43 protein-coding genes (1 of these 43 only partly in view) are annotated in these 40,873 nt (G+C 69.3%); 27 read left to right on the top strand and 16 right to left on the bottom strand.

Annotated elements, in window-relative coordinates; genetic code table 11:
• Positions 1–925: the 5' portion of an NO-inducible flavohemoprotein gene (hmpA, locus tag AC1DCG_RS05610; RefSeq protein WP_477029830.1), read on the bottom strand. It extends 287 nt beyond the left edge of the window; only the first 925 of its 1,212 coding nucleotides appear in the window; the start codon lies at positions 923–925; its stop codon lies beyond the left edge, outside the window.
• Positions 926–951: 26 nt separating this feature from the next.
• Entirely contained in the window at positions 952–1,611 is a 660-nt protein-coding gene (locus AC1DCG_RS05615) for a TehB-like domain-containing protein (RefSeq protein WP_477029831.1), read from the bottom strand.
• Positions 1,612–1,715: 104 nt separating this feature from the next.
• Here AC1DCG_RS05615 and AC1DCG_RS05620 point away from each other — a divergent pair, with 104 nt between their 5' ends.
• On the top strand, positions 1,716–2,138 hold the full coding sequence (locus tag AC1DCG_RS05620) for an RrF2 family transcriptional regulator (protein ID WP_477029832.1): 423 nt from the start codon (positions 1,716–1,718) through the stop codon (positions 2,136–2,138).
• A gap of 135 nt (positions 2,139–2,273) precedes the next feature.
• Positions 2,274–3,194 carry a phosphodiester glycosidase family protein gene (locus tag AC1DCG_RS05625; protein WP_477029833.1) on the top strand — a complete coding sequence of 307 codons (921 nt, stop codon included), beginning with the start codon at positions 2,274–2,276 and terminating at the stop codon, positions 3,192–3,194.
• A 194-nt stretch (positions 3,195–3,388) separates the two neighbouring features.
• Here AC1DCG_RS05625 and AC1DCG_RS05630 read toward each other — a convergent pair whose 3' ends face one another.
• From AC1DCG_RS05630 to AC1DCG_RS05660, 7 genes are all read right to left on the bottom strand, one after another.
• Positions 3,389–3,835, bottom strand: a complete 447-nt coding sequence (locus AC1DCG_RS05630; protein WP_477029834.1) for a hypothetical protein — start codon at positions 3,833–3,835, stop codon at positions 3,389–3,391.
• Positions 3,836–4,005: 170 nt separating this feature from the next.
• The gene (locus AC1DCG_RS05635) at positions 4,006–4,767 is read right to left on the bottom strand and encodes a phosphocholine cytidylyltransferase family protein (RefSeq protein ID WP_477029835.1); all 762 of its coding nucleotides are present in this window, start codon (positions 4,765–4,767) and stop codon (positions 4,006–4,008) included.
• A 188-nt stretch (positions 4,768–4,955) separates the two neighbouring features.
• The gene (locus AC1DCG_RS05640; RefSeq protein ID WP_477029836.1) at positions 4,956–5,747 is read right to left on the bottom strand and encodes a DJ-1/PfpI family protein; all 792 of its coding nucleotides are present in this window, start codon (positions 5,745–5,747) and stop codon (positions 4,956–4,958) included.
• The gene (locus AC1DCG_RS05645) at positions 5,744–6,157 is read right to left on the bottom strand and encodes a hypothetical protein (protein WP_165259054.1); all 414 of its coding nucleotides are present in this window, start codon (positions 6,155–6,157) and stop codon (positions 5,744–5,746) included. The genes AC1DCG_RS05640 and AC1DCG_RS05645 overlap by 4 nt, the downstream gene beginning before the upstream one ends.
• 24 nt (positions 6,158–6,181) lie before the next feature.
• Positions 6,182–7,897, bottom strand: coding sequence for a tyrosinase family protein (locus AC1DCG_RS05650; protein WP_477029837.1), 1,716 nt, complete (start codon positions 7,895–7,897; stop codon positions 6,182–6,184).
• 81 nt (positions 7,898–7,978) lie between these two features.
• Complete coding sequence (locus AC1DCG_RS05655; protein ID WP_477029838.1) at positions 7,979–10,051, bottom strand: multicopper oxidase family protein; 2,073 nt, start codon at positions 10,049–10,051, stop codon at positions 7,979–7,981.
• Positions 10,052–10,187: 136 nt separating this feature from the next.
• Positions 10,188–10,808, bottom strand: a complete 621-nt coding sequence (locus tag AC1DCG_RS05660) for a TIGR02466 family protein (RefSeq protein WP_477036551.1) — start codon at positions 10,806–10,808, stop codon at positions 10,188–10,190.
• Positions 10,809–10,869: 61 nt separating this feature from the next.
• Here AC1DCG_RS05660 and AC1DCG_RS05665 point away from each other — a divergent pair, with 61 nt between their 5' ends.
• From AC1DCG_RS05665 to AC1DCG_RS05680, 4 genes are all read left to right on the top strand, one after another.
• A complete protein-coding gene (locus AC1DCG_RS05665) occupies positions 10,870–11,190 on the top strand; it encodes a hypothetical protein (RefSeq protein WP_477029840.1) in 321 nt (106 codons plus the stop codon).
• Positions 11,191–11,193: 3 nt separating this feature from the next.
• Positions 11,194–11,481, top strand: a complete 288-nt coding sequence (locus AC1DCG_RS05670; protein ID WP_477029841.1) for a type II toxin-antitoxin system RelE/ParE family toxin — start codon at positions 11,194–11,196, stop codon at positions 11,479–11,481.
• A gap of 19 nt (positions 11,482–11,500) precedes the next feature.
• Positions 11,501–13,420, top strand: a complete 1,920-nt coding sequence (gene uvrC, locus AC1DCG_RS05675) for an excinuclease ABC subunit UvrC (RefSeq protein ID WP_477036557.1) — start codon at positions 11,501–11,503, stop codon at positions 13,418–13,420.
• Positions 13,421–13,559: 139 nt separating this feature from the next.
• The gene (locus tag AC1DCG_RS05680; protein ID WP_477029842.1) at positions 13,560–14,909 is read left to right on the top strand and encodes a lipocalin-like domain-containing protein; all 1,350 of its coding nucleotides are present in this window, start codon (positions 13,560–13,562) and stop codon (positions 14,907–14,909) included.
• A 42-nt stretch (positions 14,910–14,951) separates the two neighbouring features.
• On the opposite strand, the gene AC1DCG_RS05685 is transcribed toward AC1DCG_RS05680, so the two are convergent.
• The 3 genes from AC1DCG_RS05685 to AC1DCG_RS05695 all read right to left on the bottom strand — a co-directional run bounded on the left by AC1DCG_RS05685 (position 14,952) and on the right by AC1DCG_RS05695 (position 18,987).
• On the bottom strand, positions 14,952–16,628 hold the full coding sequence (locus tag AC1DCG_RS05685) for a sensor histidine kinase (protein ID WP_477036552.1): 1,677 nt from the start codon (positions 16,626–16,628) through the stop codon (positions 14,952–14,954).
• 160 nt (positions 16,629–16,788) lie between these two features.
• Positions 16,789–18,066: an MFS transporter gene (locus AC1DCG_RS05690; RefSeq protein WP_477029844.1), complete on the bottom strand. Its 1,278-nt coding sequence runs from the start codon at positions 18,064–18,066 to the stop codon at positions 16,789–16,791.
• Between the two features lie 177 nt (positions 18,067–18,243).
• Entirely contained in the window at positions 18,244–18,987 is a 744-nt protein-coding gene (locus tag AC1DCG_RS05695; protein ID WP_477029845.1) for an SDR family NAD(P)-dependent oxidoreductase, read from the bottom strand.
• Positions 18,988–19,148: 161 nt separating this feature from the next.
• Here AC1DCG_RS05695 and AC1DCG_RS05700 point away from each other — a divergent pair, with 161 nt between their 5' ends.
• From AC1DCG_RS05700 to AC1DCG_RS05720, 5 genes are all read left to right on the top strand, one after another.
• On the top strand, positions 19,149–19,817 hold the full coding sequence (locus AC1DCG_RS05700) for a phytanoyl-CoA dioxygenase family protein (protein WP_477029846.1): 669 nt from the start codon (positions 19,149–19,151) through the stop codon (positions 19,815–19,817).
• 178 nt (positions 19,818–19,995) lie between these two features.
• The gene (pgsA, locus tag AC1DCG_RS05705; protein WP_165259072.1) at positions 19,996–20,613 is read left to right on the top strand and encodes a CDP-diacylglycerol--glycerol-3-phosphate 3-phosphatidyltransferase; all 618 of its coding nucleotides are present in this window, start codon (positions 19,996–19,998) and stop codon (positions 20,611–20,613) included.
• A gap of 70 nt (positions 20,614–20,683) precedes the next feature.
• Positions 20,684–20,938, top strand: coding sequence for a type II toxin-antitoxin system prevent-host-death family antitoxin (locus tag AC1DCG_RS05710; RefSeq protein ID WP_477029848.1), 255 nt, complete (start codon positions 20,684–20,686; stop codon positions 20,936–20,938).
• On the top strand, positions 20,938–21,366 hold the full coding sequence (locus tag AC1DCG_RS05715; RefSeq protein WP_477029849.1) for a PIN domain-containing protein: 429 nt from the start codon (positions 20,938–20,940) through the stop codon (positions 21,364–21,366). Before AC1DCG_RS05710 ends, AC1DCG_RS05715 begins: the two co-directional genes overlap by 1 nt.
• A 92-nt stretch (positions 21,367–21,458) precedes the next feature.
• The gene (locus AC1DCG_RS05720; RefSeq protein WP_477029850.1) at positions 21,459–22,487 is read left to right on the top strand and encodes an alpha/beta hydrolase-fold protein; all 1,029 of its coding nucleotides are present in this window, start codon (positions 21,459–21,461) and stop codon (positions 22,485–22,487) included.
• Positions 22,488–22,490: 3 nt separating this feature from the next.
• Here the strand turns inward: AC1DCG_RS05720 and AC1DCG_RS05725 are convergent, their stop codons facing one another.
• Positions 22,491–22,637: a hypothetical protein gene (locus AC1DCG_RS05725; protein ID WP_165259074.1), complete on the bottom strand. Its 147-nt coding sequence runs from the start codon at positions 22,635–22,637 to the stop codon at positions 22,491–22,493.
• 102 nt (positions 22,638–22,739) lie between these two features.
• Complete coding sequence (locus tag AC1DCG_RS05730; RefSeq protein ID WP_165259075.1) at positions 22,740–22,940, bottom strand: hypothetical protein; 201 nt, start codon at positions 22,938–22,940, stop codon at positions 22,740–22,742.
• Between the two features lie 278 nt (positions 22,941–23,218).
• On the opposite strand from AC1DCG_RS05730, the gene AC1DCG_RS05735 reads away from it, so the two are divergent.
• The 15 genes from AC1DCG_RS05735 to AC1DCG_RS05805 all read left to right on the top strand — a co-directional run bounded on the left by AC1DCG_RS05735 (position 23,219) and on the right by AC1DCG_RS05805 (position 38,255).
• A complete protein-coding gene (locus AC1DCG_RS05735; protein ID WP_058346787.1) occupies positions 23,219–23,428 on the top strand; it encodes a cold-shock protein in 210 nt (69 codons plus the stop codon).
• 152 nt (positions 23,429–23,580) lie between these two features.
• Entirely contained in the window at positions 23,581–24,765 is a 1,185-nt protein-coding gene (locus tag AC1DCG_RS05740; RefSeq protein WP_477036553.1) for a patatin-like phospholipase family protein, read from the top strand.
• Between the two features lie 146 nt (positions 24,766–24,911).
• Positions 24,912–28,205 carry a carbamoyl-phosphate synthase large subunit gene (carB, locus tag AC1DCG_RS05745; RefSeq protein WP_477041409.1) on the top strand — a complete coding sequence of 1,098 codons (3,294 nt, stop codon included), beginning with the start codon at positions 24,912–24,914 and terminating at the stop codon, positions 28,203–28,205.
• A gap of 195 nt (positions 28,206–28,400) precedes the next feature.
• Positions 28,401–28,850: a hypothetical protein gene (locus AC1DCG_RS05750; RefSeq protein WP_477037216.1), complete on the top strand. Its 450-nt coding sequence runs from the start codon at positions 28,401–28,403 to the stop codon at positions 28,848–28,850.
• The gene (locus tag AC1DCG_RS05755; RefSeq protein WP_477029855.1) at positions 28,847–29,128 is read left to right on the top strand and encodes a DUF1294 domain-containing protein; all 282 of its coding nucleotides are present in this window, start codon (positions 28,847–28,849) and stop codon (positions 29,126–29,128) included. Before AC1DCG_RS05750 ends, AC1DCG_RS05755 begins: the two co-directional genes overlap by 4 nt.
• On the top strand, positions 29,125–30,216 hold the full coding sequence (locus AC1DCG_RS05760) for an HPP family protein (RefSeq protein WP_477037217.1): 1,092 nt from the start codon (positions 29,125–29,127) through the stop codon (positions 30,214–30,216). Before AC1DCG_RS05755 ends, AC1DCG_RS05760 begins: the two co-directional genes overlap by 4 nt.
• Before the next feature lie 63 nt (positions 30,217–30,279).
• Positions 30,280–30,945 (top strand): glutathione S-transferase, encoded by a 666-nt coding sequence (locus AC1DCG_RS05765; protein ID WP_477029857.1) that lies wholly within the window; start codon positions 30,280–30,282, stop codon positions 30,943–30,945.
• A gap of 145 nt (positions 30,946–31,090) precedes the next feature.
• Positions 31,091–31,447, top strand: coding sequence for a hypothetical protein (locus tag AC1DCG_RS05770; RefSeq protein WP_477029858.1), 357 nt, complete (start codon positions 31,091–31,093; stop codon positions 31,445–31,447).
• Positions 31,444–33,057 (top strand): methyl-accepting chemotaxis protein, encoded by a 1,614-nt coding sequence (locus tag AC1DCG_RS05775; protein ID WP_477029859.1) that lies wholly within the window; start codon positions 31,444–31,446, stop codon positions 33,055–33,057. Before AC1DCG_RS05770 ends, AC1DCG_RS05775 begins: the two co-directional genes overlap by 4 nt.
• 154 nt (positions 33,058–33,211) lie before the next feature.
• A complete protein-coding gene (greA, locus tag AC1DCG_RS05780; RefSeq protein ID WP_165259082.1) occupies positions 33,212–33,685 on the top strand; it encodes a transcription elongation factor GreA in 474 nt (157 codons plus the stop codon).
• A gap of 97 nt (positions 33,686–33,782) precedes the next feature.
• Positions 33,783–34,784, top strand: coding sequence for a mitochondrial fission ELM1 family protein (locus tag AC1DCG_RS05785; RefSeq protein WP_477037218.1), 1,002 nt, complete (start codon positions 33,783–33,785; stop codon positions 34,782–34,784).
• 9 nt (positions 34,785–34,793) lie between these two features.
• Positions 34,794–35,510 (top strand): cytidylyltransferase domain-containing protein, encoded by a 717-nt coding sequence (locus AC1DCG_RS05790; protein WP_477029861.1) that lies wholly within the window; start codon positions 34,794–34,796, stop codon positions 35,508–35,510.
• A 140-nt stretch (positions 35,511–35,650) separates the two neighbouring features.
• The gene (locus AC1DCG_RS05795; protein ID WP_477029862.1) at positions 35,651–36,298 is read left to right on the top strand and encodes a class I SAM-dependent methyltransferase; all 648 of its coding nucleotides are present in this window, start codon (positions 35,651–35,653) and stop codon (positions 36,296–36,298) included.
• Positions 36,295–37,551 carry a flagellin modification protein FlmF gene (locus AC1DCG_RS05800; protein WP_477037219.1) on the top strand — a complete coding sequence of 419 codons (1,257 nt, stop codon included), beginning with the start codon at positions 36,295–36,297 and terminating at the stop codon, positions 37,549–37,551. Before AC1DCG_RS05795 ends, AC1DCG_RS05800 begins: the two co-directional genes overlap by 4 nt.
• Positions 37,548–38,255: a WbqC family protein gene (locus AC1DCG_RS05805; protein ID WP_477029864.1), complete on the top strand. Its 708-nt coding sequence runs from the start codon at positions 37,548–37,550 to the stop codon at positions 38,253–38,255. The genes AC1DCG_RS05800 and AC1DCG_RS05805 overlap by 4 nt, the downstream gene beginning before the upstream one ends.
• Here the strand turns inward: AC1DCG_RS05805 and pseI are convergent.
• Both pseI and AC1DCG_RS05815 read right to left on the bottom strand, forming a co-directional pair.
• Positions 38,252–39,310 carry a pseudaminic acid synthase gene (gene pseI / locus AC1DCG_RS05810; protein WP_477029865.1) on the bottom strand — a complete coding sequence of 353 codons (1,059 nt, stop codon included), beginning with the start codon at positions 39,308–39,310 and terminating at the stop codon, positions 38,252–38,254. The genes AC1DCG_RS05805 and pseI overlap by 4 nt on opposite strands.
• A gap of 55 nt (positions 39,311–39,365) precedes the next feature.
• Positions 39,366–39,665 (bottom strand): hypothetical protein, encoded by a 300-nt coding sequence (locus tag AC1DCG_RS05815; RefSeq protein ID WP_477029866.1) that lies wholly within the window; start codon positions 39,663–39,665, stop codon positions 39,366–39,368.
• Between the two features lie 52 nt (positions 39,666–39,717).
• Here AC1DCG_RS05815 and trxB point away from each other — a divergent pair, with 52 nt between their 5' ends.
• A complete protein-coding gene (trxB, locus tag AC1DCG_RS05820; protein WP_101719543.1) occupies positions 39,718–40,725 on the top strand; it encodes a thioredoxin-disulfide reductase in 1,008 nt (335 codons plus the stop codon).
• The last annotated feature ends 148 nt before the right edge of the window (positions 40,726–40,873 follow it).

Consider the following 40,873-nt stretch of genomic DNA (forward strand, 5'->3'; position numbering starts at 1 on the left):
CCATGGCGTGACTGGCGCTGTCCAGGGCGCCATGGACAAAGGCGGTCTCCAGCTCTGGATGCTTGTCGGCGATGGTCTCCAGCATGCTGACCATCGGCGTCAAGCCCACCCCGCCCGACAGCAGCACCACCGGCCGCTCCTGCGCCTGCGGCAGGAAGAAGTCGCCCGACGGCGGGGTCAGAAGGATCGCCGTGCCGACCTGCGCCACGTCGTGCAGGAAGCGCGAACCGCCCTGCCCGCCCTCCTCGCGCTTGACCGAGATGCGATAGGCCTCGTGGTTGGGCGCGTTCGAGATCGTGTAGTTGCGGCGGATCTCGCCCTGGTCGGGCGTCGTCAGGCGCAGGGTCAGGTACTGGCCGGGCTTGTGGGGCAGAACCTTGCCGCCGTCCTTGGGACGCAGCACGAACGAGGTGATCACCGCGCTCTCGACCGAGCGCTCGGCGATCTCGAAGGCGCGCCAGCCGTTCCAGCCGCCGTCGATCGCCTCGATGGCCTCGCGGATGCCGTGCTCGCGTTCCTGCAGCAGGCCGGCCAGGAACCAGTAGGCCTCGCCCCAGGCGGCCAGCACCTCCTCGTTCACCGCCTCGCCCATGACCTCGGCGATCGCCCCCAGCAGGGCGTTGGCCACATAGGGATAGTGCTCGGGCAGCACGTGATAGCCGACGTGCTTCTGGGCCATGCGCTCGATCGCCGGGATCAGCGCCTCCAGGTTCTCGATGTTGAGGGCGTAGCCGACGATCGCGCCCGCCAGGGCGTGATGCTGCTTACCGCTGGCCTGGTTGGCGTGGTTGAACAGCGCCTTGATGTGGTCGTCCTGGAAGAGCCGGGCGTACATCGCCCGGGTCACTTCGGTGGCGCGCGCGGCGACGGCCGGGGCCGTGGCCTTGACGTGCGCGATCGTCTCCGCGCTCAGCGGCTTGGGCATGGTCTTGCTCCTTGGAAAGTCGGGCGTCAGGCGGCGAGCGCGGGTTCGCGGTCGTAGAAATCCACCTGCATGCGGATCGGCCCCAGCGGCTCGACCCGATGGATCTGTCGCGGGCGGACGAGGCCGCAAACGCCGGGGCTCAGCTCGACCGACGGGCTGTCGGCGTCGTCGTAGTGCAGGACGAGCCGCCCCTCGATCAGGCGGATCACGCCCCAGACGCCGGCCCGGGTGCTGTGGTCGCGACGCAGGCCCTCGGGCAGGGTCGTCTCGTCGAACACCGGGGTCGAGCGGTAAGGCGCGTCCGGCGCCGGCCGGCGGCTGGCCATCGCGCCGGAAAGGTTCCTGGCCATGCGCTCGGCCTTCTCCTGCAGCTCGGCCGCGTGGCGGGGCGGTGCGAAGGTCGCCGTCGCCTCGCGCCACAGCACCAGCCAGCGGTCGAACATCTCAGGCTCGATGCGCTCGACATGCTTCATGTGCGCGGCCAGCGGATTGCCCTTGTAGCGGGCCGAGGCGCGCATCACCGACGACCAGAAATCGGCCAGCCGGTCGAGGTGCTCGTCCCAGTCCTCCACCGCATCGGCGAAGACGGGCCCCAGCTGCGGATCCTCGCGCACGGCGGCGTAGAAGCTGGTCAGCAGCGCCGGCAGGACGGTGTCGTCGAAGTCGAAGACGGGGTTGGCGGACATGACGCCCTCAATTCATTCATCTGGAATGCATCTATTCTCGCGATCTAAAACATGCAATCTCAATGCATGATTTATCCGCCGCGCCGAACCCTTAAGGGGAGCCGATGAAGCTCACCCGCTACACCGACTACGCGGTGCGTACGGTCATCTACCTGGCGAACAACGACGGCCGCCTGGCCTCGATCGCCGAGATCGCCCGCGCCTACGACATCTCGCAGAACCATCTGATGAAGGTGGTGCAGCAACTGGCCAGCGCGGGCTTCGTCGAGACGGTGCGGGGTCGCGGCGGCGGACTGCGGCTGGCGCGCCCCGCCGACCAGATCAATGTCGGCGCCCTGGTGCGCAAGACCGAGGGCGGCTTCGACCTCGTCGACTGCTCGTCATGCCTGGCCGCGCCGGGCTGCGGCCTGCCGCGCATGCTGGCCGAGGCGACGCGGGCGTTCCTGGCCGTGCTCGACGGCTACAGCGTCGCCGACATCTCGCGCCAGCCCGATGTGCTGAGCCGGCTGTTCGCCGAAGCTGGCTGAGGCCCTTCCGCCACACGGCGACAAAACACGCCGTTCGGCTTTGCATGCGGCGTCAGCAGGACCTATGTGCCGGGCGAACGCCGCCGGCTCGCATGGCCGGCGGCGACCTGTTTTCGTCCGTTCGAAGTCTGTCCCGTGTCGCCTTTTCTACGCCGCGCCGCCGCTTTGGGCGCCCTGCTCCTGCTGTCGGCCTGCGCCAGCGTCGACATTCCCGCCTCGCCCCGGGCCGCGTTCAGCCGCAGCGCCTCCAGCACGCTCTCCGAGGGCGTGACCTACTGGAGCGAGACCCGCGAGAACCCGCTGCGGCAGGTCTATCACGTGGTCCAGCTGGACCTGGCCGATCCCAAGGTCGAGCTCTTCGTCTCGCCGCCCAATGACGGCGCGGGCCAGTACCACGCCCGCACCACCTCCGAGTTCGTGACCGCCTCGGGCGCCCTGCTGGCCGTCAACGCCAGCTATTTCGTGCCGTTCAAGGCCGGAACACCCGGCGGCGACGACTTCGTCCCGCACGCGGGCCAGCACGTCGATCCGGTCGGCAAGGTGATCGTCGCCGGCCGCGAGGTGGCCCCGCCGGACGACCCCGAGGTCGATCCGCGGGTCAACGCCATCCTCTGCATCCACCCGTCCTTCGTCGAGATCCGCTCGGGCGCCACCTGCCGCTGGGACGTGGTCGACGCCGTGGCCGCCGGCCCGGTGCTGCTGGTCGACGGCGCCGAGCAGTCCTTCCAGCACGCCGGCCCCAAATACGCCCGCGACCGCCACCCGCGCACCGCCTTCGGCGTCTCGGCCGACGGCCGCACCGGCTGGCTGGTGGTGGTCGACGGCCGCCAGACCGTGATCAGCGAGGGCGCGACCCTGGCCGAACTGACCGCCTTCTTCCGCGACCTGGGCGCGGCCGACGCCATCAATCTCGACGGCGGCGGCTCGACCACCCTGGCGGTCGACGACGGCTTTGGCCGGCCCCGCGTGCTGAACTCGCCGATCCACACCGGCGTGCCCGGCCGCGAACGGCCGGTGGCCAACCAGATCGGCGTGCGGGTGCTTGGCGTCCCTTAGACCCGACGGCCCAGGGCGGTTGGACATTCAGCCGTTCTGAACATTTTCCACCGAGCTTCTCCGCGAAGGCGGGGATCCAAGCCGCTCTTCAAGGCAAGGCGCGGCCGTGAGCAGTCTACAGACTCAGCTTGGGTCCCCGCCTTCGCGGGGAAGAACGGATCTTGGGACGTCCATAGGGTGAATGCCGATCCGCCCTAGACCTGCGGCGACAGGAAGCTGGCCGCGACGTTGCTGAGCGGCCCCGGCCAGTCGCCGAAGACGATCGAGCCGGAAAGCGGGTCGCTCGACATCGACGGGAAGCACAGGTTGAGCCTGAATTTCAGCAGCTCGGCGCTGGTGCTGCTGGCCATGATCGACAGCGGAAAGCCGATGGCCGGGGCGTTGTCGTAGATGAACATCGCGCTGGTGAACGGCGAGATCACCGGCGCGGCCGGGTTGGGGAACGACAGCGTTCCCGTCACCGGAACCACCTCGCATCGCGCCGTCGAAGCCGCCTCGGGCGCGGCGCAGGCGGCGGACAGCAAGCCAGCCTTCTCTTCTTCGGCGACGACCAGGGTCAGGTCGTATTCGAACCCCACCTGGCCGTCGGCCATGATGTCGGGCTTGTAGACGGTCAGCTTGAAGGTGGCGGCTTCGGGCATGGCGTGTCCTCGATCCGGGCGGCGCGAACGACTTCGCGCAACCTATGATCGCATTGACGCACGACACATTCTTTGGAGGAACACCGTTCCGCCGGACGGACGCGCCAATCGCCCGCCTGCGCAAGGCATGGGCGGGCGGTGACGCTTGGGGCGCAGGAAACGCCCCGCCGTCAGGCCGGGGTCGCCTCGGCGGCCGCCCAGCGCGCGGCCAGTTCGCGGTTCTTGGGCAGGTCTTCGGGGAAGTCCATCTCGGCCCAGTCCAGGCCCTGGATCGAGCGCACCGCCACCGCGTCGTGGGCGCGGGCGATCTGGTCGATGGCCGACAGGTACCAGCGGCGCAGGCCCTCGGGCGTGCGCAGCGAGCGCTCGACGATGTCGGTGAACAGCGCCGCGCCCTCGGGCTCGAAGCGCAGGAAGCCGATCGACTCGGCGTCGTAGGTGGTGATGGTCTTGCCGATCTCGCGCAGGGCGTCGCCTTCGGTGCGCACCTTCATGTCATCGGAGTCGTAGCCGCCGTCCTTGCGGTCGATGGTCACCGTGATAGGGGCCGACGGGGCCGACAGCAGGCGCTCGGCGATGGCCGGCTCGAACAGGGTGTCGCCGTTGAGCAGCAGGAACGAGCCCTGCATCTCGCCGCGCGCCATCCACACCGAGGCCAGGTTGTCGCTGACGCTGTAGAACGGGTTGAAGATCGTGCGCAGGGTCAGGTCCGGCAGGCGCAGCTTGGCCAGTTCGGCCTCGACCAGGTCGGCGTTGAAGCCGGTGACGACCACCACCTCGGTGACGCCGGCGCTGTGCAGGTGGCGGATCTGCCATTCCAGGACCGAGCGGCCCGACAGGTCCACCAGGCACTTGGGACGGGTGTCGGTCAGCGGCGACAGGCGCTTGCCCTGTCCGGCGCTGAGGATGATGGCTTTGACCGGCGACTGCATGGCGAAAACTCGAGCGCGCCGCGAAGAGGGCGGCGAAGACGGGGGTGAAAAGGGCGAGAGCACGACTCGAAACGAGCCATATCAGCGCAGATCGTGCGCGACCATAGCCCTGGCAAGGCCCGGCCTTCCGCAAAACGACGCTTGCGACAATGTGCGCGCCCCTCAGGGCGCCTCGCCCTGCCCCGCCCTCAGGCCTCGACGGTCGCCTTGTAGGCGCTCGCCGCCGGATGCAGCCGCGCCTCGATCGCCTTGTCGATGGCCGCCCGGAAGTCGACCATGCTGGCGTTCACCGGCTCGAACACGTCGTAGCTGACCGAGCACGGATCGCCGCCCGGGAACGGCGGGTCGGGATTGTACTGGATCGACAGCTGGGCCTGCTGGGAGGCCAGCTGCGCCTTCTCCGCCGCGTCCGGACCGCCGGCCAGGTCGGTCACGATCGTCTGGACCATGAACAGCGACTCGTCGATCGACGACGATATCCCCGCCCCGGTGATGCGATTGCCGTCCTTGACCCAGCGCGGGCAGCCGTTGACCACGGTCACCTCCGGAAACAGCTTCAGGCACTCGATGAAGCCCCAGTGGGTGGTGGCGCGATAGCCGTCCAGCAGGCCGGCCGAGGCCAGCAGCAGGCCGCCGGTGCACACCGAGACCACGTAGCGCGCCTTGCCGGCCCGATCGGTCAGGAAGTCCAGCAGCGCCTTGTCGCCGATCGCCGCCTGCAGCCCGTCGCCGCCACCGGGCACGAACAGCATGTCGATGTGCGGCGCGGCGCAATAGTCGTACTGCGCCACCACCTTCAGGACGCCCGAGGTCTGGATCGGGTCGGTGCTCGCCGCCACAGTCGCCACCTGGATGGTCCGCCCGATCACCTCGCCGTCGAAGAAGGCGAACACCTCGTGCGGTCCCGCGACGTCGAGGATGTCGACGCCCGGATAGAGCACGATCCCCACCGTGAACGGCGGCAGCGCCGGGGCGGTCATTGGGCCACCGCGATGAACGAGGCCGTCACGCCGGCCGGCTCGCCGTTGTGCGGCTTGGCCCGCACGATCGTGCCGACGATCGACGGAACCTGGTCCACGCCGTCGGGCCACATGTAGCCGGGCCAGCCGTAGTAGTCGTACTCCCAGCCGGCCGTCGGCGTGCCGTCGCGGCCAAAGCCCCGGATGACGAGGGTGGTCGGCCCCTCGCACTCGGGATCCACCTCGCCCTTCAGGTCCAGCACGTAGCCGCCGCCCATGTCGAGCGTGCCCGTCAGGCTGCGCGGCGTCGGGGTCTCGAAGGTGAACACCCCCTCGCCGAAGATCAGGCTGAGCGCCGTCTGGGCGTCATCGCCCACCAGCTCGGGATTGTTCAGGTAGCTGCGGTAGGTCCACTTGCCGGCCAGAGCCATGGCTTTCCTCCCTCGTGCATCGCCTCAGTAGGCGTTGACCTCGACGCCCAGCAGTTCCGGCTCGGCCCGGGTCGCGCCCGGGGCCGCGCCGTGGTCGTGCGACGGGGCCGCGTTCGACAGCATGCGCGGCTTCAGGCGCACCAGGCGGATGTTGAGGCCCGCGTCCGAGGCGGCCGCGCCCAGGCCCTTGGCCATGGCCAGCTTGGCCAGCGGCGGCGACAGCGGCACGGTGAAGGTGACCGGCCGGGTCACCAGGTGCTGGCCGAACATCGACAGCGTGGTGACGAAGCCCGGCGAGTTGACGCCGACCGCCTCGCTCTCGGGCGTGTTGACCACCACCGCCAGGTCGTGGCCGTGCTCGAACGGCGGCAGCTCCACCGTCAGGGTGGCCAGCAGCTTGGGGCCGTCCACCTTGACCGCCTCGGTCAGCAGCGACTGCGGCACGGCCACGTCGCCCGAGGCCAGGCTGGCGTCGCTGGGGATGTTCAGCTTGGCGAGGAACTGCTGCGGCTTGGCGGCCACGGCCGCCTTCAGGCGCGGACCCGGGCGCGGCGGCGGCACCACGTTCTCGCCCGAACCCGGCTGGTAGTCGTAGTCGAAGGCCCCGATGGTCTCGTAGGCGCCGGCCATCTGCTGGGCCGGCGGCAGCACCTGGCCGTCCGCGTTGCGGAAGAACAGGAACGGCTCGGCCCGCCATTGGCCAAGATCACCACGCGGATTGAGGTAGTTGGGGTTGTCGTCCGGCAGGGTCGGATAGCCGTAGCCCTGCTGCTTGCGCGTCCAGACGTCCCAGATGCGGTCGATGTTGGCGTGGTGCAGGAAGAACAGCGGATCGACCGGCGACAGGTTCGACTGCATGAAGCCGTCGCCATAGGTCGTGTTGCCGTTGGCGTCGGTCCAGATGCCGCCGACGCAGTTGTGCACCTTGTTGTGCGGCTGGCCTTCCATCACCCCGAAGCCGGTGATGCTGCTGTGGAACTGCGACTTGGGGCTGGCGAAACCGATGAAGTCGCGCGGGGCCAGGGCGTTGTCGAGCATCCAGGCCGAGACGGCGCGGTTGGTGACGTCGTCGAAGCCCGGGCGCTGCGGGGTCGAGCCGCGCGACTTGGGCGGCGCGAAAAACATCGGCCCGCCCTTGGGCCCGATGTCGAACAGCAGGTCGGCCGGGAAGCGCAGGCCGCGGATCAGCAGCTGCTGGTTCTGGGCGGGAGTGAGCCCGTTCCAGAACTTCTCGAGCACCGGCCCGAACGCCTTGTTGAAGGCGTCCAGGCTCTGGATGTAGCCCGGATAGGTGCTGGGGTTGAGCACGCCCTGGAACATCTCGGCCGGCACTTGAGGATTGGCCGTCCAGTCCCAGTAGGGGAAGGCGAAGGTGTTGTCGCCGCTGAGCTTGCGGACCACCTGCTCGAACCAGCCCACATAGCCCCGGTGCCAGACCACGAACCACCAGTTGCCGTGCGGGCAGTCGACCGTGTGGGTCAGGGCGTGGTTGTACCAGTTGTAGGGATGCGACGGCGGCAGCTTCAGCATGATGTCGATCGCCCGGGCGTAGCTGGCCAGGGCCTTCTTGCCTTCCGGGCTGCTGACGTTCCAGCGCCGCCAGCGGGCCTTGGTCGGCGCGGCGGGCTGGGCCAGCGCCTGGCCGGCGGCCATCGCGCCCACGATCGCGGCGCCGCCGGCCATCAGGTCGCGACGCGAGGGAGCGGAGAACGGGCCGGAGGCGGCGGGATCCTGGGTCATGTCACGGACTCTCTCTGGGGATCGGATTGGGATCGGGGAAACGCCGGCGCGACCTTGCGAGGCCGCGCCGGGAGGGGTCGGTCAGTGGTGGCCGTGGGACACGCCGCCGGCGCCGTCGGGCAGCACGATCTGGACGTTCTGCATCATGCCCTGGTCCTCGTGATCGAGGATGTGGCAGTGCAGGACGTACTCGCCGATGTAGCGCTGGTAGCGGGTGCGGACGATCAGGGTGTAGGGCAGGTAGGGACCGTTGTCGGTCTTCTGCACGCTCTTGACCCACAGGGTGTCCTTCCAGGCGCCCTTCAGGCCCGGATACTGCGGGTCGGCCGGCCCGGGGCCGAAGTCGTCGACCGCGCCGGGCGCGCTGACGTCCTTGCCGTTGGGATCCAGGATCTTGACGATCTGGAACGGGTTCACGTGGATGTGGAACGGGTGGCTGACGAACTCCGAGCGCAGCTCCCACTCCTGGGCGGTGCCCAGCACCAGGGTGCGGTCGACCCGGTCGGGCGCGTAGGGGCGCGGGGCGTAGTCCTGCGAGCCCACCTCGAACTGCACCGGCATGTTGGTGTTCTGGCCGGGGATGGCGATGTTGAAGAGCACCTTCTCGGTCTCTGAACCCTTGATTTCGGCCTCGGTGATCGTCGGGTGCGGCACGAAGCGGGTCAGCTTCAGGCCGTTGCGCAGGTCGGCGACGACGCTGGCGCGCACGTCCGGCGGCATCTGCACGTTGGCGGCCGCCACCAGTTCGTTGGTGACGAAGGCCGGGATGTCGCGGACTTCCTGGCCCGGCGCGACGCTGACCTTGCCCAGCAGGCGCGTGCCGACGGCGATGCTGTTGACCGTGGCGCTGGGCGCGGTGTCGGCGTCGAGCATGCAGTAGTTGCCGGCCTTGGGGAAAACCACCAGCAGGTCGTTGCGATAGCCCGGCTGCAGGGTGACCACCGTGGCCTTGCGGGCCTGGGCGTCGGTCAGACCGTCGTCGGCGACCACGTAGAAGGGCACGGGCTCGCCGATGCAGTAGGTCTTCTGGAAGGCCGGGCCGTCGGCCGCCGCCAGGCGCTCCATGGCCGCGGGGCCGCCGTCGGCCATCTTCACGAACTGCAGCGAGATGGTGTCGCGCACGCCGGCGTGGATCATCCGCCAGCGGGCAAGCTCGCCCTGCTTGGCCGGCAAGGTCGCCAGCACCTGGCCGTTGATGCTGGTGTAGCGGCCCGACTGCCCCCAGCTGCCGGGACCAAAGCCGTTGCCGTTGGCGTCGCTGTAGAACTCGATCACGCCGGTGTCGCCCGGATCGCAGACCCACTCGACCACGTTGCCCTTGGCGTCGGTCTTGACCTTGATGTTCCCGTTCTTGTCCAGGCACGCATACTGGATCTGCTGGAACACCAGCAGCTTTTCCGGGATCGGAGCCCCGTTCTTGTAGAGCAGGGTGTCGAGGTCACCGTTGGCGCTGGGGGTCGGCTTGCGGTCGCCCTTGATGACCAGAGCCCCGGCCATGCCGCTGGAGACCTGTAGCGCCGTCGAGCCGTGCCGGTGGGTGTGGTACCAGAAGGTGCCGGCCGGATGGTCGCGGGGGATGTTGTATTCGTACTCGAACTTCACCCCGGGATTGATCGACAGCAGCACGTTGTCGCTGTTGCCGGTCGGGCTGACCCACAGGCCGTGGCTGTGCAGGTTGGTGCCGTTGTAGCAGTGCGGCACGTTGATCAGCCAGTTGGGGTCGGTGCAGCTGGGATCGGCAGGCAGCCTGTTGTCCAGCGCGACGCGGACCGTCTCGCCCGGCCGCGTCAGGATCGTCGGCGCCACATAGGGCGTGGTCGACGAGACGTCGGTGCCGTTGTAGCTGCGCAGGTGGACCTTGTCGTAGCGCCCATTGGCCGGGTTGTAGAGCCGCCCGTCGGTGTAGACGATGTTGAGCGCCAGGCGCTTGTCGGCGGTGATCGCCGCGGTCGATGGCGGGATAACGTAGCTCTTGTCGCCCGACGCCGTGCCGGTGATCGCCAGCAGGCTGGTCGTTCCCTTCTGCGCCGCCTGCGCCGTCGCCTCGATCGGCGCGCCCAGCAGGCGGGGATTGTCGACGACCCGATCCTGCGCGGCGGCCGTCCCCGCCTGGATGGCGACGGCGGCCAGGGCCGCCCCTACCGTCAACGTCAAGCGCGCATCGCGCACGCGCCCACCAGCACCGCTCATCGCAGCCTCCCCGAACAATGTTCCCCGAGGTCGAATACTACCTAAGCGATACTCAAGGTGAAGGCTAAATTTTTGTGATCTTTCGCACAGGCCGCGCGCGTCACCGCCAGGCGTAGTTGAAGCTGACGCTGATCCGCTGCTCCTCGGCCTGGTTGGGCGTCACCTCGTGGCGCAGCCAGCTCTCCCACATCAGGACCGTGCCCGGCTCGGGCTGGACATAGACGAAGGGCTGCAGGTTTTCAGGCGCGTCGTCCTGGCGGGTGGGCGCGGCCATCATCATCGGCAGGCGCGGATCCTCGAACTTCAGGGCCGAGGCGCCCGGCGGAATGGTCACGTAGACCGTGCCGGAGATCACGCTGTGGGGGTGGATGTGGCCGGTGTGCTGGCCGCCCGGATCCAGGATGTTGATCCAGAAGCTGTCCATCACCAGCTTGCCGCCCGCCAGGTCGAACCGCAGCGCCTTGGCGAAAGCGGCCGCGTGCTTGTCGAGCTTCTTCTTGAGGTCCGCGAACAGGCTGTCGCGCTGGGGCAGGTCGTCCAGCGAGGCGTAGGAGGTGTAGCCCAGATAGCCCTTGCGCTCGGCCCAGGCCTGGCCGGCCTCGTCGTCCTCGGCCACGGCGATGCAGGCGTCGTGCAGGTCGTCGATGAAGGTCTCGAAGCCCTTCTCGCCGGACAGGGTGGCTTCATAGAGCGGGGTGACGAAGAGCGAGCGGGTGGTCATGGGGCGCCTCATAGCGCCCCTCGCGATTGACGACAAACGGCAACTGGAACATCATGAGAACATGGCCGATGACGCAATCACCATCAGGATCGACCCGGCGCGCGCCGAGCGGCTTAGAACCCTCGCCGAGGCGGCCGGCCAGAGCCCGGAGGCCTACGTCCTCGACATCCTGTCGCGCGCCCTCGAACAGCCCGGCCTCCGAGAGGCCGAAAGCCGATGGAATGACGCCCCGGCTCGGATCGCACGGGACAACGGCTTCGGCGAAGACGCGGACGCCTATGCCGACGAACTGGATCGGATCGCCGAGGAAGCGCTTAGAACCGGCGGCGTCCCCTGGGAGCAAGTGCAGGCGCGCCTGCGGAACTTCGGTCAGCCTCGCTGACCCGTGCGCCGGATCGTACTCACCGAGCCTGCCAATGCCGACATCAATAGGCTTGAAGCCTGGCTTATTGAGCGCAGTTCGCCCCATGCCCGTGGTCTTGGTCTGGAACTGGAACTGGAAGCCGCCATCAGCGGGTTGATCGACTTCCCGCAGCGCGGCGCAGCCAAGTTCACTGGCCGCTATCGCGAGCACTACATGGTCTTCCACTCCAACCAGTATGTCATCCAGCACCAAGTTCGCGGCGACGCAGTCGTGATCCTGCGCATCAGACACAGCCTCGAACGTCGCTGACTTCCCCGGACTCGCCTATATCTGCCTCGTGACCGACACCACCGCCGACATTCCCTCCCCCGCCGAACCGCCGAAGCTGTCCGGCGCCGCCCTGATCAAGGACGAGGTCACGCGCCTGCCCGACGGGCCGGGCGTCTACCGGATGATCGGCGAAGGCGACGAGGTGCTGTACGTCGGCAAGGCCAAAAGCCTGAAGAAGCGCGTGGTGCAGTACGCGCAGGGCCGCTTCCACACCAACCGCATCGCCCACATGGTCGACGCCACGCGGGCCATGGAGTTCGTCACCACCCGCACCGAAGCCGACGCCCTGCTGCTCGAGATCAACCTGATCAAGCAGCTGAAGCCGCGCTTCAACGTGCTGCTGCGCGACGACAAGAGCTTCCCCGAGATCCTCATCCGCCGCGACCACGACGCCGCGCAGCTTCGCAAGCACCGCGGCGCTCACGCCATCAAGGGCGACTATTTCGGGCCGTTCGCCAGCGCCTGGGCGGTGAACCGCACGCTCAACACGCTGCAGAAGGCGTTTCTTCTGCGCTCGTGCAGCGACAGCGTCTACGAGACGCGCGACCGCCCCTGCATGCTGCACCAGATCAAGCGCTGCGCCGCGCCCTGCACCGGCCTGATCAGCCTGGAGGACTACGGCGCGCTGGTCGACCAGGCCGAGGCGTTCCTGCGCGGCAAGTCCCGCGCGGTGATGGCGTCGATGGCCAAGCAGATGGAAGAGGCGGCCGAGGAGCTGGAGTTCGAGCGCGCCGCCCGCCTTCGCGACCGCATCCGCGCCCTGGCCGCCGTCGCCCAGGAAAGCCAGATCAACCCCGAGACCGTGGAAGAGGCCGACGTCGTCGCCCTGCACGTCGAGGGCGGCCAGGCCTGCGTGCAGGTGTTCTTCTTCCGCGCGGGCCAGAACTGGGGCAACCACGCCTACTTCCCCCGCATCACCGGCGCCGCCGAGGACGAGGAGGAAGGCGTCACCGAGGAGCAGCGGGTCATCACCGCGTTCCTGGGCCAGTTCTACGACGACAAGCCGATCCCCCGCCTGATCCTGGCCAACGTCCAGCCGGCCGACTCCGACCTGCTGAGCGAGGCCTTCGCGCTGAAGAGCGGCCGCAGGGTCGAGATCGCCGTGCCCAAGCGCGGCGAGAAGGCCGACCTCGTCGGTCACGCCCTGACCAACGCCCGCGAGGCCCTGGGCCGCCGGATGGCCGAGGGCAGCGCCCAGACCAAGCTGCTGGCCGGCGTGGCCGAGGCCTTCAAGCTGGACGCCCCGCCCGAGCGGATCGAGGTCTACGACAACAGCCACATCCAGGGCACGAATGCGGTCGGCGGCATGATCGTGGCCGGCCCCGAAGGCTTCATGAAGGGCCAGTACCGCAAGTTCAACATCCGCTCGACCGAGCTCACGCCCGGCGACGACTACGGCATGATGAAGGAGGTGCTGAAGCGCCGCTTCTCCCGCCTGGTCAAGGAAGAGGAAGAAGGCGACGACGCCAACCGGCCCGACCTCGTACTGGTCGACGGCGGCAAGGGCCAGTTGGACGCGGCGCTGGAGATCATGGCCGACCTGGGCGTGGACGACATCGCCGTCGTCGGCGTGGCCAAGGGCCCCGATCGCGACGCGGGCCTGGAGCGCTTCTTCATCCCCGGCCAGACGCCATTCATGCTCGAGCCCAAGTCGCCGGTCCTGTACTACCTGCAGCGCCTGCGCGACGAGGCCCACCGCTTCGCCATCGGCGCCCACCGCACCCGCCGCAGCATGGACCTGAAGAAGAACCCGCTCGACGAGATCGAGGGCGTGGGTCCCGGCCGCAAGAAGGCCCTGCTGCACGCCTTCGGCTCGGCCAAGGGCGTGGGCCGCGCCGGCGTCGAGGATCTGGTCAAGGTCGACGGCGTCAGCCAGGCCCTGGCCGAACGCATCCATGCCTTCTTCCGCAAGGGCTGACGCCCCTACCCAAAACGCGCCCCGCGCGATTGACAACGCTGTTCGCCGAACGCAACCTCAGGCCGCTCTGGAAAAGCATGCAACCTGCCACGCGGCGCGCCCGACGCGCCGTGTCCGAGCGCCTGGGGGAAACATCGCCATGACCATCCTGCCGTTCCTTCGGGGCCGCGGCCTCGCGCGCCCGCTCGCCTCGGCCTGCGCCGACACCGACGCGCCCAAGCCGATCCCGCGCGAGCTGTCGGTGATCCGCCTGCCCGCCGATCACTACCTGCACCGCGACGCCCCCACCGAATGGTGGTGGCACATCGGCACGCTGAAGGCGGGCGACCGGGTGTTCGGCTTCGAGATCAACGCCGCCTCGTTCCAGGGCCGGGGCTTCGGCTTCTCGCAGATCATGCTGACCGACGTCGCGACCCAGAAGCACTACCAGCGCACCACCACCTTCACCCCGCCCGCCGGCTATGATCCGGCGACCTGGGCCGAGCACGACGTCAATCGCGACTGGCGCGTGCGCCTGGGCGATCCCAACAGCCGGCTGACCGCGATCAAGGTGACCAATCCCGGCTCGGGCTACGATCCGCTCGCCACCACCGTCACCGTGACCGGCGGCGGCGGCTCGCAGGCCATCGCCTATCCGCTGATCGACCCGGCCACCGGCGCGATCCTGTCGATCCAGGTCACCAATCCGGGCCGCGGCTACACCTCGCCGCCGCACATCGTCATCGGCGGTCCCGGCCAGAAGGGTTCGGGCGCCGCCGCCGAGGCGGTGCACACCTTCATCACCATGGACGCGGCCTGGGGCGATCCCACCCAGAACATGGCCGTGGTCACCAAGCTGACTGACGAGGCCACCGACACCGAGATCGTCTTCGACCTGACCATGTCGCAGAACGGCGCGCCCTTCGTCGTCTGGGGCACCGGCGTCAGCCAGATCCTGCCCAAGGCCAGCGGCTCGCACCTGCAGACCGGCAACTACTACTACTCGCTGACCAACATCGCCGCCTCGGGCACGATCACCATCGACGGCGAGATCTTCGAGGTGACCGGCAAGACCTGGATGGACCACGAGTACGGCTTCTTCGGCACCGCCCAGAACCCGGTGAAGTGGATCCTGCAGAACGCCCAGCTCGACAATGGCTGGTCGTTGTCGAACCACTACGTGCTGTACGGCGAACACAAACGGCCCATGCCCGGCGAGCCGGTCCCCTGCGAGGTCACCCTGCAGGACCCGGAGGGCCAGATGTACGTCGTGCCGGGCGTGATGACCGCCGATCGCCCCTGGACCAGCCCGGCCTCCGGCGTGGTCTACTATCTCGACTACCAGCTCGACATCGCCGGCTTCGACGCGGTGCTGAACTTCAAGGCCCTGGTGGCCGACCAGGAGTTCCCCCTGCCGACCGGCTCGATCTACGAGGGCATCGCCTCGGCCGAGGGCAGCTTCCAGGGCCAGGCGACGACGGGCACGGGCTGGATCGAGCAGGCGCTCTGAGATCTCGGCGGACGCGGAGGACGCCCCGTCCTCCGCGGGCCCTCAGAAGTCGTTGCTCCAGCGCTGCACCGAGGCCAGCGGCAGCCAGGCCTCGAACACTAGGCCCTCGGCATGGAAGTCGAAGCGCGAGCGGCCTTTCAGTTCGCGCTGGGTCAGGTTCTCGATCAGCCTCGCCCCGAAGCCGAACCGATCGGGCTGGCTGACCGCCGGACCGCCGCTCTCGCTCCAGGTCAGGCGCAGCTGCCTGGCGTCCTGGTCGACGCTCCAGCGCAGGCTCACCCGCCCCTCCGGCGCCGACAGCGCGCCGTACTTGGCGCTGTTGGTGGCCAGTTCGTGCAGCACCATCGACAGCGACACCGCCACGTGCGGGCTCAGCGCCACCTTCGGCCCCGAGGCATCTATGCGCTCGCCATGGGCGCGCACGCAGATGGCCGCCACGTCGGTCAGGTCGGCCTCGTTCCAGCCGGTGCGGGTCAGAAGATCGTGGGCGGCCGAGAAGGCCACCAGCCGCTCGGTGAAGATCCGCACCTGGTCTGCGTCGAGCTTGGCGAAGGTCTGGCGGGCCAGCGACTGCACCGTGGCCAGGTTGTTCTTCACCCGGTGGTTCAGCTCGTTGATCATCACCGCCTGGCGCGCCTCGCGGGCCTCCAGCTCGTGCGAGGCCGCGACCAGGGCCTCGCGCACGACGGCGATCTCGGCCAGCCCGCCGCGCTTGCCCGGATCCAGCGGCCGCCCGTCGCCGATCGCGCCGGCGTCCTCGACCAGCCCCACCACCTCGCGATTGATGCGGTTGGCCAGAAACAGCGCCATGCCCACGCCCAGCAGCAGCAGCAGTGGAAAGATCGCCGCCGTGCCCCAGGCCGCCGCCACGCCCACCTTGGCGACGTCGGCGCGGGGAATGGCCACCACGAGCGTCCAGCCGGTGCGGGGCGAGCGGGTGTAGGCCACGCGGGTCTTCACGTTGTCGAGCGACACGCTCTTGCTGATCCCCTCGTTGGAGCGGGCCAGGTTGCGGGTCATGTCCGGCGAGGCGCTGGCGCCGGTGAAGCGCTCGTTGCGCACCGAGCGGGCGATCACCTTGCGCTGGTTGTCCAGGATGGTGGCGACCCAGCTCTCGGGCGCGCGCTGCTGGCGGAACACCGAGGTGAAGCTGGCCGCCTCGACCACGTAGGAGACCACATAGGGCTGGCCCCTGATGTCCACCGGCGCGCCGACGGTGATCACGTGGCGCTGGGCCAGCGCGCCCATGCGCAGGTCGGAAACCTGGGTGCGGCCGGCCGCGCGGGCGGCGACCATGTAGGCCGGCGGCGGGGTCTTGGGCAGGGCCGCGCCCCAGGGGGCCAGGGTGTTGACCACCTGCTGGCCGTCGGCCGCGGTCACGGCCACCCAGCCGGGCCGGTTGCCGGTGGCGCGCTTGGCCCGGATGTAGAAGTTCTTCCAGTCGCCGTTCAGCAGGGCCTGGTCGGTGGCCAGGGTCTCGGCCACGGCCACGCCTTCGGCCACCTGCCGATCGACTGCGCCCGACAGCGCCCGCGCCGTGGCCAGCAGCTGCTCTTCCAGCTGGTCGCGGTTCTGGCGGTTGGAGCGCTCCAGCAGCAGGGCCGTGGCGGCGAGCGCCGGCACCAGCAGGCTGACGGTCAGCAGCACCAGCAGGCCGCGGACCGAACTGCGCAGGCCCCGGTGCGACGCGGCCGGGGTCTCGGAAGGAGTGGACGCCATGGGCGGATTTACGCGGCGGCGGCCAGGAGGTTGCGGACAGCCCCTTGGATCGCGCCGTTCGTCAGCCCCGCCATGCCCATGCTCCCCTGCCCGGATGACGCGACCTTACGCGATGCGTCGCCCCTGTCACCCGGTAAGAAACCAGCGTTATCCGCCAACCTTAAGCTTCGGTGCGCGTCTTCAGCAGCACCAGGGCGACGAAGCTGATCGCCGCGGCGACCGCCAGGTAGATCCCGACCGGAACCAAGCCGCCCTGCGCGGCCAGGGCGGTGGCCACCATCGGCGTCAGGCCGCCGCCGATGATGCCGCCGATGTTGAAGGCCATCGACGCGCCGGTGTAGCGCACGCGAGCCGGAAACAGTTCGGGCAGCCACGAGCCCAGCGGACCGTAGACGAAGCCCATGGCGAACAGGGCCGCCGACAGGAAGGTGCAGATCAGGGCCAGCGAGCCGGCGCCCATCATCACCGGCAGCAGTGCCCCGGCGGCCACGGTCATGGCGCACCCGGCCATCAGCACGCGCCGGGGCGTCGTGGCGTCCGACCAGTAGCCCGAGGCGACGATGCCGCCGGCCATGAACAGGATGGCGAACAGCTGCACGGCCAGGAACAGCTGGCGGTCATAGCCCAGGGTCTTGGCGCCGTAGCCCAGCGCGAAGGCCGTGGTCAGGTAGAACAGCGCAAAGCAGCAGACCACGGCGAAGGTGCCGCCCAGGGTCTCCCTCCAGTGACGCTTGAGCAGCTCGGCCAGCGGCACGGCCGGCGGCGGTTCGTGGGCCAGGGCCGCGGCGAAGGCCGGGGTCTCGGTCAGCTTCAGCCGCACCCACAGGCCAAGGCCCACCAGCACCGCGCTGGCCAGGAACGGCAGGCGCCAGCCCCAAGCCATGAACTGCTCGGGGCTCAGCGCCAGGCCCAGGATCAGGAAAAGACCGTTGGCGGCGATGAAGCCCACCGGCGCACCCAGCTGCGGGAACATGCCAAAGCGCGCCTTCCAGCCGGGAGGGGCGTTCTCGACGGCCAGCAGCGCCGCCCCGCCCCACTCGCCGCCCAGGCCGAAGCCTTGCCCAAAGCGCAGCACGCACAGCAGCGCCGGCGCCAGCCAGCCGGCCATCTGGTAGGTCGGCAGGAAGGCGATCAGCAGGGTCGAGCCGCCCATCAGCATCAGCGACGCCACCAGCGTCGACTTGCGGCCGATGCGGTCGCCGAAGTGGCCGAAGGCGATCGCTCCGACCGGCCGCGCGAAGAAGGCCACCGCCAGGCTGGCGTACGAGGCCAGCAGCTGCATCGAAGCCGAGTGCGACGGGAAGAACAGCGGGCCGAACACCAGCGAGGCGGCCGTGGCGTAGATGTAGAAGTCGTAGAACTCGACCGCCGTGCCCACCAGGCTGGCCAGCAGCACGCGGCGGGAGGAGTTGCTGGTCGGTGCGGCGCTGGCGGTCATGGCGTCCTCGGAAACTTGACCACGGCTTGGCGCTACCCGCCCGCCACGTCAACCATCCGAGAGAAGAAAACCACCCGCGCCAAACAGGAAATTCGCCAAAATCAATGAGATTTCTTCGCTCGAGCCTTGTTTCAAGGAAGAGGATTGCCCCGCCGTGCGAACGGCGGGGCCGTGTCCTCAGCGGGCCGAGAACCCGCCGTCCACCAGGTGGTAGCTGCCCGTGATGAACGAGGCGCGGTCCGACAGCAGGAAGCAGGTCAGGGCCGAAACCTCCTCGGGACGGCCCAGGCGTCCGGCCGGATGCAGGCCGATCAGGCCGGCGCGGGCCTCGTCGGTCATCTCCGAATGGATCAGCGGCGTCTCGATGAAGCCCGGCCCCACCGCGTTGATGCGCACGCCCTGCGGGGCGTACTCGATGGCGGCGGTCTTGGTCATGCCGACCACCGCGTGCTTGGAGGCGACATAGGCGCCCGAACCCGCCCAGCCATGCGTGCCCAGGATCGAGGCCATGTTGACGATCGAGCCGCCGCCGGCCGCCAGCATGGCCGGGATCTCGTACTTCATCGAATAGAGCACGCTGTTCATGTCGACATCGACGACGCGCTTCCACTGGTCGAGCGGGTAGTCGGCCGTGGGCAGGTTGGGGCCGCCGATGCCGGCGTTGTTCACCGCCAGGTGCAGGGCGCCGTAGGTGTCGACCGCGAACTTGACCATGGCCTCGACCTGGCCCGGATCGGCGACGTCCACCTTGAAGGCGCTGGCCGAGCAGACTTCCTTGGCCAGCTTTTCGGCGGCGTCGAGGTTGAAGTCGGCGATCACCACCTTGGCGCCGCCCGCCGCCAGCTCGCGCACCACCGCCTCGCCGATGCCCGAGGCGCCGCCGGTGACCAGGGCGACCTTGTTCGCGAATTCCGTGCTCATGAGGCTCTACTCCACTTGGTGTTACACTATACGCCCCGCGTCCTATCTGGGAGCGGCCGCCTCCGAGCGCCACCACCGCCGGCGCCCATTTTTCCCCGCGCTCCCGGTCCGCCTTACGTGCCGACCTTGCGAGCCCCTGGGTTGAGCTCTACGCAAGCGCGATGTGCACCGCTTTGACGCCGACCAGGGTCGGCTCGCCGTCGACCGAACAGGCCGCCCTCCTCGATCGCGACGGGTACCTGCTGCTGCGCGGCGCGACGCCGGAAGCCTGGCGCGAGCCCCTGCGCCGCGCCTTCGAGGCGGGGGTCGGGACCGGCGATCAGTGGGGCGTTCCCAAGGCTCCCGGCTGGCGCCACGCGCTGGTCGACCTGGACCGGACGGTTCGCGAGACCTGCCGCCTGCCCGCCCTGCTGGCGGTGGCGGGGCGGATGCTCGGCGGCCCCTTCTTCCTGGCCCAGGTCGAGGGCCGCGAGCCCCTGCCCGGCGCCGGGCTTCAGCCCCTGCATCGCGACGGCGCGGGCCTGCACGCGGTGTCGGCGATGATCTTCCTCGACGACTATGGTCCCGACAACGGCGCCACACGGGTAGTGCCGCGCACGCTCGATCGGGGCGAGCCTGACGAGACCCTGTCCCTGACCCTGTCCGGCCGGGCGGGCGACATCCTGGTGTTCGACGCCGACCTGCTGCACGGCGCCACCCGCAACGCGTCCGGCGCGCGGCGGCGCTCGCTGCTGCTGAACTTCCTGCCCGAGCGCGAACGCAGCGCCCAGGACGCCTATCGCGCCATCCGCGACGTGCGCATGGACAACGCCGAGGTCTTCACGCCTTAGGACGGATCGAAATCCGTACGACGACCGGCCCCGGACCCATGCTTCCCCGCGAAGGCGGGCAAGCTCGGGAAGAAAGGTCAGTGTTGATGAATCCCGGCCTCCACTTGAGACGAAAGCCTTGGCCATGAGCGCGCATGCGCCATAGCCCTCTCCTGCGCTCATGCGTTAGAACGGCGCCATGAAAGCCCTGCCCAACATCCTGACCTCCGCCCGCCTGGTCATCGCCCTGTTCATGTTCGTGGCCCTGGCCACGGCCGCCGGCGGCGTGCCCTGGCTCAGCGAGCAACTGACGGGCGACCAGCAGTTCTCCCTGCAGCGCTGGGCGTTCTGGGCCTTCGTGATCGCGGCCGTCACCGACTTCTTCGACGGCTGGCTGGCTCGCAAGCTCGACGCGGTCAGCATCTGGGGCGCGATTCTCGATCCCATCGGCGACAAGATCCTGGTCTGCGGCGCGCTGCTGGGCCTGATGGCCCTGGGCCCCAACCCGCTGGTCATCCTGCCGGCCGGCCTGATCCTGTTCCGCGAGTTCGCCGTCAGCGCCCTGCGCGAGGTCGGCGCCGGCAAGGGGATCAAGCTGCCCGTCACCCTGCTGGCCAAGTGGAAGACCACCCTGCAGCTGGTGGCCATCGGCGGCGAGCTGGTGGTGGTGTCCTGGGGCGCGTTCAACCTGCCGCAGGACCCGGCGATCATCGAGCCCGTCTCCTGGGCCGTCCACGGCCTGCTCGGCGTCGCCGCGATCGTCACCCTGATCACCGGCGCCCAGTACTGGGAAGCCGCCCGCAAGGCCCTGACCTGATCCTGGCGGGGATCGTTGTTCCGCCCTGCGGAATGTAGTAACGTAACTACATTCCGCAGGGTAAAGCGACATGCCCATCACCACCCTATCGAGCCGAGAGTTCAATCAGGACGCCAGCGGCGCCAAGAAGGCCGCCGCGAACGGGCCGGTCTTCATCACCGACCGCGGCCAGCCCCGCCACGTGCTGCTCAGCATCGAGGAGTATCGCAGGTTGGCCGGCGACCGGCGCAGCATCGTCGACGCCCTGACCATGCCGGAGGCCGAGACCATCGCGTTCGAGCCGCAGCGCGCGGTCATCGGCGCCCGCCCGGCCGATTTCGATTGATGTTCGTCCTCGACACGAACGTCGTCTCGGAACTGCGCAAGGCCCGGCACGGCAGGGCCGATCCCAACGTCGTGGCATGGGCCGACAGCGTCGACGCAGGCGCTCTCTACATCTCGGCGATCACCGTCCTGGAACTCGAAGCCGGGGTTCTGCGGATGGAGCGTCGTGACCCGTCGCAAGGCGCGATGCTTCGAACCTGGCTCGACCAGCAGGTCCTGGCCGAATTCAAGGATCGGGTCCTGCCGATCGACACGGCCGTCGCCAAACGCTGCGCGGGTCTGCACGTGCCTGATCCTCGCGCCGAGCGGGACGCGCTGATCGCCGCGACCGCCCTCGTCCATGGCATGACGGTGGTCACGCGCAACACGATGGACTTCGCCTCGACCGGCGCGCCCCTGATCGACCCCTGGAGCCAGGACCCGTCCTGAGCGCCGCCGCAAATCCGACACACGCATAGGAAGAACATCGCTCTTCCAACACCTGCGACGGGGGTGGTGCGATGCGTGGCGTGCTGTGCGTTGTGTTGCTCCTTCTTACCCTGACGCCGCTGGCGGCGCGGGCCGAGGGGCGGTTGGTGGATTTCGAGGTCGCCTCGCGGCGCTTCGACGGCAACAAGGCGGGGGTCGCGCCGATCCGCAAGGTCGCCGCCTACCTGCCCGACGGCTATGAGGCCGGGTCGCGGCGCTATCCGGTCGTCTACTTCCTGCCCAACCTGTTCGACGGCCATCGCGCGATCTTCGAGCGCGACGGCGCCAAGGCCGTGCTCGACCGGGCCATCGCGGACGGATCGATCCCACCCCTGATCCTGGTCAGCGCCGACTTCTCCACCCCGGCCGGCAGTTCGTTCTACGCCACCTCGCCGATCACCGGCGACTGGACGGGCTTCCTGGCCAAGGACCTGGTGGACGCGGTTGACTGCCGCTTTCGCACCCTGCCCGCCCCGGCTTCGCGCGGACTGCTGGGCGACCGCATGGGCGGCTATGGCGCGATCCGCACGGCCATGGTGGCGCCGGGCGTGTTCGGGGCGGTCTACGCCCTGCATCCGGTGGGCACGGGCGTGGGCCTGCAGACCATGAACTCGCGCCCCAATTTCGAGCGCCTGGCGGCCGCCAGGTCGCTCGACGACCTGGGCGACGACGGCTTCTCGCGGGTGTTCCTGGGGATGTACCAGGCCTTCCTGCCCAATCTCGACAAGGCCCCGTTCTATGCCGACCTTCCGGCCAGCGGCCGCGGGGCGGGCCTGGCCACCGATCCCGTCCTGACCGCCAAGCTGCAGAACGCCTTCCTGCTCGACCGCCTGCTGCCGGCCCACGCCGCCGACCTGAAGGGCCTGCGCGGCCTGATGTTCGACTGGGGCCGCTTCGACGGCAACGCCGACCACGTGGTCGCCAACCGCGCCTTCGCCGGCCTGCTGGAAGAGTTCGGCGTGCCCAACGAGGCCGAGGAATATCGCGGCTGGTGGGGCGAGCGGCACTGGACGCAAGACGGCCGCGTCGAGGCCCGCGCCCTGCCGTTCTTCGCGCGGACGCTGGCGTTCGAGCCGGGATGAGCCCTACTCGCCCGCGATGATCTCGCCGTCGTCGTCTTCCTCGGACGGCCCGTACATCAGCCATTCGCTGTCGGGCCGGTCTTCGCCGCCTGCCCGCTCGGCCTGCATCATCAGGGCCAGCCAGCGCGTCCCCGTCATCCGCAACACCATGATCGCCTCCAGGACTCAAGGTCGTTATTGAGAGTGACTCGCAATATCGAACCAATCAAGGCGATTTCGATGCTTAAGGCGTCCTACCTAGTAGGCGTGGGTCTAGAACCGCGCTGTCGCCGCGCGACGCGCCATCAGCACCCGCTCGCGACGGCGGGAAGCCTCGCGCTCCAGGTGCGGCGCAACCTCGGCCGCACGCCGGCGTTCCTCGGGCGTGCCGCTGACGTCCAGGCGGCGCACGTTGCTCAGCAGTTGCGCCAGTTCGGCGTCCCTGAGGCTGGGGATGCGGTCGATCAGCGTCATGGCCACGCTCCATTTGAATTCTGCGACGTTGATAACCACAACGCCCGAAGTGCTTTGAAGGTGATGCTTCAGCTCAAAAAATAAAATATCGATGTTCCGCTTGCTATTGCCGGGATGAGCTTCTAGAAGACCGTCATCGAATTCGCTGCCGCTCGATCCGCTATTCCACGCTTCTTTCTGAAGAAGCCCCGGGCCAGCCCTCCGACCTCCAACGAAATTGATCGCTTCCCGGCGCACGCCGCGAGGCGCCCTGCACTACGATCTAAAGGACTATCCCAATGGCTATCGGCACCGTGAAATGGTTTAACGGCACCAAGGGCTTCGGCTTCATCCAGCCTGAAGACGGCGGCAACGACGTCTTCGTGCACATCTCGGCCGTCGAGCGCGCCGGCATGACCTCGCTGAACGAAGGTCAGAAGGTCAGCTACGAGCTCGAGCAAGACCGCCGCAGCGGCAAGGTCTCGGCCGGCCAACTGCAGTCGGCCTAAAAAGCCGCACTGCACAAGCGACCCGCGAACGGGCCGGCTCACCGCCGGCCCGTTTTGCGTTTTTGGACCGCACTTTGATCAAACGCGCCATTGAGTGGACGCGGGGCCCGGCCACGCCTAGGTTCGCGCCGTTCGAACACCTCCGGCCCGACATGCGTCCGATCCGCCTCGCCCTCGCCGCCTTCGCCCTGATGACCCTCGCCGCCTGCGGCTCGGTGTCGCGCGACGCCTTCAAGGCCAGCGACCTGGCCGGCCCGCCGCCGTCCGGCCTGTCGGACATCCGCTTCAACGCCAGCGACAGCGCCGCGGGCATCCGCTTCGCCGACGCCGCCCGCAACCGCGCCCGCCACCAGCAGACCTTCGACGTCCTGGCCCTGTCGGGCGGCGGCTCCAACGGGGCCTACGGCGCGGGCGTCATCACCGGCTGGACCAAGACCGGCGAGCGGCCCGAGTTCGACATCGTCACCGGCGTCTCGACCGGCGCCCTCACCGCCCCCTTCGCCTTCCTCGGCCCCACCTGGGACGATCGCCTGGCCGAGGTCTACACCGGCGACGCCGCCGACCGGATCCTGCAGCCGCGCGGGCTGGGCGTGCTGTTCCATCCCAGCTTCTACGACAGCGGCGCCCTGCGCGGCCTGGTCGACAAGTACGCCGACGCCAACATGATGCAGGCCATCGCCGCCGAGCACGCCCGCGGCCGCCGCCTGCTGATCGCCACCACCAACCTCGACACCGAGGAGACGGTGATCTGGGACATGGGGGCCATCGCCTCCAAGGGCGACGAGGCCTCGCGCGAGCTGTTCCGCGACGTGCTGGTGGCCTCGGCCAGCATCCCCGGCGTCTTCCCGCCCGCCCTGATCCAGGTCGAGGGCCACGGCCGTCGGCTGTCGGAGATGCATGTCGACGGCGGGGTGACCATCCCGTTCTTCGTCGCCCCCGAGTCGCTGCTGCTATGGACCGCCGATCGCGGCACGGCCAAGCCGGGGCGGATCTTCGTGGTCGTCAACGGCCAGGTCGGCGGCGTCTTCGGCTTCACCAAGGGCGGGGCCCTGTCGATCGTCGGCCGCTCGTGGCAGACCATGAGCAAGGCCCTGATCCGCACCCACCTGGCCGCCAGCGCCGGCTTCGCCCAGCGCAACGGCGGCCAGCTGTTCTACAGCGCCATTCCGGACGCCGCCGAGGCCGACACCTCGGGCCTCGACTTCGCCGCCGGCAACCGCAAGACCCTGTTCCGCATGGGCTACGACCGCGCCGTCGCCGGCTGGGCCTGGAGCGTCGCGGCCGCCCCCGCCGAACCTCCGGTCGTACCCGCGCAGCCGGCCAAGAGCGGGCGTTAAGCCACACCGCTAACAGCGCTTTTCCAGACTCCCCGACTCTGGGGTTGCGCCGACCTGACTCCGTCTCTAAAGGGGCGGCTTAACCTGCAAGATGGTCGACAGCGGGCGCGCGGATGTGCGCGACCGTGTCTTTGCGCGAGTTAGCCATGCCCAAACGTACCGACCTCTCCTCGATCCTGATCATCGGCGCTGGCCCGATCGTCATCGGTCAAGCCTGCGAGTTCGACTATTCGGGCGTCCAGGCCTGCAAGGCGCTGCGCGCCGAAGGCTACCGGATCATCCTGGTCAACTCGAACCCGGCCACGATCATGACCGATCCGGACGTGGCCGACGCGACCTACATCGAGCCGATCACCCCCGACATGGTCGCCAAGATCATCGAGAAGGAGCGCCCCGACGCCCTGCTCCCGACCATGGGCGGCCAGACGGCCCTCAACACCGCCCTGGCCCTCGAAGAGTCCGGCGTTCTCAAGAAGTTCGGCGTCGAGATGATCGGCGCCAAGGCCGAGGTCATCGACAAGGCCGAGGACCGCCAGAAGTTCCGCGACGCCATGGACAAGCTGGGCCTGGAATCGCCCCGCTCGCGCGCCTGCCACACCCTGGAAGAGGCCCTGGAAGGCCTGGACTTCGTCGGCCTGCCCGCGATCATCCGCCCGTCCTTCACCCTGGCCGGCACCGGCGGCGGCATCGCCTACAACATGGAAGAGTTCCGCGAGATCGTGGAACGCGGCCTCGACCTGTCGCCCACCACCGAAGTGCTGGTGGAAGAAAGCGTCCTGGGCTGGAAGGAATACGAGATGGAAGTGGTCCGCGACACCGCGGACAACTGCATCATCGTCTGCTCGATCGAGAACATCGACCCGATGGGCGTCCACACCGGCGACTCGATCACCGTCGCCCCGGCCCTGACCCTGACGGACAAGGAATACCAGTGGATGCGCGCGGCCTCGATCGCCGTGCTGCGCGAGATCGGCGTCGAGACCGGCGGCTCGAACGTTCAGTTCGCGCTGAACCCGGCCGACGGCCGCATGGTCGTCATCGAGATGAACCCGCGCGTGTCGCGCTCGTCCGCCCTGGCCTCGAAGGCCACCGGCTTCCCGATCGCCAAGGTCGCTGCGCGCCTGGCCGTCGGCTACACGCTGGACGAACTGAAGAACGACATCACCGGCGGCGCCACCCCGGCCTCGTTCGAGCCGTCGATCGACTACGTCGTCACCAAGATCCCGCGCTTCGCCTTCGAGAAGTATCCGGGCTCCGAGCCCCTGCTGACCACCGCGATGAAGTCGGTCGGCGAAGTGATGGCCATCGGCCGCACCTTCAAGGAAAGCGCCCAGAAGGCCCTGCGCGGCCTGGAGACCGGCCTGACGGGCTTCGACGAGGTGGAAATCCACGGCGCCGAGGATCCCGACACCGGCAAGGCCGCGGTCATCCGCGCCCTGGGCGTGCCGACCCCGGATCGTCTTCGGGTCATCGCCCAGGCCTTCCGCCACGGCCTGACCGTGGAAGAGATCAACGCCGCCTGCAGCTATGAGCCGTGGTTCCTGCGCCAGATCGCCGAGATCGCTCGCCAGGAAGGCCTGGTCCGCGCCGGCGGCCTGCCGACCACGGCCCAGGGCTTCCGCGAGCTGAAGGCCCAGGGCTTCTCCGACGCCCGCTTGGCCAAGCTGACGGGTTCGACCGAGAAGGCCGTCCGCGCCGCTCGCCAGGCCCTGAACGTGCGCCCGGTGTTCAAGCGCATCGACAGCTGCGCCGGCGAGTTCCTGGCCTCGACGCCCTACATGTACTCGACCTACGAGTTCGGCGCCCTGGGCCAGGTTCCCGAGTGCGAGAGCGAGCCGTCCGACCGCAAGAAGGCCGTCATCCTCGGCGGCGGTCCCAACCGGATCGGCCAGGGCATCGAGTTCGACTACTGCTGCTGCCACGCCGCCTTCGCGCTCGACCAGATCGGCGTGGAGTCGATCATGGTCAACTGCAACCCCGAGACCGTCTCGACCGACTACGACACCTCCGACCGCCTGTACTTCGAACCGCTGACGGCCGAGGACGTGCTGGAGCTGCTGCACGTCGAGATGAGCAAGGGCGAGCTGGCCGGCGTCATCGTGCAGTTCGGCGGCCAGACCCCGCTGAAGCTGGCCCACGCCCTGGAAGAGGCCGGCGTGCCGATCCTGGGCACCAGCCCCGACGCCATCGACCTGGCCGAGGACCGCGAGCGCTTCCAGCAACTGCTGAACGGTCTCCAGATCGCCCAGCCGGAAAACGCCATCGCCCGCAGCTGGGACGAGGCCCGCGCCGAAGGCGAGAAGATCGGCTTCCCGTTCGTGATGCGTCCGTCCTACGTGCTGGGCGGCCGCGGCATGGAGATCATCCGTGATCACGAGGCCATGGAGCGCTACATCGCCGGCGCCGGCGAGATCTCGCTCGAGCACCCGATCCTGCTCGACCACTATCTGAGCCGCGCGACCGAGGTCGACGTCGACGCCCTGTGCGACGGCGAGAGCGTGTTCGTGGCCGGCGTGCTGGAGCACATCGAAGAGGCCGGCGTCCACTCGGGCGACTCGGCGTGCTCGATGCCGCCCTTCTCGCTGAAGGCCGAGACGGTCGAGGAACTGAAGCGCCAGACCGTGCAGATGGCGCTCGCCCTCAACGTGCGCGGCCTGATGAACGTGCAGTTCGCCATCGAGGAGCCGCACGGCGAGAACCCGCGCATCTACGTGCTGGAAGTGAACCCGCGCGCCTCGCGCACCGTGCCGTTCGTCGCCAAGACCATTGGTCAGCCCGTGGCCGCCATCGCCGCCAAGCTGATGGCCGGCGCCAAGCTTGCCGAGTTCGGCCTGAAGGACGAGCCCTACGACCACATCGCGGTCAAGGAAGCCGTCTTCCCGTTCGCCCGCTTCGCTGGCGTTGACACGGTGCTCGGCCCGGAAATGCGCTCGACCGGCGAGGTCATGGGCCTCGACTGGATCCGTGAAGGCGAAACGGGCCTTGGCCCCGCCTTCGCCCGCGCCTTCGCCAAGAGCCAGCTGGGCGGCGGCGTGAAGCTGCCGACCGCCGGCACCGCGTTCGTGTCGGTCAAGGAAAGCGACCGTCCGTGGATCGTCGAGCCGGTTCGCCTGCTTCAGCAGGCCGGCTTCAAGGTGATCTCCACCGTCGGCACCCGCGCCTACCTCGCCGAACAAGGCGTCGAGGTCGAGCTGGTCAAGAAGGTGCTGGAAGGCCGTCCCAACATCGTCGACGTGATGAAGAACGGCGGCGTGCAGCTGGTGTTCAACACCACCGAAGGCAAGCAGGCCCTGGAGGACAGCTTCGACATCCGCCGCACGGCGCTGATGATGAAGGTGCCCTACTACACCACCAGCGCCGGCGCCCTTGCCGCCGCCCAGGCCATCGCCGGGGCCCCGGCCGAGTCGCTCGACGTGCGCCCGCTGCAAAGCTACGCCTGAGCGACGCACCGTCTTTGAGACACGACAAGCCGCCCGGAGCGATCCGGGCGGCTTTTTCGTTGCTCGCGCCAGATCCTCCCCCTCTGGGGGAGGTGGCCCAGAGGGCCGGAGGGGGCAGCGCCGCCGCAGCGGATCACCCGCCCCTTCCCTCGCCCCCGCGCCTCACCTACAGACGTCTCCCAGCCGGAAGCCGCCATGACCGCCTACACCGCCGCAAACGTCGCCCGTCTCGCCGAGCGCCTGCTCGACGCCAGCCTGCCCAAGGCCGAGTGGACCCACGCCGCCCACCTGGTCGCGACCCTGCGTCTGGTCCGCACCCGCAACGACGGTCTCGAGCGCGACCTGCCCGGCGTCATCCGCGCCTACAACGAGGCCGTCGGCGGCGTGAACGACGACACGAGCGGCTATCACGAGACCATCACCCAGGCCTATCTGGCCGCCATCCGGGGTTTCGTCGCCGCCCTGCCCGCCGGGCTCGACGACGGCGAGGCGGCCGCCCGCCTGCTGGCCACACCGCTGGGCGACAAGGCCTGGCCGCTGGCCTTCTGGTCGCGCGAGCGGCTGTTTTCCGTCGAGGCCCGCCGCGGCTGGGTCGCCCCCGACCTCGCGCCGCTGGAGCATGCGCCGGCGGAGACCCCGCGGTGACCCTGATCCTCACCCTGGCCCTGCTGGCGGCCAACCTGTTCTGCTTCCTGCTGTTCGCCCACGACAAGGCCGCCGCCGTGCACGGCGAGCGCCGCGTGCCCGAGCGGGTGCTGCTGCTGTCGGCCGCCCTGTGCGCCGCGCCCGGCGCGCTGCTGGCCCAGCGCTGGCTGCGCCACAAGACCCGCAAGCAGCCGTTCGGCGCCTGGCTGACCCTGATCGTCTTCGCCCAGGCCTGCGCCGTCGCCGGCCTGGTCGTCCTGGCCTGGCGAGCCTCATGACCCAGCGCCTTCTGACCCTGCTCCGGGGCAAGACCCCGGCCCGGCCCGTTGATGCGCTGAAGGGCGGCGGCGGCGCGCTGCTGGGCCTGCTGTTCGCGGGCCTGCTGGGACGGTTGGCGGTCGGCGGCGGCGACTGGCTGCATCCGCTGCTAGTCGCGCCCATCGGGGCCTCGGCGGTGCTGATCTTCGCCGTGCCCGCCAGCCCCCTGGCCCAGCCGCGCGGCGTGATCGGCGGCAACGTCGTCTCGGCCTTCATCGGCATCACCGTCGCCATGCTGCTGCCGAACCAGCCGCTGGTCGCAGCCCCCTTGGCGGTGGGCCTGGCCATCGCGGTCATGATCCTGCTGGGCTGCCTGCACCCGCCCGGCGGCGCGGTGGCGCTGATCACCGTCATCGGCGGACCGGCCGTGACCAAGGCCGGCTATCTCTTCGCGCTCAATCCGGTGGCCGTCGACTCGGTGCTGCTGGTCTGCGCCGGCATGGCCTGGAACCGCCTGGTCGGCCGCTCCTATCCGCACAAGGCGCCCGCCCCGCCGCCCAGCCCGCACGGCACGGCCGATCCCCTGCCCGCCTCGCGCATCGGCTACGACGCCGGCGACCTCGACAAGGCCCTGGCCCGCTACGGCGAACTGCTCGACGTCAGCCGCGAGGACCTCGACGTCCTGTTCCGCGAGGTCGAGATCCAGGCCCATCAGCGCCTGCACTCGCAGATCCGCTGCGGCGAGGTGATGTCGCGCGACGTCATTCGCCTGGACCGCGCCCAGTCGGCCGAAAGCGCCCTGGCCTTCTTGCAGAGCCACGACCTGCGCGCAGCCCCGGTGGTCGACGAGGAAGGCCGCGTCATCGGCATGGCCCGCCGCGCCGAACTGCAGGCCAACCGCCGCCGCACCGTCGAGGCCGCCCTGGATCCGTTCGTCCACCGCGTGCGCGAAGGCACGCCGGTCGCCGCCCTGCTGCCGATCCTCTCCACCGGCCAGACCCACGAGGCCATGGTCGTCGATCGCGATCGCAAGCTGGTGGGCGTGATCACCCAGACCGACCTGATCGCCGTGCTCTATCGCGCCCACATCGTCGAGAGCGTGCTCTGACGAGGCTTGACTGACGCACGCGTCGCCGCGCCATCCTGGCGACAAATCGATAGGGGAAACGCCATGCTCGTCGTCCACCACCTGAACAACTCGCGCAGCCAGCGCGTGCTGTGGCTGCTGGAGGAGCTGGGTGCTCCCTACGAGGTCAGGCGCTACGAGCGCGACGCCAAGACCATGCTGGCCCCGCCCGAACTGCTGGCCATCCACCCGCTGGGCAAGTCGCCGGTGATCACCGACGGCGACAAGACCATCGCCGAGACCGGCGCCATCATCGAGTACATCCTCGACACCTACGGGAACGGCCGCCTGATCCCGCCGGCCGGCACGCCCGAGCGCCTTCGCTTCACCTACTGGCTGCACTACGCCGAGGGCTCGGCCATGACGCCGCTGCTGCTGAAGCTGGTCTTCACCGCCCTGCCCGCCCGCGCGCCGGGCCTGCTGAAGGGCCTGGTCAAGACCATCGCCGCCAAGGCCCAGTCGGGCTTCGTCGATCCGCAGCTGAAGAGCCATATCGACTACTGGAACGGCGAACTTTCCAAGTCCGAGTGGTTCGCCGGTTCCGAATTCACCGCCGCCGACGTGATCATGAGCTTCCCGCTGGAAGCGGCCGTGTCGCGCGCCGGCGCGGGCTCGCGCCCCAAGGTGAAGGCCTTCCTCGACAGGATCCACGCCCGCCCCGCCTATCGCACGGCCCTCGAACGCGGCGGCGAGTACGCCTACGCCGACTAGAGGCGCACCCTGCAACTCACGGCCGAGCTTGCGCCTGCGACACGGCGACGCTCGGCCGCGATCTTAAGACTTCGCACACCACGGAGGCGCAAAACCTCTCCCTGGAAGCCGCCAATCCATGGCTCAGCTTGCCCGGAGATCGAGTTTGTCCCTGTCGCGTGTTCGAACCTGGCGTGATCTGCTTCACGCCCTGGGTCGGACACTGGCCGCAACCTCCGCGATCATCGTCACTTTACTGGCCGTCACGTTGTCCAGCGCCTCGCCGCGCGACCCGGGCCGCGTTGCCGCCGTCTTCCCGCCCTGGTGGACGCCGGCCCGCGCCGCCGGCGCCGCCACCTCGGCCGGCGACATCGCCGGCGCGGGCGCTGTTCCCTTCGTCCTGATCCTGCGCGGCGATCCGGCCACGCTGGGTCAGCGCCTCCGCGCCGCCGGCGCCATCGTCCTGCTCGACCCCGACACCGCCGGCGTCTGCGCCAAGACCGTCCTGGAGCCCCGTCCATGAGCACGAAGCCCTCGAATCTAGACGCGCAACGCCGGTCCGGCGGCCGCCTGATCCTGCTGCTGACCGCCCTGATGGCGCCGATCGTCGTCGCCGCCCGCTTCCTGGTGGGCGAGCCGGTGCTGGGCGTCGCCGTGGCCGCGGCCATGGTCGCCGCCCTGGCGGCCGGGGCCGTCCTGCACCGCGGCGAAACCGCCACCGGCCGCATCCTGTCGGGCGTGGCCCTGATGGCCCAGGTCTCGCTGCTGGTCGCCGCCCTCGGCGGCCACGGCTGGCAGATCGACATGCACATGGCCTATTTCGCGGCCCTGGCCCTGCTCGTGGTCTATTGCGATTGGACCGTCATCGCCGCCGCGGCCGCCACGGTCGCCGTCCACCACCTGGCGCTCAGCTACCTGCTGCCGACCGCCGTCTTCCCGGGCTCGGCGAGCCTTGGCCGGGTGCTGGTCCACGCTGTCATCCTGATCGTCGAGGCCGGCGCGCTGATCGCCGCGACCTTCAGCATCCATCGCGTCATCGGCCTGGCCGAACGGGCCCGCGCCAAGGCCGAGGCGGCCATGCAGGAGGCCCGCGAGGCCGACGCCGCCGCCGACAGCGCCCGCCGCTCCGAAGAGGAAGGCCGCATCGCCCACGCCGCCGTCCAGGCCGCCGCCGAGCGCCAGCGCGCCGACATGGTCGACTCTTTGGCCCAGAGCCTGTCGCGCCTGGCCAAGGGCGATCTATCGGTGCGGCTGGTCGAGCAGTTCTCCGAATCGTACGAGCAGCTGCGCGCCGACTTCAACCAGGCCGCCGGCAAGCTGGCCGGGGCGCTGGCGATCATCGACGAGCGCGCCTCGGGCGTGCGCAACGGCTCCGACCAGATCGCCGGCGCGGCCGCCAACCTGTCGCGCCGCACCGAGCAGCAGGCCGCCAACCTAGCCGAAACCGCCAGCGCCATGGACGAGATCACCGCCACCGTCGGGCAGACCGCCGACGGCGCTCGCAAGGCCGCCGCCGTCGTGGCCCGGGCCCGCGAGGACGCCCGCCGCTCGGGCGAGGTGGTCGGCGAGGCCGTCGACGCCATGAGCGCGATCGAAACCTCGGCCACTCAGATCTCGCGCATCATCGGGGTGATCGACGAGATCGCCTTCCAGACCAACCTTCTGGCCCTGAACGCCGGCGTCGAAGCCGCCCGCGCGGGCGAGGCGGGCAAGGGCTTCGCCGTGGTCGCCTCCGAAGTGCGGGCCCTGGCCCAGCGCTCGGCCGAGGCCGCCAAGGAGATCAAGCAGCTGATCACCACCTCGACCCGCCAGGTCGGCGAAGGCGTCGAGCTGGTCGGCCGCACCGGCGAGGCGCTGGAGCGGATCGTCTCGCAGATCGCCGAGATCGACGGCCTTGTCTCGGAGATCGCCGCCAGCGCACAGCACCAGGCCCAAGGCCTGACCCAGGTCAACACGGCGGTGAATCAGATGGACCAGGTGCTGCAGCAGAACGCGGGCCTGGTCGAAGAGACCGCCGCCGCCACCCACGCGCTGAACGACGACGCCGGCGAGCTGGCCCGTCTGGTCGGCCAGTTCCAGCTGCCCGGCGATCGTCTGGCGGGGACTTCGACGCGCGGCCTGCAGCGGGCCTGAGGACCCGTCGCYGCCGTCAGCTTGACCACGCAACCGTTGCGGCGCGTGAGACTTGCTTATCCGGAATGCGGCGCCTATCCTCTCAGCCCCCGGTCGCGCTCGCCAGCGACTGGAAGTCTTCCTCCCCTTAGGGCGAACCGAGCTAAAATCCACTATGGAAAAAGTGCCGATGACCGTCGTGGGTTATCAAACCCTCGACGAAGAACTGAAGCGTTTGAAGACGGTCGAACGGCCTGCCGTGATCGCCGCGATCGCCGAGGCGCGCTCGCACGGCGACCTTTCGGAAAATGCCGAGTACCACGCCGCCAAGGAACGCCAGGGCTGGATCGAAGGCCAGATCGCCGAGATCGAGGACAAGATCGCTCGCGCCCAGGTCATCGACGTCTCGAAGCTCTCGGGTTCGCAGGTCAAGTTCGGCGCCACGGTCAGCGTGGTCGACGAGGACACCGAAGAAGAAGCCCGCTACCAGATCGTGGGCGACCACGAGGCCGACGTGAAGTCGGGCCGCATCTCGCTGAGCTCGCCGCTGTCGCGCGCCATGATCGGCAAGGAAGTCGGCGAAGTGGTCGAGGTCAACACGCCCGGCGGCGTGAAGGCCTATGAGATCCTCAAGGTCGAGTGGGTCTAGGCTTCGGCCCTGACCCCGCCATAAAGTCCGGCCAATCGCCGCGGAGTCGCCCGTTCAGGGTGGTTCCGCGGCGTTCGCCGTTTTGAGGGCTGGAGCGATGAGCGCCAATCAGACGCCAGGTTCCGAACCGCTGACCATTTGGGCCGTCTCCGACGGTCGCGCTGGCATCGAGGCCCAGGCCGTGGGCCTGGCCGAAGCCATCGCGCGCAAGCGATCGGCCAGGATCGTCGTCAAGCGCGTGGGCTGGAGAGGCCGCACCAGCCGCCTGCCTTGGTGGCTCGTCTGGCTGCCGCGCCGCTGGCTGACGCCGGAAAGCGAGATCACCCCGCCCTGGCCCGACCTGTGGGTCGCCGCCGGCCGGGCCACCCTGCCCCTGTCGATCCGCCTGAAGAAATGGTCGGGCGGCAAGACCTATGTCGTGCAGATCCAGGACCCGCGCGTCCCGGCCCACATGTTCGACCTGGTGATCCCGCCCAAGCACGACCGCCTGACCGGCGACAACGTCGTGCCGATCACCGGCTCGCCCCACCGCGTGTCGCAGGCCCGTCTCGACGCCGAGTACGACAAGTTCAAGGACGTCATCGAGGCCCTGCCCCGCCCGCGCGTGGCGGTGCTCCTGGGCGGCAAGTCCAAGGCCTTCGACCTTTCGGTCGAGCGCGCCGCGCAGATGGCGCACGAAATCCAGCTGCCGCTGGAGCAGGAAGGCGGCAGCCTGCTGATGACCTTCTCTCGGCGCACGCCCGAGCCGGCCCGCGCTCTGCTGGCCGCCCGCCTGCGCGACCTGCCGGGGATCATCTGGGACGGTGAAGGCCCCAACCCCTATTTCGCCTTCCTGGCCGCGGCCGACTACATCCTCGTCAGCGAGGACTCGACCAACATGGCCACCGAGGCGGCTTCGACCGGCAAGCCGGTGTTCATCCTGAAGATGGAAGGCCACAGCCTGAAGTTCCGCCTCTTCCACGAGGAGCTGGAGCGCCAGGGCGCGGCCCGCCCCTATGGCGGGGCCTTCCACGGCTGGACCTACGAGCCGGTCGACGAGACCGGCCGCGCCGCCGCCGAGGTGCTGGCGCGGATGGACGCCCGGAACGCCAAGGCCTAGCCTTCCGCGATGATCCTCGCCGTCCTGCAAGCCCGCATGAGCTCGACCCGCCTGCCGGGCAAGGTGCTGATGCCGATCGTCCGCGCGCCGATGATCATCCGCCAGATCGAACGCGTCTCCCGCTCGCGCCGCATCGACAAGCTGGTGGTGGCCACCAGCACCGATCCGCTGGACGACGCCATCGAGGCCGCCGTGCGCAAGGACGGCGTCGCCGTGCACCGTGGTCCGCTGGCCAACGTGCTGGAGCGCTTCGTCGGCGCGCTGGACGCGCATCCGGCCGACCACGTGGTGCGCCTGACCGCCGACTGCCCGCTGGCCGACCCGACGGTCATCGACGCCACCATCGACCTGCACCTGTCGTCCGGGGCCGACTACACCAGCAACAGCCCCGAAGGCGCGGCCTTTCCCAAGGGCCTCGACGTCGAGGTGATCACGGCTTCGGGGCTGCGCCGCGCGGCCGCGCAGGCCGACAGCCCCGAGGCCCGCGAGCACGTCACCTGGGACGTCTGGAACAATTCCGACCGCTGGAACCTGGCCTGGCTGCCGGACGCCCCAGGCGAAGGCGACGTGCGCTGGACCGTCGACCGGCCCGACGACTACGCCTTCGTGGCGACGGTCTATGACGCGCTCTATCCGAACAACCGAGCCTTCACCTCGGACGACGTCCGCGCCTTCGTGAAGGGCCGGGAAGACCTCTTGAACTACGGCGGCGACCGGCGGGCCTAGAGCCGGGTGCGACAATCGCGCCGCATCCCTTAAGGACAGGGTTAACAAAGTATTCGGCAAAGCGGCCCCAGGCTGCTGCCGCGACCGCTCCACCGGTTCGCGCCAGCTTTGAGGGGCCTCCGGTCAGGGGGCGGACGGACATGCGCGCCCTGCCGGACATCCGGGGTCTGAAGTACCCCGACGAGTTCATCGCCCGCCACTTCTTCAAGCGCGGCCTGCACCAGCGCGCCGGCAAGGTCGTGGAGCTGGGCGGCGGCACGGGCAACAACCTGTCGCTCTACGCCGCCTACGGCTGGACGCTGACCAATGTCGACTATTCGGCCGCGGCGCTGGAAGACGCCCGCTGGAATCTGGGGCAGGCCGCGACCCTGATCCAGGCCGACCTGTCGCTGGGCCTGCCCGACGGGATCGAAGGTCCGATCGACGTCCTGCTGATCCCCAACCTGCTCTGCTATCTGACCAACGCCCAGGCCCATCGGGTGCTGACCGCCGTGCGCGAGAAGCTGGCGCCGAACGCCGAGGTCTTCGTTCGCACCCGCCTCGTCGACGACTATCGCTACGGCCGAGGCGTCGCCGAGGAACCGGACGGCTTCCGGCTGGCCACGCCGGAGACCGGCGAGGAAGGCCTGTTCAACCTGTTCTACACCGAGGCGGGCCTGGTGAACCGCCTGCGCGACGAGCTGGGCCTGACCCAGCCGGACGTCTTCCGCGTCTGCTTCGACAACCTGCAGGCTGGCGTCCGCGTGCCCAGCAACAGCGACCTGGTGGTCTGGGGGACCGCCTCGTGAACGGCCGCATCCGCATCGTCGGCGGCGGCCTGACCGGGATCATGGCCGCCTTCGAGGCCCATCGCCTGGACTGGCGCGACATCGAGCTGCACGAGCGCTTCGACGCCCTGGGCGGGGTTGCCCGTCCCAAGGTCGTGAACGGCGCGGAGATGCGCGACGGCTGCGTCTATTTCGGCCCCGAGGGCGACGCCCTGGTCGAACGCCTGAAGGCGCAAGGCGCGGCCTTCGAGACCTTCGACAACCGCTTCGGCTCGCTCAGCCTCGACGGCGCGGGCAAGCGCGTCTTCACCTGGGACTTCGGCGGCCCGGCCGTGGACTGCGCCAGCCTGCGGATCGCCCGTCCGGCCGGCGACAGCCTGGCCGACCGCATCGCCGCCTATCCCTCGCCGATCGCCGAGACCCTGGCCGAGTACTGCCGCTGGCACCTGGGCGCCGACCTTTCCGCCGTGCACGGCGACGCGGCCATTCCGCTGGCCATCAACCGCGTCTATCCGGCCGGCGCCGAGACCCCGGCTCTGGTCGCCCTGAAGGCCTCGAACGAATGGGCCGACGAGCTGTATGGCATCCCGCGCGGCCTTTCGGGTCGCACCGCCAACGTCACGGCCAGCCTGCCGGCCGGCGGCTTCACGGCCTTGTTCGAGACCTGCCGTCGCGCGCTGGAGGCCCTGGGCGTCGACATCCGCTTCGAGAGCCTGATCTCGCCGCGCCAGGTGATGGCCGAGCACGCCGCCGGCGACACCGTCGTGTGGGCCGCCAACCCGACGCCGCTGTTCAAGCCGATGGGCCTTTCGACCCCGTCGCTGGTGAAGAAGAGCTTCTTCACCTACGTCTTCGAAGCCGATTTCGACGGCCCCTGCCCCGTCTACGTCCAGAACTTCACGGCCAAGGGCGACTGCTTCCGCGCCTATCTGTACGAGAGCGGCGGCAAGACCCTGGTGGTGGCCGAGTGCGTGCGCGAGGCCGACCTGCGCGCCCTGCCCGGCGAGATCCGCGGCCTGCTGTCGGGCTTCGGCTCGCTGAAGACCGGCGCCCTGCTGCATACGGGCGCCCAGCCGCGCTGGATCTATCACTCGCGCGACGCCATCGCCGGCCTTGGCCAGCTGCGTGCGAAGCTGACCGAGCGCTTCGGATCCTCCTTCGTCTGCGGGGCCTGGGAGCCCTACGGCAAGAGCGCCAAGCTGGCCGAGGTGGACGCCGCCCTGGCGTCGGCCCGCGCCGCGCCCGCCGCCGGCGGCCTGGCCCTGGTCGGATGAACCAGACCTCGCCCCCGAGAACGGCGGCGATCATGCAGCCGACCTATCTGCCCTATCTCGGCTATTTCCAGCTGATGGCGGCCAGCGACGTCTTCGTCTTCCTCGACGACGTGCAGTTCGCCCGCCGCTCGTGGCAGTCGCGCAACCGGATCCTGACCGCCCAGGGCGAGCTGATGCTCACCGTGCCGGTCAGGAAGCACGATCGCGACACGCCGATCGCCGCCATCCGCATCGACGACAGCCAGGCCTGGCGCGACAAGCATCTGGCCGCCATCCGCCACGCCTACGGCAAGCGGCCGTTCTTCACCGAGGGCTTCGCCTTCGTGTCCGAGCAACTGGCCCGCGAACCCGACGGCGCCCTGGCGGACCTGACCTGCGGCCTGGCCCAGGTCGCGGCGATGCGGATCGGCCTGGAAACCGAGTTCGTCCGCGCCTCCAGCCTCGGCGCGGCAGGCGCCCGCTCCGAGCACCTGCTGGCGATCTGCCGCGCGGTCGGCGCCGACGCCTACGTCTCGCCGACCGGCTCGGCCGACTACATGGAAGAAGACGGCGTGTTCGCCGCCGCCGGCTTTCCCGTCCGCTTCAAGCCCTGCCGCCTGGCGGAATATCCGCAGGGGCGGCCCGAATTCACGCCCTACATGGGCTTCATCGACGCCCTGATGAACGTCGGCTGGGACGGGTTGAAGGCCCTGGTCGCCGCCTAATCGCCCACCATGTCCCAGGCCAGCGGCTCGCCGCGGGTCAGGGCGCGGGCGGCGGGACGGCCCAGCACCTTGTCGAGATCGGCCGGCGGCAGGCCGTTGCCCGGGCGCACCGAGCGGACGTTGTCGCGCGTCAGGACCGCGCCGGCCGGCACGTCGGCGGTGACGTAGAGCGAGCGGCGGAAGAGCAAGGAGCCCTGCTCGGAACCCAGCACGTCGTAGTGGGCGCGCCCCAGCGAGGCCCAGGCGTTCCTGGTGTCGTCGACCAGGGCCTTGAACTCGGCCGGCTCCAGGCTGAAGGCGGCGTCGGGGCCGCCGTCGGCGCGGGCCAGGGTGAAGTGCTTTTCGACCGCGCAGGCGCCGACCGACACCGCCGCCACCGAGGCGGCCGTGCCCGGCGTGTGGTCCGACAGGCCGATCGGGCAGCCGAAGCGGGCGGCCATGTCGGCCACGGTCCGCACGTTGGCGTCGGCGAAGGTGGCCGGATAGCTGGACACGCAGTGCAGCAGCAGCACGCCCGGCGCGCCGGCTTCCAGGGCGGTGTTCCGCGCGGTCTCGATCTCGGCCAGATTGGCCATGCCGGTCGAGATGATCAGCGGCTTGCCCTGGCTGGCGGCATAGCGGATCAGCGGCAGGTCGACGGCCTCGAACGAGGCGATCTTGTAGGCCGGCGCATCAAGCCCCGCGAGCAGGTCGACCGCGGTCTCGTCGAAAGGGCTGGAGAAGATGGTCACGCCGCGCTTGCGGGCCCGCTCGAAGATGGCCGCGTGCCACTCGAACGGGGTGTGGGCCTCTTCGTACAGCTCGTACAGGCTGCGCCCGTCCCACAGGCCGCCGTGGATCTTGAACTCGGGCCGGTCGACGTCGAGCGTGATGGTGTCGGCGGTGTAGGTCTGGATCTTGATGGCGTCGCAGCCGGTGTCGGCGGCGGCGTCGACCATCTCAAGGCAGCGGTCGAGGCTGCCGTTGTGGTTCCCCGACAGCTCGCAGATCACGTAGGGCGGATGGTCCGCGCCGATCTTGCGGCCGGCGATCTCGATTTCGGGCGAAGCGGTCATGGGCGGAAACTCACGCGGTTTGTTGCCTATTAACCCTGAAATCGTGGACGAGCCGTCAATCCCCGCCGCCACCGCCGCCATCGCCCCCGCAGCTTCCGCCGTCGGAGGAGCCGCAATCCGACGAGGAAGACGAAGACGAGCTGTCGAAAGAGTGGCTCGTGCCGCTGTCGCCGCCGTCGCCCTTCTTGCCGCCGGCCTTGGCCTCGGCGGGCTTGGCCATCTGCAGCGCCGTGCCCAGGCCCCCGCCGATGGCGATGCCCACCCCGATGCCGATCGCCAGGTTGTCGAGCGCCAAGCCCAGCGCGACCCCGATGGCCGTACCGACGCCGATCCCGATGTTCAATCCGCCCTTCATGGGTTCCCCAAAGCCATCGCAACAGCGCGGAATCGACACTATATGTTCGCCCATGTCCACCACCGCTCCCCGCCAGACGCGCTGCCTGATCATCGGTTCGGGCCCCGCCGGCTACACCGCCGCCATCTACGCCGCCCGCGCGCTGCTCAAGCCCGTGCTCATCGCCGGCATCCAGCCGGGCGGCCAGCTGACCATCACGACCGACGTCGAGAACTATCCGGGCTTCGCCGACGTCATCCAGGGTCCCTGGCTGATGGACCAGATGCGCGCCCAGGCCGAGCACGTGGGCACCGAGTTCGTCAGCGACATCGTGATGTCGGTCGACCTGTCCAAGCGCCCGTTCGTGGTCAAGACCGATAGCGGCCAGGACTGGATCGCCGAGACGATCATCATCGCCACCGGCGCCCAGGCCAAGTGGCTGGGCCTGGAGAGCGAGAGCAAGTTCCAGGGCTTCGGCGTTTCGGCCTGCGCCACCTGCGACGGCTTCTTCTATCGCAACAAGGAAGTCGTGGTGGTCGGCGGCGGCAACACCGCCGTCGAGGAAGCCCTGTTCCTGACCAGCTTCGCCAGCAAGGTCACCCTGGTGCACCGCAAGGACGAGCTGCGGGCCGAGAAGATCCTGCAGGAGCGCCTGCTGGCCCATCCGAAGGTCGAGGTGGTCTGGGACAGCGTCATCGACGAGGTCGTCGGCGACAGCGAACCGATGGGCGTCACCGGCGTGCGCCTGAAGAACATCAAGACCGGCGAGTTCACCGAGCTGAAAACCGACGGCGTGTTCATCGCCATCGGCCACGCCCCGTCGTCGGAACTGTTCGCCGGCCAGCTGGAAGTCGGCCCGGGCGGCTACCTGAAGGTCAAGCCGGGCACGGCCTCGACGGCCATCGAAGGCGTCTACGCCGCCGGCGACGTCACCGACGACGTCTACCGCCAGGCGGTGACCGCCGCCGGCATGGGCTGCATGGCCGCCCTGGAGGCGGTGCGGTTCCTGGCCGAGGAAGACCACAAGAAGGCTCACCATCCGATCAGCCACGCCGAAGCCAACGAAATCGGCGCCTGGTAGGGCCGGGTTTGATCGAAGCTTGAGAGGGGGCGGCGAAAGTCGCCCCCTTTTTTCGTTCGGTCGGCCCGCCTAACGGCGGCCCCCTCCGGCCCTCCGGGCCACCTCCCCCAGAGGGGGAGGATCTGTTGGCGCCGGCGCTCTTCGAGAT

The sequence above is a fragment of the Caulobacter sp. 10L414 genome (assembly GCF_056395525.1).

Excerpts from the sequence above, each read along its gene's own strand:
- AC1DCG_RS05615 (WP_477029831.1), bottom strand. The coding sequence starts at position 1,611 with ATGTCCGCCAACCCCGTCTTCGACTTCGACGACACCGTCCTGCCGGCG.
- AC1DCG_RS05620 (WP_477029832.1), top strand. The coding sequence starts at position 1,716 with ATGAAGCTCACCCGCTACACCGACTACGCGGTGCGTACGGTCATCTAC.
- AC1DCG_RS05630 (WP_477029834.1), bottom strand. The coding sequence starts at position 3,835 with ATGCCCGAAGCCGCCACCTTCAAGCTGACCGTCTACAAGCCCGACATC.
- AC1DCG_RS05635 (WP_477029835.1), bottom strand. The coding sequence starts at position 4,767 with ATGCAGTCGCCGGTCAAAGCCATCATCCTCAGCGCCGGACAGGGCAAG.
- AC1DCG_RS05640 (WP_477029836.1), bottom strand. The coding sequence starts at position 5,747 with ATGACCGCCCCGGCGCTGCCGCCGTTCACGGTGGGGATCGTGCTCTAT.
- AC1DCG_RS05645 (WP_165259054.1), bottom strand. The coding sequence starts at position 6,157 with ATGGCTCTGGCCGGCAAGTGGACCTACCGCAGCTACCTGAACAATCCC.
- AC1DCG_RS05650 (WP_477029837.1), bottom strand. The coding sequence starts at position 7,897 with ATGACCCAGGATCCCGCCGCCTCCGGCCCGTTCTCCGCTCCCTCGCGT.
- AC1DCG_RS05660 (WP_477036551.1), bottom strand. The coding sequence starts at position 10,808 with ATGACCACCCGCTCGCTCTTCGTCACCCCGCTCTATGAAGCCACCCTG.
- AC1DCG_RS05665 (WP_477029840.1), top strand. The coding sequence starts at position 10,870 with ATGGCCGATGACGCAATCACCATCAGGATCGACCCGGCGCGCGCCGAG.
- AC1DCG_RS05680 (WP_477029842.1), top strand. The coding sequence starts at position 13,560 with ATGACCATCCTGCCGTTCCTTCGGGGCCGCGGCCTCGCGCGCCCGCTC.
- AC1DCG_RS05685 (WP_477036552.1), bottom strand. The coding sequence starts at position 16,628 with ATGGCGTCCACTCCTTCCGAGACCCCGGCCGCGTCGCACCGGGGCCTG.
- AC1DCG_RS05690 (WP_477029844.1), bottom strand. The coding sequence starts at position 18,066 with ATGACCGCCAGCGCCGCACCGACCAGCAACTCCTCCCGCCGCGTGCTG.
- AC1DCG_RS05695 (WP_477029845.1), bottom strand. The coding sequence starts at position 18,987 with ATGAGCACGGAATTCGCGAACAAGGTCGCCCTGGTCACCGGCGGCGCC.
- AC1DCG_RS05700 (WP_477029846.1), top strand. The coding sequence starts at position 19,149 with ATGTGCACCGCTTTGACGCCGACCAGGGTCGGCTCGCCGTCGACCGAA.
- pgsA (WP_165259072.1), top strand. The coding sequence starts at position 19,996 with ATGAAAGCCCTGCCCAACATCCTGACCTCCGCCCGCCTGGTCATCGCC.
- AC1DCG_RS05710 (WP_477029848.1), top strand. The coding sequence starts at position 20,684 with ATGCCCATCACCACCCTATCGAGCCGAGAGTTCAATCAGGACGCCAGC.
- AC1DCG_RS05715 (WP_477029849.1), top strand. The coding sequence starts at position 20,938 with ATGTTCGTCCTCGACACGAACGTCGTCTCGGAACTGCGCAAGGCCCGG.
- AC1DCG_RS05725 (WP_165259074.1), bottom strand. The coding sequence starts at position 22,637 with ATGGTGTTGCGGATGACGGGGACGCGCTGGCTGGCCCTGATGATGCAG.
- AC1DCG_RS05730 (WP_165259075.1), bottom strand. The coding sequence starts at position 22,940 with ATGACGCTGATCGACCGCATCCCCAGCCTCAGGGACGCCGAACTGGCG.
- AC1DCG_RS05735 (WP_058346787.1), top strand. The coding sequence starts at position 23,219 with ATGGCTATCGGCACCGTGAAATGGTTTAACGGCACCAAGGGCTTCGGC.
- AC1DCG_RS05740 (WP_477036553.1), top strand. The coding sequence starts at position 23,581 with ATGCGTCCGATCCGCCTCGCCCTCGCCGCCTTCGCCCTGATGACCCTC.
- carB (WP_477041409.1), top strand. The coding sequence starts at position 24,912 with ATGCCCAAACGTACCGACCTCTCCTCGATCCTGATCATCGGCGCTGGC.
- AC1DCG_RS05750 (WP_477037216.1), top strand. The coding sequence starts at position 28,401 with ATGACCGCCTACACCGCCGCAAACGTCGCCCGTCTCGCCGAGCGCCTG.
- AC1DCG_RS05760 (WP_477037217.1), top strand. The coding sequence starts at position 29,125 with ATGACCCAGCGCCTTCTGACCCTGCTCCGGGGCAAGACCCCGGCCCGG.
- AC1DCG_RS05765 (WP_477029857.1), top strand. The coding sequence starts at position 30,280 with ATGCTCGTCGTCCACCACCTGAACAACTCGCGCAGCCAGCGCGTGCTG.
- AC1DCG_RS05775 (WP_477029859.1), top strand. The coding sequence starts at position 31,444 with ATGAGCACGAAGCCCTCGAATCTAGACGCGCAACGCCGGTCCGGCGGC.
- greA (WP_165259082.1), top strand. The coding sequence starts at position 33,212 with ATGGAAAAAGTGCCGATGACCGTCGTGGGTTATCAAACCCTCGACGAA.
- AC1DCG_RS05785 (WP_477037218.1), top strand. The coding sequence starts at position 33,783 with ATGAGCGCCAATCAGACGCCAGGTTCCGAACCGCTGACCATTTGGGCC.
- AC1DCG_RS05790 (WP_477029861.1), top strand. The coding sequence starts at position 34,794 with ATGATCCTCGCCGTCCTGCAAGCCCGCATGAGCTCGACCCGCCTGCCG.
- AC1DCG_RS05795 (WP_477029862.1), top strand. The coding sequence starts at position 35,651 with ATGCGCGCCCTGCCGGACATCCGGGGTCTGAAGTACCCCGACGAGTTC.
- AC1DCG_RS05805 (WP_477029864.1), top strand. The coding sequence starts at position 37,548 with ATGAACCAGACCTCGCCCCCGAGAACGGCGGCGATCATGCAGCCGACC.
- pseI (WP_477029865.1), bottom strand. The coding sequence starts at position 39,310 with ATGACCGCTTCGCCCGAAATCGAGATCGCCGGCCGCAAGATCGGCGCG.
- AC1DCG_RS05815 (WP_477029866.1), bottom strand. The coding sequence starts at position 39,665 with ATGAAGGGCGGATTGAACATCGGGATCGGCGTCGGTACGGCCATCGGG.
- trxB (WP_101719543.1), top strand. The coding sequence starts at position 39,718 with ATGTCCACCACCGCTCCCCGCCAGACGCGCTGCCTGATCATCGGTTCG.